This is a genomic window from Rhizobium sp. CG5 (genome assembly GCF_023701945.1).
Classification (GTDB): domain Bacteria; phylum Pseudomonadota; class Alphaproteobacteria; order Rhizobiales; family Rhizobiaceae; genus Allorhizobium.
Genome location: NZ_JABAEF010000003.1, coordinates 396,909 through 451,070, shown reverse-complemented (window position 1 = coordinate 451,070; position 54,162 = coordinate 396,909). Strand labels below are relative to the sequence as shown.

General features: G+C 62.1%; 53 protein-coding genes and 1 pseudogene (1 of these 54 cut by a window edge). 18 read left to right on the top strand and 36 right to left on the bottom strand.

Annotated features, from left to right (window positions below):
• Positions 1 to 203 (top strand): annotated as a pseudogene (locus tag HGO38_RS08025) (UTP--glucose-1-phosphate uridylyltransferase); the annotation flags it as partial.
• 7 nt (positions 204 to 210) lie between these two features.
• Here HGO38_RS08025 and HGO38_RS08020 read toward each other — a convergent pair.
• Positions 211 to 1,689 carry an outer membrane beta-barrel protein gene (locus tag HGO38_RS08020; RefSeq protein WP_250955357.1) on the bottom strand — a complete coding sequence of 493 codons (1,479 nt, stop codon included), beginning with the start codon at positions 1,687 to 1,689 and terminating at the stop codon, positions 211 to 213.
• 203 nt (positions 1,690 to 1,892) lie between these two features.
• On the opposite strand from HGO38_RS08020, the gene HGO38_RS08015 reads away from it, so the two are divergent.
• Positions 1,893 to 2,888, top strand: coding sequence for a KpsF/GutQ family sugar-phosphate isomerase (locus HGO38_RS08015; RefSeq protein WP_250955356.1), 996 nt, complete (start codon positions 1,893 to 1,895; stop codon positions 2,886 to 2,888).
• On the opposite strand, the gene HGO38_RS08010 is transcribed toward HGO38_RS08015, so the two are convergent.
• The 7 genes from HGO38_RS08010 to HGO38_RS07980 form a co-directional block, all read right to left on the bottom strand.
• Positions 2,889 to 3,347, bottom strand: a complete 459-nt coding sequence (locus HGO38_RS08010) for an NfeD family protein (RefSeq protein ID WP_250955355.1) — start codon at positions 3,345 to 3,347, stop codon at positions 2,889 to 2,891. It abuts the gene before it with no gap.
• Positions 3,348 to 3,350: 3 nt separating this feature from the next.
• Complete coding sequence (locus HGO38_RS08005; RefSeq protein ID WP_250955354.1) at positions 3,351 to 4,370, bottom strand: SPFH domain-containing protein; 1,020 nt, start codon at positions 4,368 to 4,370, stop codon at positions 3,351 to 3,353.
• Between the two features lie 133 nt (positions 4,371 to 4,503).
• Complete coding sequence (hemH, locus tag HGO38_RS08000; protein ID WP_250955353.1) at positions 4,504 to 5,538, bottom strand: ferrochelatase; 1,035 nt, start codon at positions 5,536 to 5,538, stop codon at positions 4,504 to 4,506.
• Between the two features lie 128 nt (positions 5,539 to 5,666).
• Positions 5,667 to 7,601, bottom strand: a complete 1,935-nt coding sequence (locus tag HGO38_RS07995) for a 5'-nucleotidase C-terminal domain-containing protein (RefSeq protein ID WP_250955352.1) — start codon at positions 7,599 to 7,601, stop codon at positions 5,667 to 5,669.
• Between the two features lie 183 nt (positions 7,602 to 7,784).
• Complete coding sequence (gene omp10 / locus HGO38_RS07990; RefSeq protein ID WP_250955351.1) at positions 7,785 to 8,147, bottom strand: outer membrane lipoprotein Omp10; 363 nt, start codon at positions 8,145 to 8,147, stop codon at positions 7,785 to 7,787.
• Positions 8,148 to 8,357: 210 nt separating this feature from the next.
• On the bottom strand, positions 8,358 to 9,800 hold the full coding sequence (locus tag HGO38_RS07985; protein WP_250955350.1) for a homospermidine synthase: 1,443 nt from the start codon (positions 9,798 to 9,800) through the stop codon (positions 8,358 to 8,360).
• Between the two features lie 155 nt (positions 9,801 to 9,955).
• Positions 9,956 to 10,996, bottom strand: coding sequence for a heme-dependent oxidative N-demethylase family protein (locus HGO38_RS07980; RefSeq protein WP_352230464.1), 1,041 nt, complete (start codon positions 10,994 to 10,996; stop codon positions 9,956 to 9,958).
• Here HGO38_RS07980 and HGO38_RS07975 point away from each other — a divergent pair.
• Positions 10,995 to 11,165, top strand: a complete 171-nt coding sequence (locus HGO38_RS07975; RefSeq protein ID WP_250955349.1) for a CopG family transcriptional regulator — start codon at positions 10,995 to 10,997, stop codon at positions 11,163 to 11,165. The two genes, HGO38_RS07980 and HGO38_RS07975, sit on opposite strands and share 2 nt — an antisense overlap.
• A gap of 59 nt (positions 11,166 to 11,224) precedes the next feature.
• Here the strand turns inward: HGO38_RS07975 and HGO38_RS07970 are convergent, their stop codons facing one another.
• The 4 genes from HGO38_RS07970 to HGO38_RS07955 are packed head-to-tail and all read right to left on the bottom strand — an operon-like array spanning position 11,225 to position 15,162.
• Entirely contained in the window at positions 11,225 to 11,509 is a 285-nt protein-coding gene (locus tag HGO38_RS07970; RefSeq protein WP_250955348.1) for a YciI family protein, read from the bottom strand.
• Positions 11,509 to 12,141 carry an aminotransferase class IV family protein gene (locus tag HGO38_RS07965; protein ID WP_250955347.1) on the bottom strand — a complete coding sequence of 211 codons (633 nt, stop codon included), beginning with the start codon at positions 12,139 to 12,141 and terminating at the stop codon, positions 11,509 to 11,511. The genes HGO38_RS07970 and HGO38_RS07965 overlap by 1 nt, the downstream gene beginning before the upstream one ends.
• Positions 12,126 to 13,286, bottom strand: a complete 1,161-nt coding sequence (locus tag HGO38_RS07960; RefSeq protein ID WP_250955346.1) for an aminodeoxychorismate synthase component I — start codon at positions 13,284 to 13,286, stop codon at positions 12,126 to 12,128. The genes HGO38_RS07965 and HGO38_RS07960 overlap by 16 nt, the downstream gene beginning before the upstream one ends.
• 19 nt (positions 13,287 to 13,305) lie before the next feature.
• Complete coding sequence (locus HGO38_RS07955) at positions 13,306 to 15,162, bottom strand: M3 family oligoendopeptidase (RefSeq protein WP_250955345.1); 1,857 nt, start codon at positions 15,160 to 15,162, stop codon at positions 13,306 to 13,308.
• 218 nt (positions 15,163 to 15,380) lie between these two features.
• Here HGO38_RS07955 and HGO38_RS07950 point away from each other — a divergent pair, with 218 nt between their 5' ends.
• The 3 genes from HGO38_RS07950 to HGO38_RS07940 all read left to right on the top strand — a co-directional run bounded on the left by HGO38_RS07950 (position 15,381) and on the right by HGO38_RS07940 (position 20,430).
• Positions 15,381 to 16,946 carry a sigma-54-dependent transcriptional regulator gene (locus tag HGO38_RS07950; RefSeq protein WP_250955344.1) on the top strand — a complete coding sequence of 522 codons (1,566 nt, stop codon included), beginning with the start codon at positions 15,381 to 15,383 and terminating at the stop codon, positions 16,944 to 16,946.
• Between the two features lie 590 nt (positions 16,947 to 17,536).
• Positions 17,537 to 19,348, top strand: coding sequence for a peptidoglycan L,D-endopeptidase MepK (locus HGO38_RS07945; RefSeq protein WP_250955343.1), 1,812 nt, complete (start codon positions 17,537 to 17,539; stop codon positions 19,346 to 19,348).
• Between the two features lie 290 nt (positions 19,349 to 19,638).
• Positions 19,639 to 20,430: an alpha/beta hydrolase family protein gene (locus HGO38_RS07940; RefSeq protein ID WP_250955342.1), complete on the top strand. Its 792-nt coding sequence runs from the start codon at positions 19,639 to 19,641 to the stop codon at positions 20,428 to 20,430.
• Between the two features lie 183 nt (positions 20,431 to 20,613).
• Here the strand turns inward: HGO38_RS07940 and HGO38_RS07935 are convergent, their stop codons facing one another.
• The 3 genes from HGO38_RS07935 to HGO38_RS07925 all read right to left on the bottom strand — a co-directional run bounded on the left by HGO38_RS07935 (position 20,614) and on the right by HGO38_RS07925 (position 22,086).
• Entirely contained in the window at positions 20,614 to 20,877 is a 264-nt protein-coding gene (locus HGO38_RS07935) for a DUF2312 domain-containing protein (protein ID WP_168471922.1), read from the bottom strand.
• Between the two features lie 93 nt (positions 20,878 to 20,970).
• Complete coding sequence (locus tag HGO38_RS07930) at positions 20,971 to 21,276, bottom strand: DUF1244 domain-containing protein (protein WP_250955341.1); 306 nt, start codon at positions 21,274 to 21,276, stop codon at positions 20,971 to 20,973.
• A 15-nt stretch (positions 21,277 to 21,291) separates the two neighbouring features.
• On the bottom strand, positions 21,292 to 22,086 hold the full coding sequence (locus tag HGO38_RS07925) for an N-formylglutamate amidohydrolase (RefSeq protein WP_250955340.1): 795 nt from the start codon (positions 22,084 to 22,086) through the stop codon (positions 21,292 to 21,294).
• A gap of 294 nt (positions 22,087 to 22,380) precedes the next feature.
• Between HGO38_RS07925 and HGO38_RS07920 the strand changes: the two genes are divergently transcribed.
• Both HGO38_RS07920 and pyk read left to right on the top strand, forming a co-directional pair.
• Entirely contained in the window at positions 22,381 to 22,767 is a 387-nt protein-coding gene (locus tag HGO38_RS07920) for a DUF1036 domain-containing protein (RefSeq protein ID WP_168472194.1), read from the top strand.
• The gene (gene pyk, locus HGO38_RS07915) at positions 22,767 to 24,206 is read left to right on the top strand and encodes a pyruvate kinase (RefSeq protein ID WP_250955339.1); all 1,440 of its coding nucleotides are present in this window, start codon (positions 22,767 to 22,769) and stop codon (positions 24,204 to 24,206) included. The genes HGO38_RS07920 and pyk overlap by 1 nt, the downstream gene beginning before the upstream one ends.
• A 367-nt stretch (positions 24,207 to 24,573) precedes the next feature.
• Here the strand turns inward: pyk and HGO38_RS07910 are convergent, their stop codons facing one another.
• From HGO38_RS07910 to HGO38_RS07885, 6 genes are all read right to left on the bottom strand, one after another.
• Positions 24,574 to 25,575 (bottom strand): alpha/beta fold hydrolase, encoded by a 1,002-nt coding sequence (locus tag HGO38_RS07910; RefSeq protein WP_250955338.1) that lies wholly within the window; start codon positions 25,573 to 25,575, stop codon positions 24,574 to 24,576.
• Between the two features lie 97 nt (positions 25,576 to 25,672).
• Positions 25,673 to 26,293: a tetratricopeptide repeat protein gene (locus HGO38_RS07905; RefSeq protein ID WP_250955337.1), complete on the bottom strand. Its 621-nt coding sequence runs from the start codon at positions 26,291 to 26,293 to the stop codon at positions 25,673 to 25,675.
• A 123-nt stretch (positions 26,294 to 26,416) separates the two neighbouring features.
• Entirely contained in the window at positions 26,417 to 26,542 is a 126-nt protein-coding gene (gene ykgO / locus HGO38_RS07900; protein WP_168471928.1) for a type B 50S ribosomal protein L36, read from the bottom strand.
• A gap of 168 nt (positions 26,543 to 26,710) precedes the next feature.
• Entirely contained in the window at positions 26,711 to 27,766 is a 1,056-nt protein-coding gene (locus tag HGO38_RS07895) for a 5-(carboxyamino)imidazole ribonucleotide synthase (RefSeq protein WP_250955336.1), read from the bottom strand.
• A complete protein-coding gene (gene purE / locus HGO38_RS07890) occupies positions 27,763 to 28,263 on the bottom strand; it encodes a 5-(carboxyamino)imidazole ribonucleotide mutase (RefSeq protein ID WP_250955335.1) in 501 nt (166 codons plus the stop codon). Before purE ends, HGO38_RS07895 begins: the two co-directional genes overlap by 4 nt.
• An 18-nt stretch (positions 28,264 to 28,281) precedes the next feature.
• Positions 28,282 to 28,485, bottom strand: a complete 204-nt coding sequence (locus tag HGO38_RS07885) for a YdcH family protein (protein WP_168471931.1) — start codon at positions 28,483 to 28,485, stop codon at positions 28,282 to 28,284.
• Positions 28,486 to 28,719: 234 nt separating this feature from the next.
• On the opposite strand from HGO38_RS07885, the gene HGO38_RS07880 reads away from it, so the two are divergent.
• Positions 28,720 to 28,896: a YdcH family protein gene (locus tag HGO38_RS07880; protein ID WP_250955334.1), complete on the top strand. Its 177-nt coding sequence runs from the start codon at positions 28,720 to 28,722 to the stop codon at positions 28,894 to 28,896.
• A gap of 144 nt (positions 28,897 to 29,040) precedes the next feature.
• On the opposite strand, the gene HGO38_RS07875 is transcribed toward HGO38_RS07880, so the two are convergent.
• Complete coding sequence (locus HGO38_RS07875; protein ID WP_250955333.1) at positions 29,041 to 29,301, bottom strand: ArsR/SmtB family transcription factor; 261 nt, start codon at positions 29,299 to 29,301, stop codon at positions 29,041 to 29,043.
• A 92-nt stretch (positions 29,302 to 29,393) separates the two neighbouring features.
• Positions 29,394 to 30,158, bottom strand: a complete 765-nt coding sequence (locus HGO38_RS07870; RefSeq protein ID WP_250955332.1) for a sulfite exporter TauE/SafE family protein — start codon at positions 30,156 to 30,158, stop codon at positions 29,394 to 29,396.
• 100 nt (positions 30,159 to 30,258) lie between these two features.
• Here HGO38_RS07870 and HGO38_RS07865 point away from each other — a divergent pair, with 100 nt between their 5' ends.
• From HGO38_RS07865 to HGO38_RS07840, 6 genes are all read left to right on the top strand, one after another.
• On the top strand, positions 30,259 to 30,912 hold the full coding sequence (locus HGO38_RS07865) for a thiamine phosphate synthase (protein ID WP_250955331.1): 654 nt from the start codon (positions 30,259 to 30,261) through the stop codon (positions 30,910 to 30,912).
• Positions 30,913 to 30,919: 7 nt separating this feature from the next.
• Positions 30,920 to 32,032, top strand: a complete 1,113-nt coding sequence (locus HGO38_RS07860) for a tetratricopeptide repeat protein (protein ID WP_250955330.1) — start codon at positions 30,920 to 30,922, stop codon at positions 32,030 to 32,032.
• 186 nt (positions 32,033 to 32,218) lie between these two features.
• Positions 32,219 to 33,019, top strand: a complete 801-nt coding sequence (locus tag HGO38_RS07855; RefSeq protein ID WP_250955329.1) for an inositol monophosphatase family protein — start codon at positions 32,219 to 32,221, stop codon at positions 33,017 to 33,019.
• Between the two features lie 104 nt (positions 33,020 to 33,123).
• Positions 33,124 to 34,161 carry a flagellar motor protein MotA gene (locus HGO38_RS07850; protein ID WP_250955328.1) on the top strand — a complete coding sequence of 346 codons (1,038 nt, stop codon included), beginning with the start codon at positions 33,124 to 33,126 and terminating at the stop codon, positions 34,159 to 34,161.
• 3 nt (positions 34,162 to 34,164) lie between these two features.
• On the top strand, positions 34,165 to 35,196 hold the full coding sequence (locus HGO38_RS07845; RefSeq protein WP_250955327.1) for a peptidoglycan -binding protein: 1,032 nt from the start codon (positions 34,165 to 34,167) through the stop codon (positions 35,194 to 35,196).
• Between the two features lie 189 nt (positions 35,197 to 35,385).
• On the top strand, positions 35,386 to 37,029 hold the full coding sequence (locus HGO38_RS07840) for an FAD-binding dehydrogenase (protein WP_250955326.1): 1,644 nt from the start codon (positions 35,386 to 35,388) through the stop codon (positions 37,027 to 37,029).
• A 10-nt stretch (positions 37,030 to 37,039) separates the two neighbouring features.
• Here the strand turns inward: HGO38_RS07840 and HGO38_RS07835 are convergent, their stop codons facing one another.
• Positions 37,040 to 38,842: an ABC transporter transmembrane domain-containing protein gene (locus HGO38_RS07835; protein WP_250955325.1), complete on the bottom strand. Its 1,803-nt coding sequence runs from the start codon at positions 38,840 to 38,842 to the stop codon at positions 37,040 to 37,042.
• A gap of 189 nt (positions 38,843 to 39,031) precedes the next feature.
• On the opposite strand from HGO38_RS07835, the gene rpmE reads away from it, so the two are divergent.
• Positions 39,032 to 39,253, top strand: a complete 222-nt coding sequence (gene rpmE / locus HGO38_RS07830; RefSeq protein WP_168471943.1) for a 50S ribosomal protein L31 — start codon at positions 39,032 to 39,034, stop codon at positions 39,251 to 39,253.
• 196 nt (positions 39,254 to 39,449) lie between these two features.
• On the opposite strand, the gene rcdA is transcribed toward rpmE, so the two are convergent.
• From rcdA to HGO38_RS07815, 3 genes are all read right to left on the bottom strand, one after another.
• Complete coding sequence (gene rcdA, locus HGO38_RS07825; RefSeq protein WP_250955372.1) at positions 39,450 to 39,965, bottom strand: protease adaptor protein RcdA; 516 nt, start codon at positions 39,963 to 39,965, stop codon at positions 39,450 to 39,452.
• A gap of 434 nt (positions 39,966 to 40,399) precedes the next feature.
• Entirely contained in the window at positions 40,400 to 40,591 is a 192-nt protein-coding gene (locus HGO38_RS07820; RefSeq protein ID WP_250955324.1) for a DUF1192 domain-containing protein, read from the bottom strand.
• The gene (locus tag HGO38_RS07815; protein ID WP_250955323.1) at positions 40,588 to 41,883 is read right to left on the bottom strand and encodes an MFS transporter; all 1,296 of its coding nucleotides are present in this window, start codon (positions 41,881 to 41,883) and stop codon (positions 40,588 to 40,590) included. Before HGO38_RS07815 ends, HGO38_RS07820 begins: the two co-directional genes overlap by 4 nt.
• 175 nt (positions 41,884 to 42,058) lie before the next feature.
• Here HGO38_RS07815 and HGO38_RS07810 point away from each other — a divergent pair, with 175 nt between their 5' ends.
• A complete protein-coding gene (locus HGO38_RS07810) occupies positions 42,059 to 42,214 on the top strand; it encodes a hypothetical protein (protein ID WP_250955322.1) in 156 nt (51 codons plus the stop codon).
• A 6-nt stretch (positions 42,215 to 42,220) separates the two neighbouring features.
• Here the strand turns inward: HGO38_RS07810 and HGO38_RS07805 are convergent, their stop codons facing one another.
• The 9 genes from HGO38_RS07805 to tkt form a co-directional block, all read right to left on the bottom strand.
• Positions 42,221 to 43,144 (bottom strand): PhzF family phenazine biosynthesis protein, encoded by a 924-nt coding sequence (locus HGO38_RS07805; protein WP_250955321.1) that lies wholly within the window; start codon positions 43,142 to 43,144, stop codon positions 42,221 to 42,223.
• 182 nt (positions 43,145 to 43,326) lie between these two features.
• On the bottom strand, positions 43,327 to 44,223 hold the full coding sequence (locus HGO38_RS07800) for a fructose bisphosphate aldolase (protein WP_250955320.1): 897 nt from the start codon (positions 44,221 to 44,223) through the stop codon (positions 43,327 to 43,329).
• A gap of 260 nt (positions 44,224 to 44,483) precedes the next feature.
• Positions 44,484 to 45,686, bottom strand: a complete 1,203-nt coding sequence (locus HGO38_RS07795; RefSeq protein ID WP_250955319.1) for a phosphoglycerate kinase — start codon at positions 45,684 to 45,686, stop codon at positions 44,484 to 44,486.
• Between the two features lie 76 nt (positions 45,687 to 45,762).
• Positions 45,763 to 47,598, bottom strand: coding sequence for a potassium/proton antiporter (locus HGO38_RS07790; protein WP_250955318.1), 1,836 nt, complete (start codon positions 47,596 to 47,598; stop codon positions 45,763 to 45,765).
• Positions 47,565 to 48,011 (bottom strand): hypothetical protein, encoded by a 447-nt coding sequence (locus HGO38_RS07785; RefSeq protein WP_250955317.1) that lies wholly within the window; start codon positions 48,009 to 48,011, stop codon positions 47,565 to 47,567. Before HGO38_RS07785 ends, HGO38_RS07790 begins: the two co-directional genes overlap by 34 nt.
• Positions 47,977 to 49,518, bottom strand: coding sequence for a D-Ala-D-Ala carboxypeptidase family metallohydrolase (locus HGO38_RS07780; RefSeq protein WP_250955316.1), 1,542 nt, complete (start codon positions 49,516 to 49,518; stop codon positions 47,977 to 47,979). Before HGO38_RS07780 ends, HGO38_RS07785 begins: the two co-directional genes overlap by 35 nt.
• Positions 49,519 to 49,556: 38 nt before the next feature.
• Positions 49,557 to 50,438, bottom strand: coding sequence for a hypothetical protein (locus HGO38_RS07775; RefSeq protein ID WP_250955315.1), 882 nt, complete (start codon positions 50,436 to 50,438; stop codon positions 49,557 to 49,559).
• Between the two features lie 194 nt (positions 50,439 to 50,632).
• Entirely contained in the window at positions 50,633 to 51,643 is a 1,011-nt protein-coding gene (gene gap / locus HGO38_RS07770; protein ID WP_250955314.1) for a type I glyceraldehyde-3-phosphate dehydrogenase, read from the bottom strand.
• A gap of 81 nt (positions 51,644 to 51,724) precedes the next feature.
• The gene (tkt, locus tag HGO38_RS07765) at positions 51,725 to 53,707 is read right to left on the bottom strand and encodes a transketolase (protein WP_250955313.1); all 1,983 of its coding nucleotides are present in this window, start codon (positions 53,705 to 53,707) and stop codon (positions 51,725 to 51,727) included.
• Positions 53,708 to 54,040: 333 nt separating this feature from the next.
• Between tkt and HGO38_RS07760 the strand changes: the two genes are divergently transcribed.
• Positions 54,041 to 54,162, top strand: the 5' end (the start) of a protein-coding gene (locus HGO38_RS07760) for a DUF4164 domain-containing protein (protein WP_168471955.1). 148 nt of this gene lie beyond the right edge of the window; 122 of the gene's 270 nt are visible here — the first part of the coding sequence; the start codon lies at positions 54,041 to 54,043; the stop codon falls past the right edge of the window.

Here is a 54,162-nt window from a genome sequence, read left to right as displayed (position 1 = left end):
GCAATGAGATCCAGTTGACGGACAGCATGCTGAAGCTGCTGACCGAGCAGGATTTCACCGCCTTTCCGTTCCGCGGCACAACCTACGACACCGGCGCCAAGGATGGCTTCATCCTCGCCAATGTCGCCTTTGCTCTTGCACGCGACGACATCCGTCCGAGCGTCGAAGCGCAGCTCAAGGCCATCGTTGCCGCCTTGAAATAGCCGAGCCTTATCGTTTCAACGCCATCCCTACGCCGGCACGCAAGACTTGCGTGTCGGCAGAGGTCTGGGTGGTGGTCAGCTCGTAGCTGAGATCTGCCGTCAGGTCGACATAGCGATTGACGCTGTAGGTCAATCCGGTGCCGGCCGTGTAGTAGATCGTGTCGCTATCGTCACTCTGCGTCGGATAATCCCGCCAGGTGGTCGAGCCTGAAAGCCGGGCCACCAGATTGCTGCGCAATTCGTGCGCCACGCCGGCATTCAGCTGATAGGCCACCGATCCGCTCAGCCCGGCGGTGGTGGAGGGCTCGATCGAGGTCGACAGGCCGACGGTGACATCGGTGCCGCGCTGCGGCGACCAGCCGAGATTGCCGTCCAAGGTGATGGCGCCGAGGTCTTCCAACCGCTGGTCGTCAAACATCATCCGCTCATAGCCGATCCCCAGCTCGCCGCGCAGCTTTTCGCCGAAATCGGCGGCAAGGCCGGTGCTTACGGCATATAGGTCGCCCGAGCGTTGATAGCCGGAGGAATCGCGCTTGTCGTCATAGAGAATGCGGCCGGCCGACACTTCGATAAACGGAATGAGGGCCGGGGAGAGTTCGTAGCCGATGCGGGCATTTAGGGTGGCCGAGGATCGGTTGCGATCGGATAGCTCGACCCTGGTTCCGTCCGAGAGCACCGCGTCCGTATAGAGTGTCCGGCCAAAGTTGAGGCCGACCGAGCCGCGAATCTTGCCGAAATCGCGCTCGAGCGCTGCGCCGGTGTTGAACTGGTGGATGCCGGATTGCTCCGATGCGCCGCTGATGGCGTTGGGATCGTCCGTATCTTCGTGGCTGAAACTGTAGGCCGCGGTCAGCCGGGCGGCCATGCCGTCGGCCAGATCCAGGCGCAGGTCGGCGTCGATGGCGGCCGTCGGCTCGTCTTCGCCATCGCCGGACAGTACCCGACGCCAGTTGCCCTGGCCGTTGACGGTCAGTTGATGGCTCGACCAGTCGGATGTCAGCGTGCCTTTCAGACCGGTATCCCAATAGGTCTTGCGCTCGCTCTGGTTGCCGGTCTTGGTCGTCTCCGTCACCAGCCCCTGCGAGATCGTCGGCTTCAGCATCATCGTGCCAAGGCGGATGCCGGTGCCGTCGTCGGTCAGGTCACGGCCACCGCGCAATTGGTCGATAGTCGATTCCCGCAGGTTCTGCCGGCCGTTGTCCAACGCATCTGCGGCAATCTCGGCATCGGGGTCGAGCGTCGTCGTCGCCACGGTTGCCGCCGTCACGGTCGTACCGGTCTGCAGATCGTCTGTCGTGTCGGCCGTTATGGCGTCGTCGTCGGATGAGGTCGTTCCCGACGTCAGTGAATCGCTCGATGCGGGCAGGGTCTGCGCCAGACCGGACAGCGGCGGCAGCCACAGGAGACCAGCCGCCAGCGCACAGAGAACCGAAGTCCTGTGCGGCGGACGCGCCATTTTCCTGCCGGTTTTTGAAGGCATTGCCATTCGTTCATGCTCGGGCGTGTGCTGAAATGCTTACCCAAACGTAAAGCCATGTGGTTAACGTTTGGTTGCTAGTGCGCAGATTGCGCTGGCGTGACACGGGTAGAATGTCCTTAATGCAGGACTGCCCAACCTCATCCGTTTGTCTTACAGGTTGTGGTGAATGGTGAATGGACAACGAAGTATAAACGCAGTAGGGAACGGCTATGATAAAGCGCGCTGTAAAACTCATTGAAGCTGGTGCCATCGAATCCGCATTGCGGTCGGTCGCTGCCGAACGTAGTGGTCTGCAAGCTCTTGAAAAGGCTTTGACCGGGTATCTCGCGGGTCCCTTCTGCAATGCCGTCGAAGTTATCGGCAGCATTTCGGGCCGGGTCATTGTGACGGGCGTCGGCAAGAGCCATCACATCGGCGGCAAGATCGCTGCGACCTTCGCGTCGACCGGCACACCGGCCTTCTTCATCCATCCGGCCGAAGCCAATCACGGCGACCTCGGCATGATCGCCCGCGACGACGCGATCATCGCGATGTCGTGGAGCGGCGAGAGCGCCGAACTGCATGGGATGATTTCCTATTCGCGCCGCTTCTCCATTCCGTTGATCGCCATCACCTCCGGCGAGCATTCGACGCTGGCGCGCGAAGCCGATATCGTTCTGCTGCTGCCCAAGGAACAGGAAGCCTGCCCGCATGGTCTGGCGCCGACGACATCGACGATGATGCAGATGGCGATGGGCGATGCGATCGCGCTGGCACTGCTGGAAGCCCGCGGCTTCACCGCCCTCGACTTCCGCACCTTCCATCCCGGCGGCAAGCTCGGCGCCATGCTCTCGCATGTCTCCGACATCATGCACCGGGGCGAAGAGATCCCGCTGGTGCCACTCGGCACGTCCATGCCGGAAGCCATCATCATGCTGTCCCGCAAGCGGTTCGGCTGCGTCGGCGTTGTCGACGAGGCCGGCAAGCTGTGCGGCATCATCACCGATGGCGATATCGCCCGCAACCTGTCGCGCAACCTGGGCGATATGAATGTCGAGGATGTGATGACGCGCGATCCGAAGACGGTGGAAGTCGACACGCTTGCCACCAGCGCCATGGCGACCCTCAACCAGCACAATATTTCGGCGCTGTTTGCCGCCGATGAGGACGGCGTTCCCGTCGGCATCGTGCATTTCCACGATCTGCTGCGGATCGGCGTGGCCTGATCAGGCCACCTCCACCGTCAGATCCCGGCCGGTGCTGGAGACGATCCGCACCTTTGTGCCGGCCGGCAGGTCCGGCCCCATGACAGACCAGAAGGTATCGTCAAGCCGGATCCGGCCACGGCCGTCATGCATCGGTTCCTGAAGCGTGGCGGTCCGGCCGACCAGGCTTTCGCCGCGCTTGTTGAGCAAGGGCTCGTCGCTCTGGTTCTCGCCGCGCGACACCAGCCGGCGGCCCAAGAGGATGGCGACGACGGCAAGTGCTGCAAACACCAGGATCTGCACCTGCCAGCCCCAGAAGGGCGCTCCCCAGAATAAAAGCGACAGCATGCCGGTGCCGATGGCGCCGATGCCGATCCAGACGAGAAACACGCCTGGCATCGCCAGTTCGGCAGCCAGCAGCAGCAGTCCCAGCAGCCACCAGGTCCATGGTCCCAGTTGTTCAGCAAGCCAGGTCAGCATGGCTTACTTCCCCTGGTTGGGCGCGAAGGGATTGACGGCCGGGGTGGTGCGCGCCGGGGCGGGGGTCGCGGCCGGGCGGGGCTTCGGCAGTTCGCCGGTCGACGGATTGCCGAATACCTCGCGAGCAAGGGCGCCGATGCCGCCGAGCGAGCCGATCAGCGAGGAGGCCTCCATCGGCATCAGCACGATCTTGGAATTGGGCGCCGAGCCGATCGTCGCCATGGCTTCGGTGTATTTCTGGGCGACGAAGTAGTTGATGGCGTTGATATCGCCGGCGGCGATCGCTTCCGACACCATGCGGGTGGCGTTGGCTTCCGCTTCGGCCAGACGCTCGCGGGCTTCCGCCTCGCGGTAGGCGGCCTCGCGCTCGCCTTCGGCCTGCAGGATGGCGGATTGCTTGGCACCTTCGGCGCGCAGGATCTGGGCGTTTCTGAAACCTTCGGCTTCCAGCACCAGCGCCCGCTTTTCGCGTTCCGCCTTCATCTGCCGGCCCATGGCATCGACCAGGTCCTTCGGCGGCTGGATGTCCTTGATCTCGACGCGGGTGACCTTGATGCCCCAGGGGCCGACGGCCTCATCGACGACGCGCAGCAGGCGATCGTTGATCACCTCGCGGTTCGACAGCAGCTCGTCGAGATCCATCGAGCCCATGACCGAGCGGATATTGGTCATGGTCAGGTTGAGGATGGCATTCTCGAGGTTGGAGACCTGATAGGCGGCCTGGGCGGCATTGAGGATCTGGTAGAAGGCGACCGCATCGGCTGAGACGCTGGCATTGTCCTTGGTGATGACTTCCTGGGTCGGAACGTCGAGCACCTGCTCCATGACATTGAGCTTGGAGCCGATGGTCTCGATGAAGGGGATGATCAGGTTGAGGCCCGGCTCCAGCGTTCGTGTGTAGCGCCCGAAGCGCTCGATCGTGTAGCGATAGCCCTGCGGCACGGTCTTGATCCCGGCAAAGAGGACCAGAACCACCAGCAGCACGAGGGCTATGACGACAATATCAAATCCGGCGAGGTTCATGGTCGGCTCTCCCTGCAATCGTCAGGTGCCGACAGCGGCACCTGCTCGTTTTTGTTTCCTCTGCAGATTTGGCGTTTTAGGACGCCGATTGCAAGGTTAAGCCCCCCGCATCAATGCGCTTTGCGTTGGGATCTCAGATCCAGCCCATCAATTCGCGCCGAACCACATGTTCCAGCACGGCCATGCCGCCGGGACTGTCGTTGAGGCAGGGGATATGGGAGAATTTCTCGCCGCCATTGTGGTGGAAGATCTCGCCGACTTCGCCGGCGATTTCCTCCAGCGTTTCCAGGCAATCGGAGACGAAGCCGGGATTGATCACGGCAATGCGCTTGACGCCGTCCTTGGCAAGCTTTTCGACCGTCTTGTCGGTATAGGGCTGCAGCCATTCCTCAGGCCCGAAGCGGGACTGGAAGGTGACCATCAGGCGATCTTTCTCCCAGCCGAGTTTTTCGCGCAGCAGACGGGCGGTCTTGTAGCACTGGCAGTGATAGGGATCGCCCTTCTGGAAGTAGGACATCGGGATGCCGTGGAACGAGGTCAGCACCAGCTCCGGCTCCCAGTCGAGCGATGCGATATGGGCGGTGATCGAGTTGGCCAGCGCTTCGATATAGACCGGATCGTCGGCATATTGCGGCACGGTGCGCAGCGCCGGCTGCCAGCGCATCTTGAGCAGGGCCTTGAAGGCCTCGTCGTTGACCGTGGCCGTGGTTGCCGCGGCATATTGCGGATAGAGCGGGAAGAGCAGGATCTTCTCGCAGCCGTCCTTCTGCAATTCCTCGATCTTCGAGGCGATCGACGGCTGGCCGTAGCGCATGGCCCAGTCGACCCGCACATTCGCCAGATCACCGAAGGATTTTGCCATCAGCTCCGCCTGGTTGCGGGTATAGGTGCGCAAATAGCTCTCATCGAGATCCTTGTTCCAGATCTTCTCATAGGCCTTGCCCACCTTGCCGGGGCGGGTATTGAGCACGATGCCGTAGAGGATCGGATACCAGAACAGGCGCGACCATTCGATCACCCGTTTGTCGGACAGGAACTCGCGCAGGTAGCGGCGCATCGATGTGTAATCGGTGCCATCCGGCGTGCCGAGATTGACGAGCAGCACCCCGACCTTACCGAACCGCACGGGCGGGTGATTGGCGGGAAGGTGGCTCTGATCAACAGTCATGGGGCGGGTCCTGATTTCTTGCACAATACAGCAGTTACGCCAGAGCGGCTGCCGGGGATCAGTCTTTCTAAAAAGAAAAACCGGCCCGGAAAAGCCCGAGCCGGCTGTAGGACTGCGACAGTTTGACCTTACTTCGCCGGGATCTTCAGCTCTTCGCCGATCTCGATCAGGTCAGGGTTCTTCAGGGCATTTTCCTTGGCGATCTTGGTCCACATCGGGCCATCGCCATAGACGTCCTTGGCGATCTTCCACAGGCTGTCGCCGCGAACGACGGTATAGGCCTTGCTGGTTTCAACCGTCGGCGCTGCGGTGGTCAGGGTCGTGGAGGCGGCCGGCAGTGCCGGAGTGGTGACGGCTGGAGCGGTCGCAGCCGGAGCCGGGGCGGCAGGTGCTGCCGGAGCGGCTGCCGGTGCAGCGGCTTCAACCTTTGCCGGCGGCACATAGGTCGCAGGCGTTGCATCGGTGATGCGGCCGTCGAGATAGGGCTTGTAAGGATTGTTGGCGGTCAGGTATTCGGCGAGCGCCAGTTCGAGGTTCGGGCCGAAGTCATAGGCGTTTTCAGCCTTGGAGGCGAAGATCTTGAAGCCGTCGCCACCGCCACGCACATAGTTGTTGGTGACGATGCCGTAGGTCTTGGCCGGATCGATGGCGACGAAGGCGTCGCCTTCCTTGACCTCAACGGCCGAAATGCGGCTGCCGACCGGCTTGGAACGGTCGAAGGTGTATTTCATGCCCGCCACCTGCAGGAAGCGTCCGGCGCCGTCATCGATCTGGCTGGCACCATTCTCAAGCGCTGCCAACAGGTCGGCACCCTTGAGCTGGAATGTGGCGATGGTGTTCTGGAATGGCAGAACGGTCAGCACTTCGCCCATGGTCACTTCGCCGGCATCGATCGAAGCGCGCAGGCCGCCACCGTTGACAAGCGCAATGGTGATGCCCTGATCCTTGACGCGGTTCAGCTGCGCATCGGCCACCAGGTTGCCCATCTCGCATTCCCTGACGCGGCAGACCTTGCGGTCGCCCTGGATCAGGCCGTCGGAGGCGCCGACGATCTTTTGCTTCAATTCCTCGATCGGTGCTTTCAGCTCATCGATGCGCTTGACGATCGCTTCATCCGGCTTGAACTTTGCGTCGACCAGGATCGGCTCGCCGCTCGCTTCCTTGACGGTGCCGGCATCGTCGAAGACGACTTTCAGGTCGCCGAGATACTTGCTGTACTGGCCGGCCTGCACCACAGGCACCTTGTAGCCGCCGGGATTGTCGACCATCGTCGGATAGGGGCCTTCGGCACCTTCGACGGTGTTGGACAAAAGGGTATGGCTGTGGCCGCCGACGACGACGTCGACATCGGGGATCTTGGCGATCGCCGACAGGTCGCGCGGATAACCGACATGGGTGAGCGCGATGATTTTGGTGACGCCGTCAGCCCGGAGCTTCTCGACTTCGGCGGTGATCGTGGCGACATCGTCGGCGATCAGCACGTTCGGACCGGGGGTGGCGAGTTCTTCCGTATCGTTGGTGACGGCACCGACGATGCCGATCTTCTGGCCGCCGACGTCCAGCACGAGTGACGGCTTGACGCGGTCGCCGAGCTTGGAGGAGACGCTGGCCAGCACATTGGCGGTGACGACCGGGAACTGCACCTTGTCGAGGAAGCCGGCCAGGCCGTCTTCGCTGTCGTCGAATTCGTGGTTGCCGACGGTCATGGCGTCGAACTTCATGGCGTTCAGCACTTCTGCCTCAACCGTGCCCTTGTAGGTGGTGTAGAACAGCGAGCCTTGAAAATTGTCGCCGGCATTCAGCAGCAGCACGTTCTTGCCGCCGGCCTTCAGCGCATCGCGGGTCTCGTTGATGGCGGTGAGCAGGCGGGCAGCACCGCCGAAGCAGGCGGCCTTGGCTTCGTCTTCTGCCGAGCAGGTCGAATCAGTCTTGTTGATCGATTCGATGCGGGAGTGGAAATCGTTGATATGCAGGATATTCAGCTCGAAATCGGCAAAGGCCGCGCTCGCCGTGATGGCCAGCGCCGAGGCGCTCAGAAGGCCAAATCGCAGGGTCTTAAACATCGCTTTTCTCCTGTTGGCATGGGCAATCAGCAAGGCTGTTGTCCCACTTTATTATGAATTGCGTGAGGGCGAACCGCTCATTGCGGGATGTTTCCATCAAGTGCCGGTGACTTCAAGAAAAAAACAGCGCTCCGACACAATCAAGGGTCGGAGCGCTTGCATCTGCTTAGGACAAAACAATGATCAGATGCGGCGCGTCAGCGAGAACTGGGCGCCGGCGTCCGTGGTGCAATTGAGCTGGTTGACCGTGACCATCGCGCAGTTAACCTTGGACTGGGTATTGCGCACCAGCGAGGTCATGTTGATTTCGACCAGCTGAGGCGACAGGGACACATAGGTGCCCGATGCCAGCAGCGCATTGTTATCGGTCGAGCGCGTGCTGAAGGTGCCGGCCTGGAAGCTTGAGACGATGCCGTTCGGATCGACCCAGGCGCCATCGACCGTCGGGGCCTGGCGCACCGGCGGCAGGGGCCGCGGGCCGGTCGAGCTGCAGGCCGAAAGCGCCAGCGCCGTGGCCAGCAGGGTAAGGGTGGTCTTGATCTTCATAACCGTCTCCGCATCGCAAGACTTCGGCCCATGGCCTGAACAGGGGGGATTCTCTTTGCGAAACCATGCCGTGAAGACATGGTGAAAGCAAGGCCAAGTGCCGTTCGGCCAACAGTTATCCGGCCAGGGAAGGCATGTGTCCCGACGGGAAAAGAAAATGCCCGCCGCGGGTGGCGACGGGCATCAAAGGATTATGGGTCTGAAAGCAGATCAGCGAACCAGAATGTTCTTGAACTGCCAGGGATCCTTGGTGTCCAGATCTTCCGGGAAGAGGCCCGGACGGCCGTCGAGCGGGGTCCAGTCGGTGTAATGGCCTTCGACCGGGCCGAGATACGGCGACTGCACTTCCAGGCAGCGCTTGTAGTCGATCTCGTCGGCTTCAACGATGCCGGCCTTGGGGTTCTCGATGGCCCAGACCATGCCGGCCAGAACGGCCGAGGTTACCTGCAGGCCGGTGGCGTTCTGGTAAGGCGCGATGCGGCGGGTTTCTTCCAGCGACAGGCGCGAGCCGTACCAATAGGCGTTCTTGTCATGGCCGTAGAGCAGCACGCCGAGTTCGTCGACGCCGTCGACCAGCTCATTCTCGTCGAGAACGTGCAGGACCGGCTGAGCGGTGCCGCCATTGCCGAACATTTCGTGCAGCGACAGCACGGCGTCGTTGGCCGGGTGATAGGCGTAATGGCAGGTCGGGCGATAGACGACTTCGCCATCCTTTTCGACGGTGAAGTAATCGGCGATCGAGATGGATTCGTTGTGGGTGACGAGGAAGCCATATTGCGGGCCGGGGGTCGGGCACCAGGTGCGCACGCGGGTGTTGGCGCCGGGCTGTTCCAGATAGATGGCGGCCTTGCAGCCCTTCTTGTGCTTCTTGGCGTTCTTCGGCATCCAGTTTTCATGGGTGCCCCAGCCGAGTTCGGCCGGCTGCAGGCCTTCGGAAATGAAGCCTTCGACCGACCAGGTGTTCCAGAACACGTTGAGGGGTTTTGGGTTCTTGGTCAGCTGCGTGTCGCGCTCGGCAATGTGGATGCCCTTGACGCCGACCTTCTTCATCAGCTTGGCCCAGCCTTCGCGATCGTCCTGGGTCGGCTCTTCGAACTTGATGCCGAGTTCATTGGCGAGATTGACCAGGCCCTGCTTGACGAACCAGGAGACCATGCCCGGGTTGGCGCCGCAGGTGGAAACCGCCGTCGTGCCGCCCGGGTTCTTCTTCTTTTCGGCGCGAACGGTTTCGCGTAGCGCATAGTTGGTGCGCTCGGAGTTTTTCATGCTCTTGTCAAAATAGAAGCCGAGCCAGGGCTCGACGACGGTGTCGATATAAAGAACATCGAGCTTGCGGCACAGCTTCATCAGGTCCAGCGAGCCGGTGTCGACCGAGAGATTGACGCAGAAGCCCTGGCCTTCGCCTTCGGTCAAGAGCGGCTTCAGGAGTTCCTTATAGTTCTCCTTGGTGACATGCGCCTGGATGTGCTTGATGCCATGCTTGGCAAGGATTTCGGCATCCTCATTGCGCGGGTCGATGACCACCATCCGGCTCTTGTCGAATTTGAAATGGCGTTCGATCAGGGGCAGGGTGCCCCGGCCGATCGAACCGAAGCCGATCATGACGATCGGGCCGGTGATTTCGCCGTATACCGGATAGGCTTGCTTGGTCATCTCTGTCTCCTTCAGATGCGCGGGCATCATATCAGCACCGCGCGGGTAGGGTCTTGGTCTGTCTATGTCCGGATTTCCCGAATTTGTCGGCTCTAGATCATAAATCCCTGACATAATAAAGGGTCTATGCGGTTGGACGATGACGGCGGCCTGCATCACACGGTTATTGCTGCAAGATCGGCTTGGCGCAGGCAGCGCACGAGGTCGTCGCGCTTTTCGGCCAGCCCCTTGTAGTTCACCTCGTCCGGTGTCAGCGATTCCAGCTGCTCTGCGAGTTTGGCGGCCAGCGCCCCGCCATCCGGCTGGTCGATCAGGGCCTTCAGCGGATCGAGATAGATGCGGATCGTGAAGACGATATCGCCCGAGACCGGCAGCTTGCGTAGGCTCTGGCGCTCCACCCGGATGAAGGCATTGGCGGCCGACACGCCCGTCGACAGGGGATCGCTCGGCGGCCGCAGGCTGACGGGGTGATAGAGCGCATAGGTCCAGTTGATCGACCAGTTGAAGCGCTTGGCGGGGACCGCCGGCTGCAGATTGTCGAAGATGCGGTTGACCAGCACCGCGTTGCGCGTGCCGCCCTGAAAGCCCGGCACCGTGGCATGGACCTGATCCATCGGCTGATTGAATTTCTCCGCCAGCGACCAGGACGAGGGAAAGGCCAGATGGGCCGCGACGATGGTCCAGCCGTCCTCCTTCTTGCGCAACAGCACGAGATCATCGGCGATCAGCGATCCGGCCCGCACGATCGGCGGCACGGTTTCGTCGCTAAGATCGACGCTGTGGCCGGCCATCTCCATTGTGTTGCCGTGGCGGCGATAATGGGTGGCATGATCGGTCAACAGATGCTCGACCAGCAGATCGAGACATTCCTGTTGGGCCTGGCCGGTGTCGGATGCCACCCGGACGATATCATCATAGTGACTTTTGGCCAGTTGCTGCTTCTCGTCGAGATAGCGGCCGAGATCGCCATCCGTCTCGATCCACTGGTGCGGATCAAGGGCAGACACGCCGATGGTGAAGGGACGCGTCGGCCCGGCATAGGGTGTATAGGTCGGCATGGTCATCATCTGGGTGCGGTGGCTCGATTTGCCTGTAGCGTGCCGATTTGCTAGCCTATTGGCAAGGACAAGCTCGGTCGAGGCGGCCCTTTGGGCATCCCGTTCGCTCGCGTCCTCCGACGCGGAGAGCCTGGACATGAAATATCTCGACCGGCAGGATCTGGAACTGGCAGTGGTTGAAGAGGGCATGCTGGCGGCGGCCGAAAACGGATTGATTTCGCACGAGGCTATGAAAAAATGGCTTCTAAGCTGGGGAACGGACGACGAATTGCCCCCGCCCGAGCCGGATATCGCTCGGCGCAATTGATCAAACGCATCTGGGCCACGACGGCGCTGCTGAGGACCTTACCGTAATTCGAGCGAACCCTAATCCTTCAACACCTCAAGCCCTTCAACCACCGTCGACAAGGCCACTTCGGTCACCTCGTAGTCCGCGACGCCATGCACGGTGAAGGGGTCCTCTGCGACATAGGCTTCGATCGCGGCGCGGTCGCCTTTGGCCAGGATCAGGCCGCCGGTGCGCGGCACCTTGCGGCCGGAGGCTAGAAACCAGCCGCGGTCATATCCCTCCTTCACCCAGGCCAGATGCGGCGCCATGTGCCGGTCGGCCTCTTCACTGCTTGTCTTGTAGGTCAGCGACAGGATCAGCATCAGGCATATTCCGGGACGAGTTCGGCGCGGATCAGGCCGCGCAGGCTATTGCCGACGAAGAGGGCGCGGTTGGCGAGATCCTTGGGTTTCAGCACCTCGTTGCGGGCGCGCCGCCCGCGGATCAGGTCGGCGCGCAGGATGCCGGGCAGCAGGCCGCTCGACAGGGGCGGGGTCAGCAACATGCCGTCGGGGCTTTCGATGAAGATATTGGTGAAGGTGCCCTCGCAGAGTTCGCCGCGCTCGTTGAGCAGCAGCACCTCGTCGACCGCATCTGCCGAAAACTCGGCGCGGGCGGCCTCATAGGGCTCGCGGCGCGTGGTCTTGTGGCGATACAGCGTATCCTCGGATTTGAGCCTCGTCTTCTGGGCCACCATCACGCGCCAGACGGTATCCTTGGCGACAGGCTGGAATTCTGTGGTGGTCACCTCGACACGGCCGCGAAAATTCATGGTCAACCGCACGCGCAGCGCAACATCGCCGCTGACCGCTTCTTTCAGGGCGTCCTGCGCGCCCATGGGCTGTCTAAAGCCCAGTGCATCGGCAGAGCGGGCCAGACGGCGCATGTGCTGGTCCAGCCGGACAAAACCTTCGCCGGGCTCCCAGCGCATCGTTTCTATCAACGAGTAATCCATTGATCCCCTACCGCGAAGCGCGCCTTCAGCAGGCATTCCTCATATTCGGCCGGTGCCGTCGAATCATAGACGATGCCGCCGCCGACATTGAAGACTGCCCGGCCGTCTTTGAAAAGAGCGAGCGTGCGGATTGCGACTGAAAATTGCATGGCGCCGGAGGGCGCGACATGGCCGATGGCGCCGCAATAGATGTCGCGCGGTGCCGGCTCCAGCTGGCGCAGGATCTGCATCGCCCGGATTTTTGGCGCGCCGGTGATCGAGCCGCAGGGGAACAGCGCTTCGAAGATATCGGAGAGGCCGATCTCGGGCCGCAATCTGGCGCGGACATGGCTCACCATCTGGTGGACCGTCGGATAGGTCTCGATGTCGAACAGCCGCGGTACGGTCAGGGAGCCCACCTCGGTGATGCGCGAGATATCGTTGCGCAGGAGGTCGACGATCATGCGGTTTTCGGCCTGCGTCTTCTCATCGGCCTTCAGGGCTTCGAGGATCTCAGCATCTTCGGCCGCATCCGCGCCGCGCCGGGCGGTGCCTTTCATCGGATGGGTGTCGATGAACCTCTCTTCATCAACGGCGAAGAACAGCTCCGGCGAGCGGGAGACGATGACCGGGCCGCCGAGATCGACCAAAGCGCCATACTTGACCGGCTGGCGGTCGATCAGCGCCCAGAACACCTCTGGCGGTGAGCCGTGCCAATGGGCTGATATCGGCATAGTGAGGTTGGCCTGGTAACAGTCGCCCTTGCGCAAATGCTGGTGCAGCCGGTCGAAACGCTGCCGGTAGGCCGGCAGATCCCAGGCGGCGACGGCATGGGTGATCGGCGGTTCGTTGGTGGTTGGCTGCGGCGCTTTTGCCTGGGGGTGTTGGTTGCCGGCCGGCGCGTCGAATACGCCGAAAATCAGCAGCGGCGTCGAGCGTCCCTCCGGCAGAAGCGGCTTCAGCTTGTCCTCGAACAGATAGCCGGCCTCGTAGGAGAGATATCCGGCCAGCCATTTGCCGGATCGATGGGCCGCCTCCAGCCGCGCCAGAGCGGGCCGGAGATCGTCGGGCTGATCGGCGACGACTATCTCCAGCGGCTCGGCAAAGACGGTGCAGTGTCCGCTGGTATCGTCGCGAAACACGATCGAGCGGCCGGTCTCTGACATGCGGTTGAAAGCTCCGTTTTCAGGAGGCCTTATCAAGCGCCTCCAGCTCGTCGATCAGCCCCTCTATCATCGACAATCCCTTGGCCCAGAACGACGGATCGGTGGCATCGAGCCCGAACGGCTTCAGCAACTCCGAGTGATGCTTGGTGCCGCCGGCCTTCAAGAGTTCGAAATACTTGTCCTGGAAGCCGGCATCAGCCTGCGCGTAGACGGCATAGAGCGAATTCACCAGGCAGTCGCCGAAGGCATAGGCATAGACATAGAAGGGCGAGTGGATGAAGTGCGGGATATAGGCCCACCAGGTCTCGTAGCCCGCTGAAATGCGGATGGCGGGCCCAAGGCTTTCCGTCTGGACCGACAGCCACAGGTCGCCGATCGCTTCGGCCGTCAGTTCGCCCTCCTTGCGGGCGGCATGCACCTTGCGCTCGAATTCGTAGAAGGCGATCTGCCGCACGACCGTGTTGATCATGTCCTCGACCTTCTGGGCGAGCATGGCCTTGCGCTCGCGCTTGTCCTTGGTCTTATCGAGCAGGGCGCGGAAGGTCAGCATTTCGCCGAACACGGAGGCGGTTTCGGCCAGCGTCAGCGGCGTCTGGCACATCAGCGCGCCCTGGTCGCCGGCCAGAACCTGATGCACGCCATGGCCAAGCTCGTGGGCGAGCGTCATGACATCGCGCGGTTTGCCGAGATAGTTGAGCAGCACGTAAGGATGGGCGGAGGGCACGGTCGGATGGGCGAAGGCGCCGGGCGCCTTGCCGGGCCGGGCCGGCGCGTCGATCCAGCCGCCATCGAAGAAGCGGGCGGCGATTTCGGCCATTTCAGGCGCAAAGCCGCCATAGGCCGACAGAACGGTTTCTTTTGCTTCCTGCCAGGGGATCAGCCGGTCGGGCGTTTCCGGCAGCGGCGCATTGCGATCCCAGAACTCCATCTGGTCCATTCCGAGCCATTTCGCCTTCATCTGGTAATAGCGGTGCGAGAGGCGCGGATAGGCGTCCTTGACCGCGCTGGCCAGCGCGTCGACGACCTCGCGTTCGACGCGGTTGGCCAGATGGCGGCTGTCGGCGATGTCGTCGAAACCGCGCCAGCGGTCGGAGATTTCCTTGTCCTTGGCCAGCGTATTGGTCACCAGAACGAAGATGCGGATATTGTCCTTGAAGGTATTGGACAGGGCAACCGCCGCCTTTTCGCGCACCGCCGGGTCGGCATCCTGCAGCATGTTGAGGGTCGCTTCGATCGGCAATTGCTGATCGTCGACCGGAAAGCGCAAGGCGGCCAGCGTCTCGTCGAACAGGCGGTTGAAGGCGGCCGCGCCGGTCATCGACTTTTCGAGGAACAGCTGTTCGATCTTGTCGTCGAGCTGGAACGGCTTGTCCTTGCGCAGGTCGACGAGCCAGGGGCGATAGTGGCCGGCGGCCGGATCATTGTCCATGCAGGCGTCCATCACGGCATCGTCGATGCGGTTCAGCTCCAGTGCGAAGAACAGCAGGTGGGCCGACAGATCCGTGAGTTTGGCCTGCACGTCGCCGAAGAACTTGCCATTGGCGGCATTGGTCATGTCGGAATAATAGGTGAGGCCGGCATAGGAGCCGAGCCGGCCGATGAGGTCGTCGAGCGCTTCATATTCGGCCAGCGCCGCGCCGATGCCGGTCTCGGCTTGCGATGTGGCGGAAACGGCGAGCTTACCCTTCCATTTGGCCTCAAACGCCGGGCAGGCCTTGGCAGCCTTATCCATGTCGGCGAGGAATTCCGGCGAGGTCGCGGAAGGGTAAAGATCTTCCAGCTTCCACAGCGGCAGGCTGCCCAGGGCCGGATCGGTCTCGACGGTTGCAATCGCCGGCGCAAACAGACGGGGGTCGTTGGATCGTGCGAAGCGCATGGTGAGTTCCTTCCTGTTCGGCAATAATGAGCCGTAACGAATAGACAGTCGCGCGCGCGGCGGCAAGCCATGTCGGCAGCGTCCCGGTCCCGGTCAGGGCTTTCGAAATCGTTAAAATCCGAGCGGTTCTCAAAACCTCATCTTCAATCCTTTCTGGCAGGATCGGGCTTCGTCTCACTGTGCTTAAAGCGCCAAGAATGATTCCGGGAGCTTGAAATTTGACCGCTCATATCCTCGTTGTAGATGATGATCCTGTGCAGCGCCGGCTTTTGAAAGCCGCCGTGGAAAGCCAGGGCCATGTCGTGCACCTGGCAGAGGACGGCCAGACCGGCCTTGCCTATTTTCGCCGAAACCATACCGAGATCAGCGTCATTCTTCTCGACCTGATGATGCCCGGCATGAACGGGCTTGAGTTCTTAGGCGCGCTTGGCGGCCTGGAAACCGAAGTGCCGGTCATCGTCCAGACGGGGCAGGGCGGCATCGAGACCGTGGTACAGGCCATGCGGGCCGGCGCGTTCGATTTCGTCGTCAAGCCCGTCTCGCCGGAGCGGATCGCGGCGGCCATCGGCAATGCGCTGAAGGTCGATCAGCGCGACGCCAAAGCCCGTCCGCCGCGACGTCCACGGTCCGGCGCCGTCGGCTTCAGCGATATCATTTCCGCCAGCCCTGCCATGGCACGGGTCATGGATCTGGCCCGCCGCGCATCCCAGTCGAACATTCCGGTGGTGCTGGAGGGCGAATCGGGGGTCGGCAAGGAAATGGTGGCCCGCGCCATTCAATCGGCCAGCGACCGCTCGTCGCGCCCGTTCATCACCGTCAATTGCGGGGCCATCCCGCGCAATCTGGTCGAAAGCATCCTGTTCGGCCATGAAAAGGGAGCCTTTACCGGGGCAACCGAACGTCATGTCGGCAAATTCGCCGAAGCCGACGGCGGCACGCTGTTCCTCGACGAGATCGGCGACCTGCCGCTCGACACCCAGGTCAAGCTGCTGCGCGCCGTGCAGGATGGCGAGATCGAGACGATCGGCGCCCGCCAGCCGCAGAAGGTCAATGTGCGGCTGATTTCGGCCACCAACAAGGACCTGATCGAGGAGGTCAAGGCCGGACGGTTCCGCGAAGACCTCTATTATCGACTCAACGTCTTCCCGATCACCATTCCGGCGCTGCGCCGGCGCAAGGAGGACATTCCGTTCCTGGCGCGCGCCTTTACCGAGCGTTTCTCCGCCGAGCAGCGGCTGACGCGGCCCCTGGCGCTGGGCGCCGGCGCCCTGGCGCTGCTGACGGCTTTCGACTGGCCGGGCAATATCCGCCAGTTGGAAAACGCCATCTACCGGGCCGTCATCCTGTCGGAGGGGCCGGAACTGTCGGAAAACGATTTCCCGCAGATCCTGGCGCAGATCCCCGGCGGCCTGGCCGCGCAGGATGTCTGGCCCGGCTTTTCCGGACTGGAGCTGGTGCCTTCGAGCCCGGCGCCGACACCGGCGCCGCACCTGATGCGGATGCCGGAACGGGCCGATACGGCACTGGCCGAGCGCATCAGCGCGGTTCGCGTCGAAGAGGATGGCAGCGGATCGAAGGACAATGTCATCGTCAGCACCGATGACAGCGGCAATGTCCGCCGGCTTGCCGATATCGAGGAGGAATTGATCCGTTTCGCGCTGAAATTCTATCGCGGCCAGATGAGCCAGGTGGCGCGCAAGCTCGGAATCGGCCGCTCCACCCTGTACCGAAAGCTCAAGGATTACGGCATCGACCCGGAAAATCCGCACAAGCACGCCGCTTGAGGTCTACCCCTTTAGCCGGGTGGCAAGGTCGCCCGGCTAAAGCGCCTTTGTGCGAAGGATTGGGCAATGGGCCGGGCCTTAGTGTCGCACCGGCCCTGCCGGGAATAACGTGCCGGCTGTTTCGGCTTTTGGGTGCCGTGGCCGGACCAGCTGCGGCATCTGCCGGGCAAGGATATGAAATGAAACGATATTTCTGAAGTTTGCCGTCGCTTCTGCGGATGGTTTCTGCGCCTGCGAGGGCAATTATCCCGCCAAAATCGCCCCGTGTCGAAAAAAGTTTTCCCCAACCGATTGTTAACCCTGGGGTAAGGATGATTTATTACCTCTGGTAAATCGCTTGTTAGAGATTGGTTCACTATATATGAATCGATGTCGGCGGTGTGGCAGTTTTGCCATGTAGTTACCGCATTTGACCGTCATTTGGTTTGATGTGGGACGTTGTCTTTCGGACGGGGATTGATTTGCAGGTATCTCGTGCAATTTTGGGGCCTTCCGGGCATGATCGGCTTTGCCGACAGTCCGAAAGAGGATCGGCCGCTTCGCGGTTCGTCTTCCTGGCCCTGGTGCTGTTGGCGATCGGCGTATCCGCGTTGTTCGGTTCCGCGTCGCAGGCTGCTGCCGAGACACGCACGCTGAAGATCCATTTCGTGCATACTGGCGAAAAAGCGGCGATCACCTTCAAGCGCAACGGGCGCTACGATGCCAACGGCCTGAAGCAGCTCAATAACATCGTCCGCGACTGGCGTCGCAATCAGCCGACCAAGATGGATCCGCGCCTGTTCGACCTGGTCTGGGAAGTCTACACGCGGGCCGGTGCCAGCGGCTATATCAATGTCGTCTCCGGTTACCGCTCGCCCGAAACCAATTCCATGCTGCGGTCACGGTCCAAGGGTGTCGCCAAGGAAAGCCAGCATATGCGTGGCACGGCGATGGACTTCTACATTCCCGGCGTTCCTTTGAAGACGCTGCGCGAACTCGGCATTAAAATGCAGGCCGGCGGCGTCGGCTATTACCCCAATTCCGGATCGCCTTTCGTGCATATGGATGTGGCCGGCGTGCGCGCCTGGCCCCGTATGACGCGCAACGAGCTTTCCCGCCTGTTCCCCGATGGCAAAACGGTTCATATTCCATCCGACGGCAAACCGCTTCCGGGCTATAATCAGGCCCTGGCCGAATACAAGCAGCGGCTGAATTCCAAGCAGATCCTCATGGCGGACTCGAAAGAGCCGAGCAAGCGCAAGAACCTGCTGGCCATGCTGTTCGGCGGTGGGGATGAGGACGAGGAAGAAGACGTCGTCGTGCCGGCCGAGCGTCCCGCTATCGCCAAGCCTGTGGTGACCGCCGAGCAGCCCATATTGGTCGCTGCCGCCGTGCCGCCGCCGGAGCCGTCTCCGGCTGAAGCCTCGGTCGATCCGTCGATCGTTGCACCCGTGCCGCTGTCGCGTCCGGCGTTCCGCCCGCAGGCCGGCAATGAAAGCCTGGCGGTAGCACTCTATTCGCCGAACCGCAGTGCCGCCGAAGACGCTCTGCAGAAGGTTGCCACGCCGCAGCCGCCGGAAATCGCTGCCGCGGTCGATCCGGAGCAGGCTTCCGACGAAGGCTTTGCCGATCTGCAGACCTACAAGATCCCGGTGCCCACCCTGCTTGGCCAGCGCGGCATGAAGGGCGATGCCGAAACCTATATCCTGACCGCATCCGTTGCGCCGGGTTCGCTGCCGCCCGTCGACGATGGCGCCGCCGGCATTCCGATCCCGGCCGGTCGTCCGGCCCTTGCCGATGCGCTGGCTGCGACCGCCGAGGTGTCACCGAAATCCGAGCCGATGTCCGTGGAACAGGCGATCCTGTCGCCGGAGGCCGCCAGCGCGCTGGAACAGAGCCAGATGCCGGTGCGCCAGCCGGCTGAGCCGAAGGATTCGGCGCTGGCTGCGCCGGTGCCGACCCCGATGCCTGCGCCTGCCAAGCCGATTGCCACCGCCGTTGCGGCCGTTCCCGTGGCCAAGCCGCACCCTGCCGAAACGGCCAAGCCGCGGGCGACGGAAGTGGCTTCCATCGCGCCGGCCAAGCCCTCGACGCGCACGGTTGATTTCGGCGATGTGTTTGATGAACCGAAGCCTGTCGACACAAGCGTCGAGGCTGGCCTGCCGGCCAAGGGCGGCCGTCCGAGCCTGAGCGAAGCCGAAGCCGCACACCGGGCCATGACCGGCGGCACCAAGCTGACCGGCAATATGCTGTCGCAATGGGCCTTGAACAAGGAACGCGTCGGCACGGTGGGCAAGGGCGGCAAGGCGCCGCGTATCGTCAGCCGTTCGTTGAGCGCCGAGTCTGCCGCCGTTTATCCGGTCGGCTTCTCGAGCCAGCCCGCGCCAATCGATCCGGGCCGTTTCGGGGCTGCCAAGCCCTGATCGGCGATCGGCGAATGGATGAAACCTTCGCCTTCGCCATCTTCCCATACAGAAAAACCGACTGCGAAGCCCAGCCCGCTATTGGGAATGTGGAATCAAGCGACTGACCGAAACTGCTTGCAACACGGGCGTTGCGGGCGGCTATTGTGGTTTAAAGCACCTTCGGCAAGCATTCGGCATGCTCAAACTGTCGCAGAATACCCATTTCTGCAACGTCGCGAAATTCGGTTGCAAAATTCTCGCTTTAATTGGGAGTTTTGCGACAGACAAGCGAAAGAGACTTATAGAATATGGCTACGTTAGCGCCTGATGGTATTCCGATCATTGTCAGCAAGCCGCAGGGAGCCGCGCGGCACTTGTTCCTTCATCTGCCAGCCTTTGGGCAAACGAAAGAGGAAACAAAGCCGGTTCTCGACCATCTGGCCGAAAAAGGCTTCGCGGCGGTCGGCATGGATATATGGCAACAAGGCGAACGCGGCCATGAAAGCCGGAACCAGCTCACGGCGCGCGTGTTCGGGAATTTTCAGCGGAATATGTGGCCTATCCTTGGGCAAACGACGCTCGATATATCGCGCGTGATTGATTGGGGGCTGACCGAGTTCGATCTAGCTGCGCCGGCATTTATAAGCGGCCTCTCTCTCGGCGGGGATATAGCGGTTGCCGCTGCTGGCCTTGATTCCCGGATTTCCAATGTCGTTGCGGTCGGCTCGACACCAGATTGGAAGCGGCCGGGAATGCACGATGTTATGGACGCCACTAAATTGCTGCCATCCGGCGAGCCGGACCCATACGCGCAGTTTTTCTATGACCAGCTCAATCCTTTGACGCATTTGGACCGATATGCGCGGGGGCCTTGGCTGAACTTCATATCGTGTGAATTGGATAATCACATTCCTTTGGACGGCGTGAAGCGGTTCAAGGCGGCGTTATCGGAAAAAAATCCGCAGGCCGGCGAGCGCATTTCTCTGACAATGTTGCCGGACCGCCGACACGTGGACTTGCTCGATCTTGATGTTTGGTGGCCGACAGCTTCGGCGCTGATAGATCGTATCGACGGCCCGGCCTCGTCGCAGAATTCCTAATATTCGTGACAAAACCGCCAGCGCTGAAAGATCATGGGAAGTTCTGTCGCAAAACTCCCTCGCAAAAGTCAGAGTTTTGCGATTGATATCTGCGACAGGGCAGTGTTCCACATTTCCGTTAGGGGCTGAACCGCGAAGCGGGTTCTTATGCCTGTCCTCGTTCTCCGGAAATTGCGATCCGGTTTATTCCTCGGGCGGGGATTCGATCATGCCGAGGGCGTGCAGGTAGGTGTCGAGGATCAGATCCTCTTCCATCCGCTCCTGGGCGTCCTTCTTGCGCAGGGCGATGACCTTTTTCAGGATCTTGGTATCGAAGCCGGTGCCCTTGGCTTCGCCATAGACGTCCTTGATGTCGTCGGCGATGGTCTTCTTTTCTTCTTCCAGTCGTTCGATGCGCTCTACAAAAGCGCGGAGTTGGTCACGGGCGACGCCATGAGCATCAGACATCTGAATCTCCTATTGTTGGGAAACGGTGGTTTCGGTGAGGCGTGACCTGCCGTGAAGCGGGCGTCGCGTCAAGCCCCCTTGCCGGATTTGCGATTATTCGTGGGGTCGGCTTGCCTCGAATGCCACCTTCTGGGCGTCGGATGCTTCGCCCTGGTGGAGCGTCTTCCAGTCCTCGTAAGGCATGCCGTAGACCATGGTGCGGGCTTCGTCCTTAGCAATATCGACGCCTTCGTCTTTCGCGGCGTCCCGATACCAGTTGGACAGGCAATTGCGGCAAAATCCCGCCAGGTTCATCAGATCGATGTTCTGCACGTCGCTGCGCTCGCGCAGGTGTCCCAAAAGCCGGCGAAAGGCGGCGGCCTCGAATTCGATCTGCTGCTGTTCGGTGGGGTGGGTCATGGTCATGTCCTGTCGTCAGCCGGAATAAGGCCCGGTGCGGGAAGGGTGGATCCGGTAGGCATGCAGGGCCGGATCGGTATTCATCGTTTCGAAGATCGGCGCAAGGCGCTCGGCCCAGGCGGCAATGCCGGCGTCATCGCCGATCAGGTCCTGGCGGACTTCCAGCAGCGCATGGGGAATGCCCGTCACCATGCAGTGCCGGTACAGCGTATCGCCTTTCAGCGCGCCGTCATAGGGTTCGTTGTCGCCGACCAGAATGTCGCCGCCAGCCCGCAAGCCCGATATCAGCGGGATCACGGCCCGCTCATCGGTGTCCCACAGCACGGCGGCATGCCAGGGCCGCGGCTCGCCCTTCCAGGCCGGCGTATAGGAATGCAGCGACAGCACCAGCGGCGCCTTGCCGGTCTGGCGTGCCACCGCGTCGATCGTGCGGGCGACGGCTTGGTGGTAGGGCCGGTGGAATTGTTCGACGCGGCTATCCCATTCCTCGGTGCTGATCGGGTGATTGCCCGATATGATCGCCCCGTCGGAAATCTTCATGATCAGGGTCGGATCGTCCTCGCCGCGGTTCGGATCGATCAGCAGCCGCGAGAAGCAACTGAGGACGGCGGGCACGCCAAGTCTGTCCGCCAGGCTGCGGGTCAGGCCCTCTATGCCGATATCGAAGGCGATATGGCGCGAAAACGCCGTTTCGGGCAGACCGAGCCGGCCGTAGCGCTCCGGCAGGCGGTTCATGGCGTGATCGGCGAGCAGCACCAAACCCTTGTCATGATCGCCTGGGATAATCTCGAAAGGTATGAATTCTTGCATCGGATCTTCGGCTGCCCCTGCATATTGTCCCGCTTGATGGCATGGGGCGTTGGCGAGTGCAAGATTTGCGTGCCGCCACCATTGTGCCAAACTCGCGGGGGAAGATTTGCCTTGGAATTATAATCGATTAGTGTTGCGTTGACATTCTTGCCCCATCGTCGCAAGAAAGCAGCACTGATGAAAAATGGAGTTCCGTCGGAAACCGTGCCGAAACGAAATACACTCTCTTCCGTTGTCAGGTTCAGGCGCACCACGCGCCATTTGCTGTTCGCTGGCCTTTTCGCTTTTCCTTTCATGGCGGCAGGGTCCGCGCATGCCGAATTCCGGGTGTGCAACGGGACGCAGAACTTGGTCGGCGTGGCGATCGGTTACCGGTCCGCCGAAGGCTGGATCAGCGAAGGCTGGTGGCAGGTGCCGGCGACCACCTGCGCCACCCTGATCGAAGGCGAATTGCAGTCCCGCTACTATTATCTCTACGCGGAAGATGCCGCCCGCGGCGGTCGCTGGACAGGTGGCGTCAACATGTGCGTTGCTGAAAACGAATTCAAGATTGTCGGTGTCCAGGACTGCTTCACGCGCGGCTACCAGCAGATGGGATTCAAGGAATACGACACCGGCCGACAGGGAAGCTGGATGGTTCAGCTTTCCGACACTCCAGGCACCCAGGAAGGCCAGAACTGATGAAGCGCAATCGTAAAGTTAAAATCCTGGCGACGCTCGGGCCCGCTTCGTCCGACGAAGCGATGATCCGCAAGCTGCACGAGGCCGGCGCGGACCTGTTCCGCATCAACATGAGCCATGCCAGCCATGACGGAATGCGCGACCTGATCAAGCGCATCCGCGCCGTGGAAGCCGAATGCGGCCGTCCGATCGGCATTCTCGCCGACCTTCAGGGACCGAAGCTGCGCGTCGGAAAGTTTGCGACGACGACGGTCGAACTGGTGCAGGGGCAGACCTTTACCCTCGACGACAATGAGGCGCTCGGCGACAATACCCGCGTCTTCCTGCCGCATCCGGAAATCCTGCAGTCGGTCAAGCCTGGCCATCGCCTGCTGATCGACGATGGCAAGCTGCATCTGCGGGCCGAGAAATGCGACGGCAAGAAGATCGTCTGCACGGTCGTCTCCGGCACGAAGATCTCCGACCGCAAGGGCGTCAGCCTGCCCGACACGCTTTTGACCTCCGGCGCCCTGACGCCCAAGGACTGGGCCGACCTCGATGCGGTTCTGGCCACCAATGAAGTCGACTGGGTTGCCCTGTCCTTCATCCAGCGCCCGGAAGACCTGGCCGATGTGCGCAAGGTGGCGCGCGGCCGCGTCGGGCTGATGTCGAAGATCGAGAAGCCGCAGGCGATCGAGCGGATCGACGAAATCATCGAATTGTCCGACGCCTTGATGGTCGCGCGTGGCGACCTCGGCGTCGAAATGCCGCTGGAAGCGGTTCCGGGCCTGCAAAAGCAGCTCATCCGCGCCTGTCGGCGTGCCGGCAAGCCGGTCGTCGTGGCGACCCAGATGCTGGAATCGATGATCACCTCGCCGGTGCCGACCCGCGCCGAAGTGTCCGACGTCGCGACCGCCGTCTTCGAAGGCGCCGATGCGATCATGCTGTCGGCCGAATCGGCATCCGGCCAGTATCCGGTCGAAGCCGTTGCGACCATGGCCTCGATCGCCTATACGATCGAGCGCGAACCCCATTATCCCGGCATTATCTACGCCCAGCGCCCGCAGCCGGAAGCAACCGGCGCCGACGCGATCTCGCTGGCGGCTCGCCAGATTGCCGAGACGCTGAAGCTGACCTCGATCGTCTGCTATACCTCGTCGGGCAATACCGGCCTGCGTGCCTCGCGCGAACGCCCTGAAGTGCCGATCATCGCGCTGTCGCCGATCATCCAGACGGCACGGCGCCTGTCGATCGTCTGGGGCCTGCATTGCGTGGTGTCCAGCGAGCCGACCGACCTGGACGACATGGTCAACCGCGCCTGCCGTATCGTGGCGTCCGAAGGCTTCGGCAAGCCGGGCGACCGGATCATCATTTCGGCCGGCGTGCCGCTCGGCACACCGGGGGCGACCAACATGCTGCGCATCGCCTATATCGGCTCGGACGGCCTCAGCGGCGTCTGAAGACGTCCACGTCCGAGATTGCCGCCGATCCACAACCGCCGCACCCTCTGCGGCGGTTTTTTGTTGGCTGCAAGGGCCTAGAGCGTTTCCTGGTTAGATTGAAGCATTCTGCCGGAGCAGGTTTTCGTCAGGGCAAAGGCGATTGGCGAAGGGCATACCCGAAGCTACGTCCGAGCCGATCGCCTTTGATGCTGGCGGAAAGATGCCCGGCCCTTCGGGTTGGCTGAAACGGGCTGCCTGATCGCCCGGCCGGCTTGGCCGTAGGGCGTGGCTACGACGCGCGCCGGTCGGGCGATTATCCAACTGCGTTTGAGCCAACAGAATGTTTCAATCTAACCAGGAAACGCTCTAAGGGAAGGGCAGGCTGCTATTGCGCCTGCTGCTGCAGGCGGATCTCCAGGGCGCGGGCCATCGCCTGCAGATCCCGATCTTGGCCGGCGATCTTTTCGAGGGCCGCCACGGCGATGTCGTTGGCGATATAATCCGGCTTGTGGCCGAGGCCGCGGATCCAGACCAGTTCCGAGCCTGAGATATCGCGTGCCAGGCCGCGTGAGTGGATCTCCTCCAGCACGACATCGTCGCTGTCGCCGGTGATGATCACCGTCGGGGCGGCGATCTCCCGATAACGCGGCGCCATGCGGGTGACATAGGCATGGAGCCCCGCCACGTCGATGGCATTGTTGCGAAAGCTGGATGGTCTCAGAACCAGTGCCGGGCCGGTCTTGTCGATATAGTCGGCGGGGGCGGGGTTCGGTCCAAAAACCGACACGATCGCCTTGTCCAGCCGCATGAGGCCCGCCGGGACGGCAAGGGTGCGGGCAAACAGCGGACCGATCACCGGCGTGGCTGTGAGGTCATAGTACCAGTCGACGCCGCCCGGCCAGGGATGGGTGGCCGGCGCCAGGAACAGCAGGCCGGCGGTTTTTTCCGGGTAGAGCACGGCAAAGCTCGCGGCAATCGAGGCGCCGAAGGAATGGCCGACGATAATGGCGCGGTTCATGCCCTTCCTGTCCATCAGCCGGGCGATGGCCGCTGCCTGGCCGTCCGGCGTATCATTTTCCGGGCCGCCCCGCTCCGAATAGCCGTGGCCGGGCCGGTCGATGAAGAGGAGTTCTGCACGGCCCTCCAGGGGGGCGCGAAAGGCGGTCGCCTGGTCGCACAGATTGCCGCTGGCGCCGTGGATGAAGATGAGCGGCGGCAGATCGGCCTGGTCGCCGGCGGGGATATGCAGGGCATTGATCCGCATGCCGCCGATATCGGTCAGTTCGCCGATATTGGGATAGCGGCTTTCGATCTTGCGGCTCTGGATGCTGGAAAACACCGTGGCGCAACCGATCAGCGCGGCGATGGCGAGGAGGGGAAAGAGCATGAAGCGATACCGTCGCGAGAGTTTGGACGCTTTGGGATGGGAAGCGGGCAGGGGATGACCTCCGCGTTCTAGGGGAGGGATACCGGACGGTTCGGCATCAGGTCCGGTTGCCGGCAAGCTTTTCAGAGAGTTTGGTCACGGTTTCCTGGGCCTCCCGGTCGGCCGGGTAGACGTCGAGATAACGCTCCCAGGCCTTCAGCGCCATCTCGTCGCGCCCCGATTCGGCAAGGATGGAGGCCAGGCCCGCCAGCGCCCCGAAATGACGCGGCTCCAGGGCCAGGACATGATGGATGTCGGCCATCGACTTGCGATAGCTGCCCATGGTGTAGTGCAGCGTCGCCCGGCGGTTCCAGGCCTCGGCAAAGGTCGGATCCAGCACGATCGCCTGATCGAGGAAATCGAGGGCGGCGGCGTTGCGCTTCTCGCCGATCGCCTCGTTGGCCCATTGCATCATCAGATTGACCGTCGCGCTGCCCGAATCGCCCCAGGCCGTCATGATAGTGCTGGCGATGCTCTGGGCGGTTTCGGGGTCGCGGGCCCGGCGCAGATCGGTCAGCAGGCTGTCGATCGGCTTGTCGGCAGAGGTCGCGTCCGGCGCGATGCTGGCCTGTTCGGCCGCGTCCTGGGCATAGGCTGTGCTCCAGAAGCCGGAGGCGCTGGTCAGCGGAAGGACGATGGAGAGCGTCAGTGCAAGGCACGGCAAATGAAAATAGCGCATGCACGTAAGGTAACGCGCCTGCGCCATGTTTCAAATCAAAATATGCGCGATCAACACAATGTCAGTGAATGAGGTCTTTGACGGATCGCCAACCTGTCACGCGCACAAAAGCCTGGTCCGGTATCAGCCCTGACGAGCCTTGAAACGCGGGTTCGACTTGTTGATGATGTATACACGACCCTTGCGGCGAACCAGACGGTTGTCGCGATGACGGGCCTTCAGCGCTTTCAGCGAATTCTTGATCTTCATTTTTCTGATCCGCAAGGTTGCCGGGGAATTCTGTTATTCCGCCAGTGTCTTTAACATTCAAAAGCGCGCCGGGGGCGCGCTCCTTCAGGGTTGGTGGCAAATACCCCTATGCCCCCTCTGTGTCAACCGGCGCCGGGCTTTTTCGACCGAAACACCGGGTTTTTCCTGCTATTTCAGCTCCGTGACATGGCCCATCTTGCGGCCGGGGCGGGCTTCAGACTTGCCGTAGAGATGAACAAGAACATTGCGGCGCGACAGCCAATCGGGCACGGCATCGATATCGTCGCCGATCAGATTGGTCATCACGCAGTCGGAATGGCGCACAGGATCGCCGAGCGGCAGGCCGGCAATCGCCCGGATATGCTGTTCGAACTGCGAGACGATGCAGGCGGCTTCGGTCCAGTGCCCGGAATTGTGGACGCGCGGGGCGATCTCGTTGGCAATCAGCGCGCCGTCCGGCAGGACGAAGAACTCGATGCCGACCACGCCGACATAATCGAGCGCCGTCAGCAGTTTTGCGGCTGAGTCCCGCGCGGTGGTCCCTGTCGCCGCAGTGATTCGCGCCGGCACCGTCGAGGTGTCGAGAATGCCGTCGCGGTGCACGTTTTCGGCCGGATCGTAACAGGCAATGGCGCCATTCGGGTCACGGGCGGCGATGATCGAGATTTCCCGCTCGAAGGCGACGAAGCTTTCGAGAATCAGCGGAACGTTGCCGAGGGCTGCAAAAGCACCCTCCGGCCGGTCCTGCGGGCCGCGAAAGACCCGCTGGCCCTTGCCGTCATAACCCATGCGCCGGGTCTTCAGCACGCCTTTGCCGCCGAAATCGACAAGGGCTGCTTCCAGCTCGGCCTGGCTGTCGACGGCGTGGAAGCGGGCCGTCTGGATGCCGCAGCCGTTCAGGAAGCGTTTCTCCGTCAGCCGGTCCTGGGCCACCTGCAGCGCCTTCGGCGGCGGAAAGACCGGGACGTTGCGGGCGAGCATCTCGGCCGCCTCGACGGGCACGTTCTCGAATTCGTAGGTGACGATGTCGCAGAGTGCCGCCAGCTCGCCGAGCGCCACCGGGTCGCCGTATTCGGCGACGATCTGGCGGTTGGCGAGTTGCGCTGCGGGGCTGTCGGCCTGGGGCTCGAGAATCACCGTACGGAAGTTGAGGCGTGCGGCGGCCATTGCCAGCATGCGGCCGAGCTGGCCGCCGCCGATGATGCCGATGGTCTGGACGGTCATGGAGCCTCGTCTATCGGGTATTCTGCAACACTTGCGGTCTGGCGGGCGCGCCAGTCGTCGAGACGACCGGCGAGATTCTCGTCGGACAGAGCGAGCACGGCCGCGGCCAAGAGGGCGGCATTGATGGCGCCGGCCTTGCCGATGGCAAGCGTTCCGACCGGAATGCCGGCCGGCATCTGCACGATCGAGAGCAGGCTGTCCTGGCCAGACATGGTTTTCGACTGCACCGGCACGCCGAAGACGGGAAGGGGCGTCATGGCCGCCGTCATGCCGGGCAGGTGGGCAGCACCGCCGGCGCCGGCAATGATCACCTTGAAGCCTTCGTCGCGCGCCTGGCGGGCAAATTCGAACATGCGTTCCGGGGTGCGGTGCGCCGAAACGATGCGGGCCTCGTAGCCGACATCGAGGACGTCGAGGGTGTCGGCGGCATTCTTCATGGTTTCCCAGTCCGATTGGCTGCCCATGATGATGGCTACGGGTGGACGCTCTTCATGCATGCTGTTGCCTCCCACGCATCAGGCGATGATATCGGGAATGATCTGGTCCTCAAGTTTGGTCAACTTGTCCTTGATCGCCAGTTTCTTCTTTTTCATCCGCTGGATCCGCAAGGCATCGCAGCCGGTATCGATCATGGCATTGATCGCCACATCGTAATCCTCGTGCTCCTGGCGCAGCCGTGCCAGCTGAAGCCTTGCATCCGCCTGTTCCTGATCCGGCATTGTCCTGTCCCCATTATCGCGTTCCCGCATCTTTTTTTGAGATGCATCCTGGATTGGCGCAAGCTCCTATCACCAAACAGCGGTAACGGGAAGTTATCCCTAATCTTGAAATTGCCTTGTTCATACCTGGTTTTCGCCTTCGACAAAGTCCCCGGTTCGTGTCACATTACTTTCGCAAACCCTGAAACTCCAGCGATGGATTGCTGGAGGTAGGCAAAAGGAAGGACGTCTCAAATGACCATACAGGCTCATATTGAATCGCTTGCAAAGAAGCACGGAGCTCTTGAGGAAAAGCTTCATACCGCTCTTGCCTCTCCCTCCGTCGACGACAAGGAAATTCTTGAAATCAAGCGCCTCAAACTGCGCCTCAAGGACGAAATGGAACGCCTGCGGTCTTCCACGCGCCATTAAGGCGTAGTGCCGCGAGATACTCGCGGCCATCGTGTTCGCGGCATGTATAGCCGCCCAAGACAATTCAGTGAGACCGGCGTTCGCTTTATCGGTCACAGATTGAACCCCGGAAGCCAAAGCGGCTTTCGGGGTTTTCATTTGGGTTCAGGACCAGAACTGGTCGAGCCACAGGTTGAGCTTATCGAACCCGTGCGGGTTGACGGAATAGATCCGCCGCGTGCCCTTCGAGGTGACGGTCACCAGGTTGCAGTCGAGCAGGGCTTTAAGATGCTGGGACACCGCCGGCCGGCTGATCGGCAGACCATTGGCGAGATCGTTCACGGTGCGCGGCGCACGACGCAGCTCTTCCAGCAGGTAGCGCCGGTTCGGGTCAGCTATCGCGGTAAAGGGATCCGTGTTCGACATGGTGACCAAGCTACGGCATGCGGGCTGTCGCGGCAAGCGCGTATTGCGCTGCAGCGAAGCGCATTTTGACACCCCTGCAGGCAATCGACGTGCTAAAACCCTGCTCCGTCCCACACCAGCTTGAGCGCGGCCAGCAAAGCCATTGCATACATCAGCGGATAGAAGGTCTGCGGCTTCATCAGCCGGACCAGGCGAGCGCCGGCCAGGGTCGAGACCAGGGCCACGGGCAGAAGAAAGGCCGACAGCGTCAGGTTGGCGGTGTCCAACTCGCCAAGGGCGAAGTAGGGCACGACTTTCACGGCATTCATGATGGCGAAAAAGCGCACGCTGGTGCCGGTATAGGTACGCGGGTCGAGCTTCAAAGGCAGCACGTAGATCTGGAACGGCGGCCCGCCGGCATGGGCGACGAAACTGCCATAGCCCGACAGTGTGCTCCAGAGACCGGCGGCGAGCGGTCGCTGCGGCTTCGGCGGCGTTTCTATCTTGGAGTTCGGTCCGTAGGTGTCGTAGACATAGCGGGCGACGAAGATGATCGTCACAGTGCCCAGCACCAGCCGCATGGCACCGGCGGAAATATAGGTGGATGTGGCCCAGCCGAGCACAATGCCGAGGATTGCGCCGGGCAGCATCAGCACCAAAGTCTTGCGGTCGTTGTGATGACGCCAGGCCCACAGCGCCACGGCATCCATGACCAGCAGGATCGGCAGAAAGATCGCCGCCGCCTGCATCGGCGGCACGACCATGGCGAGAATCGGCACGCCCAGCAGCGCCAGCGCGCCGCCCAGCCCGCCCTTGGAAAGGCCAACAAGAATGACTGCCGGGATGGCAGCGTAGAAAAACTGGATGTCCGGGAGCATTTGTTTCGGTTGATCCTTTCGCCAGACCGGTCTATCGGAATTGATCGCCCAAAACGAGTGGTTTTCGCTCGCCGCCAAAACCGATGAAACGGAATATGCCATGACCCGTCCCGAGAGCCGCTGCCGCCTCGTCCTGATCGTGCCGGACTTTGCCGATGACGCCACCGGTGCTCGCCTTCTTGCCGATGCCCTGAAGGGCGGAGACGTGGCCTCCGTCATCATTCCGCAATACGAACTTGGCGACGATGCTTTTCAGGCGCGGGTCGAAGCGTTGGTGCCGGAGATCCAGGCGGCCAATGCCGCCGCCATCGTCGTCGACAACAGCCGCGTCGCCGGCCGGGCCAAGGCCGATGGCCTGCATCTGACCGGCAGCGCCGAGGAACTTGCCGAGGCGGTCGAGAAATTTTCGCCGAAGATGATCATCGGCGCCGGCCGCGCCATGGAGCGTCATGTGGCGCTCGAGGTCGGCGAGGCCAATCCGGATTACGTGTTCTTCGGCAAGCTCGATGGCGATATCAAGCCAGAAGCCCATTCGAAAAATGTCGATCTGGGCGAATGGTGGGCCTCGATGGTGTCGATCCCGTGCATCGTCATGGGTGGCAGCGACCCGGATTCGGCCCTGACGGTGGCCGAGTCGGGCGCGGAATTCGTGGCGCTGCGCCGTGCGGTGTTCGACGATCCGGCGATGGCTGCCACTGTGGTCGCGCAGATAAATGCAATGCTGGACGAAAAAGCGCCACGGTTTGGCGGTTGAAGGTTTCATGCCGAACAGCCGTACCCTATCGCGATCCATCCTGACTGCCCTGTTGACCGCCTCTCTGGCGGGCGCCGGAACCCTGGCGCTTGCCCAGGAAGAGCCGTCGCTCGACATCGGCAAAGCGGATACGACGGAGCGCGTCGTGCGGCCGCCGGAGACGCTGGACAAGACTTCGAAGATCGAGACCAAAGGGTCCGAAGCCACCGAGCCGTCCTCCGGCATCACGCTGTTTGACCGCATGGGCGCGCCTCTGCCGGCCTTGCCGCCGGAAACGGAATACAAGGGACCGGTCGATGACGCCTTCGGCGCCTTCCAGCGCGGCCTGTTCACCACGGCGCTCGACAAGGCCCTGCCGCGCGCGCAACTGGGCGATGCCGCTGCCCAGACGCTGATTGCCGAGATGATGTCGCGCGGCCTTGGCACCAAGCGCGATCCGAAGATGGCGGCCTTCTGGTATGGCCAGGCGGCGGCCGGCGGCGATCCGGCGGCGATGTTCAAATACGCGCTGCTGTTGATGGAAGGCCGCGATGTCGAACGCGACAAGGTCAAGGCCGACGATTACATGAAGAAGGCGGCGGATGCCGGCAACAGTTCGGCGCAGTTCAACTGGGCGCAGACGCTGGTGGCCGACAATCCCGGCGAAAAGGGCCTCAGGCTGGCGCTTCCCTATTACGAGAAATCGGCCGAACAGGGCGTCGCCGATTCGCAATATGCGGTGGCGCAGGTCTACAACGCCCTTGGCGATGTGCCGGCCGACAAGAAAGCCACGGCGCGGAGCTGGATGGCCAGGGCCGCCAAGGCGGGTTTCGACACCGCCCAGCTCGATATCGGCCTCTGGCTGGTCAATGGCATTGGTGGCGAGCGCGACTACGAGCAGGGGTTCAACTGGCTGAGAACGGCTGCCAATCGCGGCAATGTGGTGGCGCAGAACCGGCTGGCGCATCTCTATATCAATGCGCTTGGAACAAGGCCGGATGCCGTCGAGGCGGCGAAATGGTATGTCCTGTCGCGCCGGGCCGGCCTGAAGGATCCTCTGCTGGAGGACCATTATCTGGGGTTGACCGACGAGCAGCAGAGAAAGGCCATCGACGGGGCCAACAAATTCCGCAGGGGCTGATCGCTGTCGTTCTCTGAGGTCTTGCTTGCCGTTTAAGGCGCCAGAGCCAGACCTCTGGCGCATGCCCCTTGAATTCCGGCGATTTTTATGGTCTTGAACCCGCCAACCGATCGCCGCCTAGCGCAGCCTTGCCATCGATGGCGCTGCGAGCCGGCCTGATGCCGCCAATTCAAGGAATAAATCAACATGGCTCGCTCTGCCCTTCTCAATGTCATGGTCCAGGCCGCGATCAAGGCCGGAAAGTCGCTGTCGCGCGATTTCGGCGAGGTGCAGAACCTGCAGGTCTCGGTCAAGGGACCGAGCGATTTCGTCTCGCAGGCCGATATCAAGGCCGAGAAGATCGTGCGCGAAGAGCTGATGAAGGCGCGGCCGACCTATGGTTTTCTCGGCGAGGAAAGCGAAGAGGTCAAGGGCACCGACGGCGCCCATCGCTGGATCGTCGATCCGCTCGACGGCACCACCAATTTCCTGCACGGCATTCCGCAGTTTGCCGTATCGATCGCGCTTGAGCGCAATGGCGAGATCGTTGCCGGCGTGATCTTCAATCCGGCGACCGACGAACTCTACACCGCCGAGCGTGGCGGCGGGGCGTTCATGAACGACCGGCGCATCCGGGTTGCGGCCCGCAAGGTCCTGTCGGATTGCGTCGTGGCCTGCGGCGTTCCGCATCTCGGCCGCGGCAATCACGGCAAGTTCCTGGTCGAACTGCGCCATGTGATGAACGAGGTCGCCGGCGTGCGGCGCATGGGTGCGGCAGCGCTCGATCTGGCCTATGTCGCAGCCGGCCGTTTCGACGGCTTCTGGGAGGTCGAACTTTCGCCCTGGGACATCGCCGCCGGTATCCTTTTGATCCGCGAAGCGGGCGGTTTCGTTGGTGACATGTCCGGCGGTACGGATATGTTCGGGTCGCGCAGCGTCGTGGCCGGCAACGAGTATATCCACAAGGCGCTGGCCGAGGTGGTCAACCGGCCCATCCCCAAGGGATAATGTCTTTTTCCTCAGTGACTTGCCAATGCGACCGGCTTTTCACTTCAATTCGTCGTAATTATCCACTAGCCTCCGGCGCAACATGACCGGAGGCGCAGGACGATATGGCGAAAGTGAAACTGGCGGACTTGGAAGCAACTGAGGCTGAGGCCGGCGCCTACGGCAACAAGCTTTCAAGCCCGATGCCATTCTTCTCGACGATGCTGATCTTCCTGATCATCGTCGGGTTCATCGCTGCCATTCTGTTCCGGCAGGCGCAGACCGCCTTCATGACCAATCCGGGGCTGAACGGCCTGATCCTCGGCGTTCTGGCGGTCGGCATCATCCTCGTCTTCAACCATGTGCTCGGTCTCATTCCCGAAGTGCGCTGGTTCAATTCCTTCCGCGCCGCCGGCAATGCCGAGAAGGTCGGCCGCGATCCGCGCTTGCTGGCGCCGATGCGCGCCCTGATCGGCAACCGCCGCTCGGTGGCGATTTCGACCGCGGCGCTGCGCTCGATCCTTGATTCGATTGCCACGCGCCTCGACGAATCGCGCGACACATCGCGCTACCTGATCGGCCTCCTGGTCTTTCTCGGCCTGCTCGGCACGTTCTGGGGCCTGCTCGGCACGATCGGCTCGATCAGTGCCGTCATCCAGTCGCTCGACCCGAGCTCCGGCGATAGCAACGATGTCCTGCAATCGCTGAAAACCGGTCTGGCCGGTCCGCTCGAGGGCATGGGCACCGCATTTTCGTCCTCGCTGCTCGGCCTGTCAGGATCGTTGATTCTCGGATTTCTCGACCTGCAGGCCGGCCGGGCGCAGAACCGCTTCTATACGGAGCTGGAAAACTGGCTGTCGTCGGTCACCGATGTCGGCTCCGACATGGTGCAGGCCAGCGAGCCCGGCGCGTCGATTGCCGCGGAAGACCTGAACCGTTTGATCGAACAGCTGACGCGGATCGCCGATCAGCCGGCCGCCCAGAGCAACGACCGGTCGGTCACCGCCATTGCCGGGCTAGCCGAAGGCATTCAGGGCCTGGTGAAAAACATGCGCAACGAGCAGCAGATGCTGCGCGACTGGATCGAGGCGCAGCAGGAAGATGCCCGCGCTATGCGCAAGACGCTGGACCGGCTCAACGACAAGATCGGCGGGAGCAAGTAACCGATGGCCCTGGGGCGCAATCGCCGCGGAGATCGCGGAGTCGATTATTGGCCGGGTTTCGTGGACGCCCTGTCCACGCTGCTGCTGGCCATCATGTTCCTGCTGACGGTGTTTGTCCTGGCGCAGTTCATCCTCAGCCGCGAGATCTCCGGCAAGGACGAGGTTCTCAACCGCCTCAACAGCCAGATCGCCGAGCTGACCCAGCTGCTGGCGCTGGAAAAGAGCGGCAAGCAGGATATGGAAGACACGCTGGCCTCGCTGCAATCCTCTCTCTCGGTGTCCGAGGATGAGCGGACGCGGCTGCAGGCGCTGCTGGAATCGGGCAGCGGTTCGGCCGACAGTTCGCGGGCGCAGATCGGCCTCTTGACCGAAAAGCTCGAGCAGGAGCAACAGGTCAGCGGCCGGGCGCTGAGCCAGATCGAGCTCTTGAACCAGCAGATCGCAGCGCTCAGGGCGCAGATTGCGGCCGTCGAACAGGCCTTGCAGGCCTCCGAAGCGAAGGACCAGAGCTCGCAGACCAAGATTGCCGATCTCGGCCGTCGCCTGAACGTGGCGCTGGCGCAGCGCGTGCAGGAACTCAATCGCTATCGCTCCGACTTCTTCGGCAGGCTCCGCGAAATCCTCTCGGACCGCGACAATATCCGCATCGTCGGCGACCGGTTCGTATTCCAGTCGGAGGTGCTGTTCCCGTCCGGCGGCAATGAGCTCAACCCTGAGGGCCAGGTCGAGATGGCGAAGCTGGCCACAGCCCTGCTGGATCTCGCCAAGGAGATTCCAGCCGAGATCAACTGGGTGCTGCGCGTCGATGGTCATACCGACAATGTGCAGCTGTCCGGCTCCGGCCGCTATGCCGACAATTGGGAGCTTTCCGCAGCGCGCGCCATCTCCGTGGTCAAGTTCCTGATTTCCAAGGGCGTGCCTTCGGCGCGGCTGGTGGCGGCCGGCTTTGGTGAGTATCAGCCGATTGCCGAAGGGGACACGCCCGAAGCGCGCAACCAGAACCGGCGGATCGAGTTGAAACTAACGGAGCGCTAGTGCTGGAGGGCAGGGGGCGCGTCGATCGCGGCAGGGTTTTGCAGCGATCCAGAACCGGCTGCCCTGCTATATCTACTAAAGTTTGCCCCTAAGGGAAGGATTGGGCCGTATACGTGTCTCTCGGGGGTTGCGAATGTCTTACGTTCTCGTAAGAGTAAGTTATCGCACCTTGTGGGTGGAGGCTTGCGGATGAATTTTGACGTATTGGTGATTGGGGCCGGCCTTGCCGGTCTGGTTGCAGCGGCGGAGGCGGCAGATCGAGGTTTGCGGATCTGCGTGCTCGATCAGGAGGGCGAGCAGAATCTCGGCGGTCAGGCCTTCTGGTCGCTGGGTGGCCTGTTTTTTGTCGACAGCCCGGAGCAGCGGCGCTTAGGGATCCGCGACTGTATCGACCTGGCCCGGCAGGATTGGCAGGGCTCGGCTGGCTTCGACCGGCCGGAGGACTATTGGCCGCGGCAATGGGCCGAAGCCTACCTGGAATTTGCCGCCGGCGAGAAGCGCGACTGGCTGAGAAACCAGGGCATGCGCTGGTTTCCGGTGGTCGGATGGGCCGAGCGTGGCGGCTCCTTTGCTCATAGTCACGGTAATTCGGTTCCGCGTTTTCACATTACCTGGGGTACCGGGCCGGCCGTGCTGGAGCCGTTCATCCGCCGTGTTCGCGCTGCCGAAGAAAAGGGCCTGGTGTCGTTTCGATTTCGCCATCAGGTGGACCAGTTGATCGTGACCAATGGTGTCGTTTGCGGTGCCCGGGGCACCATTCTGAAGCCGGATGCCGTGGTGCGTGGCGGGACCAGCTCCCGTCTTCCGGTCGGTGAATTTGAGATCAATGCCAGCGCTGTCATCGTCACCTCCGGCGGCATCGGCGGCAATCATGATCTGGTGCGCAAGAGCTGGCCGGTGGATCGTCTGGGGGCGCCGCCGAAAAGCATGGTCAGCGGCGTTCCGAGCCATGTCGACGGGCGCATGCTGGCCATTGCGCAGCAGGCGGGCGGCGAGGTGATCAATGGCGACCGGATGTGGCACTATACGGAAGGTCTGCGAAACTTCGACCCGATCTGGCCGAACCACGGCATTCGCATCCTGCCCGGCCCATCGTCCTTCTGGTGCGACGCCGATGGCAATCGCTTCGCGGCGCCGGCAATGCCGGGTTTCGACACAATGGCGAGTTTGAAGGCGATCCGCGACAGCGGCTCCGACTACAGCTGGTTCATCCTCAACAAGACGATTATCAAGAAGGAATTCGCCCTGTCGGGCTCCGAGCAGAATCCGGATCTGACCGGCAAGAATATCAGGCTGCTGCTGAAGCGGCTCGGCAGCGATCCGCCGGGTCCGGTGCAGGCCTTCATGGACAAAGGCGAGGATTTTGCCGTGCGCGATACGCTCGAGGATCTGGTCGTCGCGATGAACGAGATCAGCGGCGAGCATCGCATCGGCATCCGGCATCTGCGGGGCCAGATCGAGGCGCGTGATCGCGCCATGGAGAACAGTTTTGCCAAGGATGCGCAGGTCACCGCCATTCGCGGCGCACGGGCCTATCTCGGCGACCGGCTGATGCGCACCGCCAAGCCGCATATGCTGCTCGATAAAAAGTTTGGGCCGCTGATTGCCGTGCGCCTGCACATCCTGACCCGCAAGACGCTGGGCGGCCTGCACACGGACTTGGCGGGGCGGGTGCTGGACAGCCGCAACCAGGCGGTGCCGGGCCTTTATGCCGCTGGCGAAGTGGCCGGTTTCGGCGGCGGCGGCATGCATGGCTACAATGCCCTGGAGGGGACCTTCCTCGGTGGCTGCCTGTTTTCAGGCCGGGTCGCCGGGCGTTCCGTCGGGACCTGATCGGCTTTGCCTATTTCGCGGCGGCCAGAAAGTCCTGGGCGCCGGTCTCAAACTGCAGCCTTGCCAGTTTGGCGTAGAGCCCGCCCTGCTGGATCAGGCTCTGATGCGTTCCCTGTTCGACGATCTGGCCGTCATCGAGAACCAGGATGCGGTCGGCTTTCAGCACGGTCGCCAGCCGGTGGGCGATGACGATCGTGGTGCGGCTTTTCATCAATCCGTCGAGCGCCTTCTGCACCAGCGTTTCGCTTTCGGCATCCAGCGCCGAGGTCGCCTCGTCGAGCAGCAGCACGGGGGCATTGCGCAGGATGGCGCGGGCAATGGCGATGCGCTGCCGCTGGCCGCCCGACAGCGTGATGCCGCGTTCGCCGACGGCCGTGTCGTAGCCGTTTTCCAGCCGTGCAATGAACTCGTCGGCCTGGGCGGCGGCCGCTGCCGCCTTGACGCCGTCGCGCGTCGCGCCCGGCGTGCCGAAGGCGATATTGTCATGGATGGAGGCGGCAAAGATCGTCACATCCTGGGGCACGATGGCCAGCCGCGACCGCAGGGCCTCCGGCGTCACCGTGCGGATGTCGACATCATCGAGCTTCACCGTGCCGCTGACGGGGTCGTAGAAACGCAGCACCAGCGAAAAGATCGTGCTCTTGCCGGCTCCGGACGGACCGACGATGGCGACGGTCTCGCCACTGCCGACCTTGAAGCTCAGGCCCTTCAGCGCCGAGCGGGCGGAATGGGACGGATAAGAAAAATGCACGTCGGAGAATTCGACAATGCCCTTGGCCGGTATCGGCAGGGCGACCGGAACGGCGGGCGCGGAAATCGCCGAGACTTCGTAGAGCAACTCCGTCAGCCGTTCAGCGGCGCCGCCGGCCTGGGCCAGTTCGCCCCAGACTTCCGACAATTGGCCGAGCGAGCTGCCGGCAATCACCGAATAGAGCACGAACTGGCCGAGCGTTCCGGCCGAGATCGTGCCGGACAGCACGCCCTGCGCGCCATACCACAACACGGCGGCAATGCTGCCGAAGACGAGGATGATGGCAAAGCCGGTCAGGAGGGCGCGGGACTTCACCGCCGCCTTGGCGGCCTGATACGCTTCTTCCACGGCATCGCCGTAACGGGCGGCGGCCACGGCTTCGCCGTTGAAGGCCTGGACGGTGCGGGAGGCGGCAATGGTTTCGCCGGCAAAGGCGGAGGCATGCGCCAGGGTGTCCTGGGCGGCGCGTGACCGCTTGCGCACCGAGCGGCCGAAGCCGACCAGCGGGAAGACGATGACCGGGATGGCGGCCAGCACCAGGACCGAGAGGCTGGGGCTGGTATAGATCATCATGACCATGGCGCCGATGCACATGATGGTGTTGCGCAGCGCCACCGATGCCGTGGCACCGACCGCGGATTTGATCTGGGTAGCGTCGGCGGTCAGCCGCGAGACGATTTCGCCGGACTGGTTGATGTCGAAGAAGGCCGGCGACAGCCGCGTCACATGGGCAAAGACCTCGCGGCGGATATCCGAGACGATGCGCTCGCCGATCGAGATGACGTAGTAGTAGCGCATGGCGCTGGAGATCGCCATGACGACCGCCAGCACGATCAGCATGGCAAAATACTTGTTGATGAAGGCACTGTCGGTTGCGGCAAAACCGTGGTCGATCATCCGGCGCACGGCCAGCGGCAGGGCGAGCGTGGTTGCGGCGGCGAGCGTCAGAAAGAACAGAGCAGCGATCACCATGCCGCGATAGCGCAGCAGATAGGGCCAGAGGCGGGCGAGGGGACGCAGATTGCGGCTGTTTTTCTGCTGAGCTTCGACAGTATCTGACACGGATGTTTTCTCCCCCCATCACGCCATCGTCTTGGTGTCTGGGTACTTGTTATCTTTGCGACCTTGATGTATAGGCTCCCAATCGAATTGGGAAGCCGTAGCCTGATCAGACTGCGGCTTCATTTATTGAATAGGGTCACTCGACGCAATTGCGGCAAATGGACCCTCCGGCACAGCAGGAAGATCGTTATGAAGGCTAGCATTCATCCCGACTATCACATGATCAAAGTGGTCATGACCGACGGCACCGAATATGAAACGTTCTCCACCTGGGGTTCGGAAGGTGCTGTCATGAACCTTGAAATCGACTCGAAGTCGCACCCGGCCTGGACCGGCGGCAACCAGCAGCTTATGGACCGCGGCGGCCGTCTCTCCAAGTTCAACAAGCGTTTCGGCGGCCTCGGCCTCTAATCGCTCGACGGTTGACAGCATTTCAAGAGCCCGGCAGTGCCGGGCTTTTTTGCGTTGGTCGGTGCGTGGTGGTTGAGCTTGCCTTCTGACCATTAAAAAACCCGGCATTGCGCGGGGCAAGGCCGGGTAGAAGGGATCAATCTGTCTCGATTCGAAGCATCAGCCCGACGTTTCCGCCGGGGCGCTCGTCAAACGATCAGTTGGTGCCGAAGGCGGTGCGCAGCAGGTTGAGTTGGGCCTGGACGCTGTTTTCGTTATCGGGAACGATGGCAGCTTCGCTCGGGCGATAGATCTCGCGGTCGAGAATGGCAATGCGGTTCTGCAGGCGCAAAGAGCGCTCGACGAGATCGCGGAAGGCTTCCGGCAGATCGAGCCAGCCCGGAGCCGAGCGGTCGACGTTGAAGCCGTCGAGGCGAACCTTGCTCTTCTCCGAGATAACCTGTTCGCGGCTCATTTCGCCATTGTTGACGGCGCGCTGCAGCAGCAGCCAGGAGGCCATCTGCATCAGGCGGGTGGTCAGGCGCATGGATTCTGCTGCGTAAAGCACGGAGGCCATGCGGGGCAGCACCTTGGCTGCCGAGCGGCCGGGTCCGTCGAGATAGGCGGCGGTTTCTTCGACCAGGCCCATGCCTTCAGCATACGTCGCCTTGAACTGCGACGACGCGGCGGCACGTCCTGCAAAGTTGACTGTATTCAATCCGAGTTCCGACATTGACATGATCCCTGCCCTACGCATCACTTACTTCAGGTAAGACAGCGTGTCCGGGGAGCCGGCTGCCGTCTGATTGGCCTAACGATGATACCAATACCCGAAATGCGCAAGCCGTTTCTTAAAGAAGGGTTAATTCCCACAGTTTTGAGTTAGGATTGTGGCGAAAACAAAAAAAGAGCCGCAATTGCGGCTCTCAAGGTAAAACAGGGAGAAAAATCAGACCAATTCGCCAAGCGGTGAAACTGCCTGAATCCAGAAGCTCCGGATGACTATACAATCCCACATAACGATTAATTTAGCGTTAATCCGCTGAATAAAAGGCAACGGCGATGGGCCGGTATCGAATACCGCGGCCCTTTTTGAAACAATACTTGCAGCAACGAGGGGCATCGCCGTGCCGCCGCCGGCCGACTCAGCAGTTGCCGCCATCGTCGCTAAGACTTGAAAAAGCTTTCGGCGGCCTGCCGGCCCGCCGTCTTTCTGGTGCGTTCGGCTTCCAGCCGCTCGATTTCCTCGCGCAGAAGCGCGATGCGGCCGGTCAATTCGTCGGCCGACAGCAGCGACAGGTCGCAGCCCAGTTCATGGCCGGCCGGTTTCTTCGGGCGGTCTTCATCGAGAAAGCTCATGCCTTGGCCTCCTTCATCGTCTCGTCGTCGTGGATGCTGGCGGATCCGTCCAGGGGGGCGGCGCGCGGGTCGAGCGACAGGCTCTCCGGCGTGCTCATCGGCGATGTGCCGACCGGTATGGTCGAGAAGCTGCCACGCCCGGCGGTCGGGATCGCCGCTCTCAGCCGGCTGCGGAACAGCGCATAGGCGCAGAGCATGACATGGGCGCAGGCGGTCACCGCAAACAGCGCATAGGGGCCGAAATGGGTCATCACGGGGCCGCCAAGCGTCGGGCCGATAATGGTGCCGATGCCGAACAGCAGCAGCAGGCCACCGGACACTTTGACGAAATCGCCGGTGTCGGCGAAGTCGTTGGCATGGGCAACGGCAATCGGATAGAGCGCGTTGGAGGTTGCCCCGTAAAAGGCGACGAGGGCGATCAGCACGATCGGATTGTGGGGCTGGAAGACGACGATCAGCAGGGCTGCCAGGGCCGCCGCCAGGCCGATGCCCGCGAGCACATAGCGGCGGTCCGTCCTGTCCGACAGCTTTCCGGCCGGAAATTGCATGGCGGCGCCGGCAAAGATCGTCAGGCTCATCATCAGGGCGATGGTGGTGCCCGACATGCCGGCCCTGGCGCCGAACACGGCGCCGAGCGTGCCGTAAGCGCCATTGGCGATGCCGATCAGCAGGATGCCGACAAAGGACACCGGCGAGTTGCGATAGAGCCGCGGCAGGTCGAGCTTGACGGATTTCAACGGCTGCGGCGAGGCGGCCGTCGACAGGGTGGTCGGCAGCATGGCCAGGCAATAGAAGATGCCGCAGAACATGAACAGGATCGGTGTCGAGACATCGCCGAACGGCACCAGCATCTGGCCACCCACCACGCCGAACAGGGTGATGGAGATATAAAAGGAAAAGATCGCGCCGCGGCTTTCGTTGGTGGCGCGCTCGTTTAGCCAGCTTTCGATGATCATCGCCGTGCCGGCGGTGCAGAAGCCGGTCAGGGCGCGAAGGGCGACCCACCAATATTGGTCAACCATCACGCCGGTGGTCAGGGCAACGATGGCAATCACCGAGACGAAGGTCGAGAAGGCCCGGACATGGCCGACGCGCATGACGAGTTTCGGGGCAAAAAAACAGCCGAGCACGAAGCCCGAAGCCCAGGAGGTGCCGAGCAGACCGAGGATTTCGTTGGAATAGCCTTCCGCCGATCCGCGAACCGGCAGCAGCAGGCCGTGCAGGCCGTTGCCGAGAAAGAGGAAGAGGGTTCCCAGCAGCAGGGAGAGGACAGGAAATAGGTTTCTTCTCATGATCCCGTGTCGCGTGTGTTTGCCGAAAAAGCAAGGGCGGGTAGGGTGCAACGTCGCAGTTCACTGAAATGCTTGCGCAGCGGCGGGTCTGACGATAACGCCATGATGCGCAATGTTGGGAAGGGAAAGTGTCTTCCCTATGGCATTGTTGCTTTTGCTTCATCAAGGATATGCAATGACCAAGGTGATTTCCGGGTTTCTCATCCTGGCCATGGCCGTCCAGATCATCAGGCCGCTCGGCCTGCCGGGCCTCAAGAAGCGCGGCGACTTCTGGAAAATCGCGGTGATCGCCTTCGTGATCTGGTCGGTGACGCTGCTGGTCAGGCCGTGACGCCGGTCAGGCGTGCAAGGTGCCGCGCAGGATTTCGACGCTGGCGCCGCTGATGGCGACCCGTGTCGCCACGCCGTCTTTCTTGCTGACGCGAATGCCGATCTCGCTGCGGCGTTTCATTTCCACACCCTGTTCGATCCTGAAGTCCATCTCCAGATCAGGCTCGCCGGCAAGCGTCGCGAGATAGGCGCCAAGGGCGGCCGACGCGCTTCCGGTGGCCGGATCTTCCGGGACATTGTCGAAGGGCGCAAACATCCGGGCGCGCAGATGATTGCCGCCCTGGCGGGTATAGAGAAACAGGGCACAGTCGCAGTTTTCGTGGGCGTAGCGCTCGACCGCCTCTGCAAGGGCTCCGAGCTCGGGCTTGGCGCGACCGAGCGCCTCGAGAGACGCGACTTCCGCGACGATGAATTTCAGTCCGACCGAGACGAAGACCGGCGCATGGCGGGCGGTTTCGATGTCGGCGCCGGTGAGGCTGGCGCAGCGTGCCAGCAGGGCGGTGTCGACCGTGCTGCCGATGCTCAAGGGCTTTGGGGCGACGATCGATGCACTGACCGCCCTGCCGTCCTTTCGCTGCACCTCGACCTCGACAAGGCCGGCCTTTTCCTCAAAGACCAGCCGGTCGCCCGGTGCCTTGCCGAAGACTTCCGGCATATTGGCAAGCACGAAGGCCGTGCCGACATTCGGATGGCCGGCGAAGGGCACTTCGGTGACGGGTGTGAAGATCCGCACCTCTGCGGTATGGGCCGGATCGCGCGGCGGCAGCACGAAGGTGCTTTCCGAATAGCCGAATTCCGCGGCGATCGCCTGCATGCATTCGTCGCTCATGCCGCTCGCATCGAGGATCACGGCCAGCGGATTGCCGGCAAAGCGCTCGGTGGTAAAGACGTCGACCGTCACAAAGGCATAGGTCGTCGTAGGTGCAGTCATGGGTCGGCGCTCCGATACTCGCTCAGGATCTGCCTTAGCTAAATCGGCCGGCGGTCGCGACGGAAGCCATAAACTTGTCGCGGGGACAATTGCGGGGGCCCAGGCATGCAAAAGCCCGGCTGCTGGGCGCAGCCGGGCTCGATAGGGCAGGTCGATCGATCAAGAGGGCTCGGGCCGCCCTCTCAGGCCTTGTTGACGCTTGCTGCGTAGATTTCGTCGATCGTCTCGGCGAGGCTGGCGTTGAACTCTGCATCGCTCATTGTGACGCGCAGGTTTTCCGTGAGCGCGCGCGAGAAGCTGGCGATCATGCCATGGTTCTGCTTGAGCTTTTCGCAGGCGTCCGTGCGGGTGTAGCCGCCGGACAGGGCGACGAGGCGGATGACGGATTTGTGGGCGACCAAAGGCGCGTAGAAATCGGCCGATGTCGGGATGGTCAATTTCAGCATGACGGTCTCATCAGCGGCAAGCTTGTCGAGCTGCTGGGCGATCTCGTCGCGCAGAATGGCTTCCGCCTCACCCTTGGTCGGGCTCTTGATGGAGACTTCTGGCTCGATGATCGGCATGAGGCCCTGGCCGATGATCTGCCGCGCCACTTCGAACTGCTGCTTCACGACGGCGGCAATGCCTGACTTGTCGGCCTGCGCGATCACCGAGCGCATCTTGGTGCCGAAAATTCCCTTATCCCGACCGCGGATCAGCAGAGCGTCCAGATCGGGCATCGGCTTCATCAGCTGAACGCCGTTTTCTTCCGCCAACAGACCCTTGTCGATCTTCAGAAAGGGTACCACGCCACGCTTTTCCCAGAGATAGGAGGGGACTGCCAGACCGTCGACGTCGCCGTCCATGGTGCGCTCGAACAGAATGGCGCCGATGACCTTGTCGCCTGTAAAGGCCGGCGCGCTCATGATGCGGGCGCGCATGGCGTGCATCAGGCGGTACATATCCTCGTCACCCTGGTAGTCGGTTTCGGAAATGCCATAGAGACGCAGTGCACCGGGTGTCGAACCACCGCTCTGATCCAGCGCCGCAATGAATCCGGGCGCCGAGCTCATCTTGTTCAACATCTTCGCGTCCACCATGTCTCACTCCTATCGCTAAAAATGGCGCGTTCAGCGCTCACGCTTATCTTCGGTTTTACAAACAGCCGGCGAACGCCGGGTGGTTCAACCTCCGGATCTCCCAAGGTTACCATCGGCGGATAACAGAAGTATTTTTAAAGGGGAATGACCCATAAGTAATTGAAACGATTGAAATGATTTCAATCGTTTGAAACATGTTAAAAAATTTAAAAGAGTTAGTATGGGAGGACCGGCCGCAGAGCCGGCCCTCCGCCTATGGGTCAGATGCCCTTGGTCAGGACCGCGACGCCCGGCAGTTCCTTGCCTTCCATCCATTCCAGGAAGGCGCCGCCGGCGGTCGAGACATAGGTGAAATCGTCGGCAACGCCGGCGTGGTTGAGGGCCGACACCGTATCGCCGCCGCCGGCCACGGAGACCAGCTTGCCCGCCTTGGTGCGCTCGGCCGCATGCCGGGCTGCAGACACCGTCGCCTTGTCGAAGGGTTCGATTTCGAAGGCGCCGAGCGGGCCGTTCCACACAAGCGTGGCGGCCTTGGAGATCCAGCCGTTGATCGCCTCGATCGACTTTGGCCCGACATCGAGCACCATGGCATCGGCGGGAATGGCGTTGATGCTGACGATCTCGTTGGCCGCACCTGCCTTGAACTCGCGGGCAATGACGCCGTCTTCCGGCAGCACGATGGCGCAGCCGGCCGTGGCGGCTTCGATCATGATCTGTTTGGCCGTATCGGCCAGGTCATGCTCGCAGAGCGACTTGCCGACATCGGTGCCGCGGGCGGCAATGAAGGTATTGGCCATGCCGCCGCCGATCACCAGCGCATCGACGCGCTTGACGAGATTCATCAAGAGGTCGATCTTGGTCGAGACCTTGGCGCCGCCGACAATGGCGACCACCGGACGGGTCGGCTTGCCGAGACCCTTTTCCAGCGCTTCCAGTTCGGCCTGCATGGTGCGACCGGCATAGGACGGCATATGATGGGCAAGCCCTTCCGTCGAGGCGTGGGCGCGATGGGCGGCGGAAAAGGCGTCGTTGACGAAGATATCGCCGTCGGCAGCGAGAGCCTCCGTGAATTCCGGCGTGTTCTTTTCCTCGCCCTTGTGGAAGCGGGTGTTTTCGAGCAGCAGGATGTCGCCGTTCTGCATCTTGGCGATCGCGTCGGTGGCCACCGGGCCGATACAGTCGCTGGCAAAGGCCACGGCCTGGTCGAGAATTTCCGAGACCGCATGGGCAATCGGCTCAAGCGACATGTCCGCCACCACTTCGCCCTTCGGGCGGCCGAAATGGGCCAGAAGGATGACCTTGGCGCCTTTTTCGGAGAGTTCTCGGATGGTCGGGACGACGCGTTCGATGCGGGTCGCGTCGCTGACCTTGCCATCCGCCATTGGAACATTCAGGTCGACGCGGACAAGCACGCGCTTGCCTGCGACGTCGGTCAAATCGTCGAGAGTCTTGAAATCCGGCATGGTCCCACCCGTGTCTGGTTGAAATCGGAGGCTTGTGGCGCGGACCTTACTATTCCTGCGGTCGGACGCAAGGCGATCAGGGACGTTTTTTCGACTGCCAGAAGGCCTGCCGGCGGACCCGATAATTTCGCAATAAATCGCGCACGAGATGGGCAAGTTCCCGAATATTGAGGAAAATCGGCCAGCGGGTGGCCGGCGCCACGGGCTCCATGGAGATGCCGACTGAGGCGATATGTCCCGTCTCGTCGAGGTCGCGGACGATGAGGATGATGCGGCCCAGCCGAACCCGGTCGGCATAGTCCGGCTTGCCGCCCAGTTTCAGTTCGATCAGTTCGCCGACGGTCCGGGTCTTGTCGATCTCCGTCAGGATATCGGGGCCGTAGGCGACATCCAGTTCGGCCGCCGACCGCGACGGCGAGATGACGAAGGTGCCGAAAAATTCGCTGTCATTGGCATCGACGGGCAGCTTGCTGGCAAAGAGCCTGTCGATCAGCCGGGAATAGCCGGGCGCGATGAACAGGTAGACCTTGTCGTTTTCCTTGAGGCGCCCGGCATATTGATAGCGCATCGACTTGCCGTCACGGATCACCAGCGACGGCATCGCCCAGCGGGGGATGCGCTCGCCGCGCAGCACGGGGCTGTCGGCGACGACGCGGTAGGCCAGAAGCTCGTGATGGGCGGCGCCCGGCAGGTCCAGTTCCAGCTTGTCGATCGCGCCGATGCGCGGCGGCACGATCAGCCCGAGCTTCTCGGCGACCGGTTTGATGGTCCAGCCCTGGATGATCAGCGAAATCATCACGACGATGAAGGCGATGTTGAAATAGATCTGGCCATCCTCCAGGCCGCCGATGATCGGCAGGATGGCCAGCAGAATGGAGACGGCGCCGCGCAGGCCGACCCAGGCGATGAAGCCCGATTCCTGCTGGGTATAGTCGAAGGGCAGCAGGCACAGCCAGACGGCGAGCGGCCGGGCGATGAACACCAGGAACAGGGCCAGCAGCACCGCCGGGAACATGATCTCCAGAAACTGCGACGGTGTGGCCAGCAGGCCGAGCACCAGGAACATGATGATCTGGGCAAGCCAGGTCATGCCGTCCTGGAAACGGGCGATGGTCACCCCGCCGGGGATCTTGCGATTGCCGGCATAGATCCCGGCGACATAGACCGCCAGAAAGCCGGAGCCGCCCACCGCGCCGGTATAGGAGAAGACCAGCAGGGACAGCGCCAACACGATGATCGGCGCGAGGCCCCGATCGACGTCCAGCCGCTTGATGACAAAAACGATCAGCGCGCCGCCGATCAAGCCGAGCGCGACGCCCATGCCCATCTGCTCGACGAACAGCCGCAGCAGGTCGAGGCCCAGCGTCGCGCTGTTTTCCTCGGCGCTGAGCGCGCCGACCAGGGCGATGGTCAGGAAGATCGCCATCGGATCGTTGGTGCCGGATTCGACCTCAAGCGTCGAGCGGACCCGGTCGCGGATGCTGATGCCGCCGATGCGCAGCAGGAAGAACACGGCTGCCGCATCGGTCGAGGCGACGATCGAACCGAGCAGCATGCCCTGCAGCAGGGAGAAGCCGAGCAGCCAGCTGGCGACCAGCCCGAACAGGGCGGCCGTCACCAGCACGCCGAAGGTGGCAAGGGTAATCGCTGGAACCGCGGCCAGCTTGAAGGACTGGATATTGGTGCGATAGCCGGAATCGAACAGGATGATGGCGAGCGCCACGGAGCCGAGCATATAGGCGGCGGAATTGTTGCTGAATTCGATACCCAGGCCATCCACGCCCGCCCCCAGGCCGATCAGCAGGAACAGCAGGAGCAGAGGGGCGCCGAAGCGGAAGGCAAGCAGGCTTGAGAAGGCAGCGAACAGGACGAGGGCGGTCAGGACCAGCATGACGATGTAAAAATTTTCCAAGCCCGTGCCTCTCCGCTTTGCCCATCGCTCTCGGTCTGTCCGTCTGCGTAACGCTCCGTCAGGTCGCGGTCAGCCTGAAACCAATACGGCAGCGCCACCGGCTTGAAAAAAGTCGGCAATGCTAAGGTTTGGATGGGCAGACGCAACAGCCGGGAAACGCGGCGGAATCGCCAATGTTCAGTCTTGCCGCCAATCATGATCAGAGTAGGGCGATGGAACAAAATAAAAGGACGGATCGATTGCCCGATCCGTCCTTTTTTCGGCGTTTGACTGCGTGTTGCTGTCAGATCAGCTTGCTGAGGGCAATGCACGACTGCGCCGTCGAACTCGGGGCGGTCGTTCGGTCGATGCGGATTCGCGCCGGACTTCGTCTTGCGCTCACCAGTCGGCGTTGTGGCCGCGGGTATCGACATGCACGAAGGTGTTGTAAATGCCGATGCCGCCCTCAAACATTTTTTCGCTGCGGTACCGTTTGAGGACTGCTGCCCATTGGGCCGGCGTACCGGCGCCAGGCACCTTGATATCGACAGCCCGGAACTGCATATGCTGGCTGTTCTTGGCGGCGCCTGGAAGGCCTTTGTTGTAGTCCGGGCTGCGATAGGCGCTGGTGATGACGACGGGGTGCCCGACTTCCTCTCGGAATCGTTCCAGGATGCGCGCCGTGGGGATGATATTGGGCCACAAATCCCGAGGCGGGTCGGTATTCAGGCCGTTCTGGGCGTGGTGTCCTCCCTTGATGAGGAATTCATGCCACTGGAAATGTTTGATGTCGGGCAAACGGGCGGCGAAGAAGCTCTTGAAATCGGTATTGGTCGAGATCGTCCCGTCGATATTGGGCGCTTTGTCTCTGACAGCAGCCTCGGCATCGGCGGTATCCGACTCGGCATTGTCGCCAGCGCCTTCGGTAAAAATCTCGATGCCGACATCGACGGCGCCCAGATCGATCAGGGCCTTCAACAACACGGCGGCGCCGCATTGCTGCGAGACGGCGGTCGGTGAGAAGACCCCGTCGCCGACGAATTTGCCCTTGTTATAGACCGTGGAGAAGGACCAGAGATAGGGAGTGGGGATTCGTCTGCTGCGATAGCCGAGGCCGTTGAAGACCTCCCATCGATAGAGCGACCGCGCCAGCGACCAGTCGGCGAGGCCAGCCAGGCCTTCGCCGCGCAGGGCGTCCTCGGCGCTGAACTCCCAGGTAAAGGGCGGTGAACCGCTGTGCGGGCGGCCTGCCGGCACGCGGAAGGTTCTGGCCGTCAGCCGGTCGCCATTGTGAAGGTGAGTGCGGAAATTATAGGTGGACTCAAGCAGGTGAACGCCTGCGACGAACCACCAGGGGATACCGAGCGGCTGTCCGACGGTCTGATATCGCGGCCGTTGCGCAATGGCCTTTTCGGCGAAACCCTTGGCGGCCTTCTCGCTTACGGCATCCTTATAGCGTGCCATGCGAAACAGGCGGATATACTCGTCCGCCAGATCCTCGAATTTTCTCGATGTGGACAGGGGCCTGTCCTGGAGATCGCTATCAAGGGTTGCGCCGAGCGGAATGGGGCCGTGCTGACCGGAGGCGGGCACCATGTCCTCGTCCGGGAAATTGGTCTCGAATTCCTCGGTATTCTCCCAGGTCGTTCGCATTCCCTCGGCATCATGCACCTGTCGCTGCAGATCGCCAAGCCGCACGGCTATGGCCTCCAGCCGCTCGCGCGAGGCCTGCGATCCCAGTTTCAGGATGGCATCCTCGAGTTTTGTCGAGATCTCCAGGATCTTGGCGGTGCCGGCGCGGAAGCTGGCAATCGCCTCGGCGAGGGCATTGTGCGCGGCGGCGAGGGCCGCGGGGCGGATGGCCTCGCGGTCGGCATCGCTCTGCGCGGCGAGAAATTCATCGAACAATTGATCGGCCAGCATCTGCGCTTCGCTCGACATGTCATGTCCCCCCTTTCGTGGTTGAACCGGTCAATAGTTCATTTGCGAACCTCTCGTATGGCACTCCAGAATGTTTCCGCCGAAAGCTTGATGCGGGTCGCCTCCTCGACCACGGCGCGCAGTTCGCCCGCGCTGCCCGGCGCGGCGCTCGCCAGCCTGGCAAGGCGCGCATTGGAGGCTTTCATCTGTCGCAAGATGACGACATAGGCGGTCAGCGCTTCGTGATATTTGGCCGCCTTGGCCATCTCGCTTGCCGTTGCCGCCGCGGGGCTTTCCAGAACCCGTATGGTCTGGTTCCGGTAATAGATCGCGTAGATCGGCCGGGTGTCGGCAATCAGCTGATCGATCAGGCGGGCGATGGTATCCTGGTTGGCGATGAGCGCGGCGCGCACCGTTTCAGCCGTTCGGACCCTGTCGAGGCGGACGGCGAGATCGGTGAACGACGCGATGATCGGCTGCGTCAGCAAGGCCGGCAAGCCGGCAGGCGCGGCCGCACCTGCCAGCGCCGTGAGGGCTGTCGCAAGCTCGGCCGTCTCCTGAATGCTGCGGGTCAGCTCTTGCTGCGAGCGTCCGTCCGATAGCTCAACAAGGGCCAGGGAATATTCGGACAGGAGAGCGAGCGCTAGCCGACGGGCGCGCAGGCTCGGGTCCTCGTTGCTGCGGGTCGCGTTGCCGATGACCTGGTCGGGATCGAAACATTTGGGCGTGCCGCTCCGGTCGGTGGTGCAGGCCTCGGCATGTCCCGATTCCTTGGACAGAATGGGCGCGATCTCGTCATAGACGAGGTCACCGGCCTTTTGCGCCTCCAGGAATGCTTCCCGGAAATTCTTGAGGTCCTCCAGCGGAACGCCAGCAGTACAACCCGCAAGCATGGCGAGGTAAAGCAGAACCCAAATGCCAGACCGCAATGCTCTACACAAGAACGCGCCCCTCCACCCCAGGGCACTGTAGTCCGGATACTTAAATACTTCAATGGTTGTAGTGTAAATTAAACGCACGCAACCATCAGGATGGTGGTGGGCATCCTCGTTATTTCAATAAAAACGCGGCGGCATCGCCAATGGATGCCGCCGCGTGCAATGCGGGCAGGAACGGCCCGAAGGCCTTATGTCAGTCAGATCAGCTTGCTCAGGGCGACGGATGTGTCGGCCATGCGGTTGGAGAAGCCCCATTCGTTGTCGTACCAGGTCAGGATCCGCACGAAATTGCCTTCCAGAACCTTGGTCTGGTCGATGGCGAAGATCGACGAATGGCTGTCATGGTTGAAGTCGCGGCTGACGAGCGGTTCTTCGGTGTAGCCGAGGATACCCTTGAGCGCGCCGTTGGAGGCAGCCTTGATGGCGTCGTTGACTTCGGCGACCGTGGTGGTCTTCTTGGCAACGAACTTGAAATCGACGACCGAGACATTCGGGGTCGGAACGCGGATCGAGGTGCCGTCGAGCTTGCCCTTGAGGTGCGGCAGAACGAGACCGACGGCCTTGGCGGCACCGGTCGAGGTCGGGATCATCGACAGCGCTGCCGCGCGGGCGCGGTAGAGGTCCTTGTGCATGGTGTCGAGCGTCGGCTGGTCGCCGGTATAGGAGTGAATGGTGGTCATGAATCCGTGGTCGATGCCGATGGCGTCGTCCAGGACCTTGACCACCGGCACCAGGCAATTGGTGGTGCAGGAGGCGTTGGAGATGACCAGGTGGTCCTTGGTCAGCTGGTCGTGGTTGACGCCGAAGACCACGGTGAGATCAGCGCCTTCGGCCGGTGCCGAGACGATGACGCGCTTGGCGCCAGCCTGGAGATGCAGGGCGGCCTTGTCGCGCGAGGTGAAGATGCCGGTGCATTCGAGCGCGATGTCGACGCCCATTTCGCCATGCGGCAGGCTTGCCGGATCCTTGATGGCGGTCACCTTGATCGGCTTGCCGCCGGCCACGATGATGGTGTCGCCTTCGACCTTGACGTCGGCCGGGAACTTGCCGTGGATGCTGTCGTAGCGCAGCAGGTGGGCATTGGTCTCGACCGGGCCGAGATCGTTGATGGCCACGACCTCGATGTCGGTGCGGCCGGATTCGACGATGGCGCGCAGAACGTTACGTCCGATACGGCCGAAGCCGTTGATGGCAACTTTCACAGTCATGGATGCACTCCCGTTTTAAAACAGAGCTTCAGAGGATGGTGCGTAAGGGCGCTTGAAAAGCGCCCTTCGTCAATTCGGACTTTAGGCGAGGTTGGCCTCGGCCGCCGCCACGACCGCTTCCGCGGTGATGCCGAAATGCTTGTAGAGGTCCTTGGCCGGGGCAGAGGCGCCGAAGGACTTCATGCCGATGAAGGCGCCGTCCGAGCCGATGAAGCTGTCCCAGCCCTGGCGGATGCCGGCCTCGATGGCGATCTTGACCGGTGCCTTGCCGATGATCGCCGTCTGGTAGTCGGCGGACTGTTCGAAGAACAGCTCGAAGCAGGGAACCGAGACGACGCGGGCGGAGATGCCCTTGGCGGCGAGTGCGGCCTGCGCCTTGATGGCGATTTCGACTTCCGAACCGGAGGCGAAGATCGAGACCTTGGCGTCGCTGGCCGAGATCAGCTCATAGGCGCCATAGGCGCAGAGGTTCTTCTCGTCATATTCGGTGCGGGCCGGGATCAGGTTCTGGCGGGTCAGCGCCAGGCCCGACGGGCGATGCTTTTCCTTCAGCGCGATCTGCCAGCATTCGGCCGTTTCGGTCTCGTCGGCCGGGCGGAACAACAAGAGGTTCGGAATGGCGCGAAGCGCTGCAAAATGCTCGACCGGCTGATGGGTCGGGCCGTCTTCGCCGACGCCGATCGAATCATGGGTCCAGACATGCACGACGCGGATGCCCATGAGGGCGGCCAGGCGCACCGAGGGGCGGCAATAGTCGGAAAAGATCAGGAAGCCGCCGGCATAGGGAATAAGACCGCCATGCAGGGTGATGCCGTTCATGGCAGCGGCCGTCGCATGTTCGCGAATGCCGTAATGGATATAACGGCCGGAGAAGTCGGTCGGGGTGATCGACGTCATCTGGCTGGTCTTGGTGTTGTTGGACGGCGTCAGGTCGGCCGAACCGCCCAGCGTTTCCGGCAACAGGCCGTTGATGACTTCCAGCGTGTCTTCAGAGGCCTTGCGGGTGGCAACGGTCGGGTTGCTGGCGGCGATCTTCTTCTTGAAGGCGTCGATCGCGGCATCAAAGCCGCCGGGCAGTTCGCCGGCAAAGCGACGGTTGAACTCGGCGCGCTTTTCGGCGTCCGTGCCGGCCAGCCGGGCTTCCCATTCCTTGCGGGCCTTGGTGGAGCGCAGGCCGGCAAGGCGCCAGCTGTCCAGCACGTCGGCCGGAACGACAAAGGCTTCCGCTTCCCAGTTCAGCGACTTGCGGGCCGCGGCAATTTCCTCGGCGCCGAGCGGCGAGCCGTGGACCTTGTGGGTGCCCTGCTTGTTGGGGGCGCCGAAGCCGATGATGGTCTTGCAGGCGATGAAGGTCGGGCGGTCCGACTTGTGGGCTTCCTCGATCGCTGCGGCAATGGCTTCCTGGTCATGGCCGTCGATGGCCATGGTGTTCCAGTTGGCCGACTTGAGGCGGGCGATCTGGTCGGTCGAATCCGACAGCGAGACGGCGCCGTCGATGGTGATCTTGTTGTCGTCCCAGAAGACGATCAGCTTCTTCAGCTTCAGGTGGCCGGCCATGGCGATGGCCTCCTGGCTGATGCCCTCCATCAGGCAGCCGTCGCCGACCAGCGCATAGGTGAAATGGCTCTGCAGCTCGGAGCCGAACTCTTCGGCGAGCTTGCGTTCGGCAATCGCCATGCCGACGGCATTGGCAATGCCCTGGCCGAGCGGGCCGGTGGTGGTTTCGATGCCGGAGGCATGGCCATATTCGGGGTGGCCGGCAGTCTTGGCGCCGAGCTGGCGGAACTGCTTGATGTCCTCGATCGTCATGTCCTCATATCCGGTTAGATAGAGAAGCGAATAGAGGAGCATGGAGCCGTGACCGGCCGACAGGACGAACCGATCGCGGTCCGGCCAAAGCGGGTTTTTCGGGTCGAATTTCAGGTAGCGGCTGAAAAGAACAGTGGCAATATCGGCAGCGCCCATGGGCAGGCCGGGGTGGCCGGAATTGGCCTTTTCGACGGCATCCATGGCGAGGAAACGGATCGCATTGGCCATGCGATGATGTTTTTCAGGAGAGATCATGACTGTTCCGCTTGTTCCGGGTCTCAAGGAATGGAGGCTGTTCCAGCAACCATCTGAAAGCGGCTGATCCTTATCAGGTGGATCGCGCAAGTCAACAAATGCGGCCGCGCTTGGCACGCTCAAGGCTAAGATTCTGGCCGTCTGCCTGTTTGCTAGGCACTGCCTGTTGCGGGACCGCGGGCGCTGACTTTTCGTCCCGTCGTCCACAAGCAGGGTGGCTTTGAAACCGCGGCTTTGTTGACGGGCGGCAATGCAGATGGGTACTGTCGCCAATCTTTGTAGTGGGTCTACAGAGTTGATTCGGTGACCTTTTGCGAAAGCCTGGACATAGGAATGCCGACGGACAAGACGGAAACAGCGCTCAGCGCTTTGCGGCAGGCCATAGCCGGCCTTGAAAATGCGATCGACATGCGGATCGAACTGCAGCGCGAAAGCAGCGAGGTCGAGGGCGAGGT

Excerpts from the sequence above, each read along its gene's own strand:
- HGO38_RS07910 (WP_250955338.1), bottom strand. The coding sequence starts at position 25,575 with ATGCTCTTTCCCCTCCTCGCCATCGCCGCGCTGATCGGTTGCGCCACG.
- ykgO (WP_168471928.1), bottom strand. The coding sequence starts at position 26,542 with ATGAAGATCAAGAATTCGCTGAAAGCGCTGAAGGCCCGTCATCGCGAC.
- HGO38_RS08005 (WP_250955354.1), bottom strand. The coding sequence starts at position 4,370 with ATGAACCTCGCCGGATTTGATATTGTCGTCATAGCCCTCGTGCTGCTG.
- HGO38_RS07975 (WP_250955349.1), top strand. The coding sequence starts at position 10,995 with ATGAAATATCTCGACCGGCAGGATCTGGAACTGGCAGTGGTTGAAGAG.
- HGO38_RS07785 (WP_250955317.1), bottom strand. The coding sequence starts at position 48,011 with ATGTCGATACCCGCGGCCACAACGCCGACTGGTGAGCGCAAGACGAAG.
- HGO38_RS07800 (WP_250955320.1), bottom strand. The coding sequence starts at position 44,223 with ATGGTGGACGCGAAGATGTTGAACAAGATGAGCTCGGCGCCCGGATTC.
- HGO38_RS07880 (WP_250955334.1), top strand. The coding sequence starts at position 28,720 with ATGACCATACAGGCTCATATTGAATCGCTTGCAAAGAAGCACGGAGCT.
- rcdA (WP_250955372.1), bottom strand. The coding sequence starts at position 39,965 with ATGTCGGAACTCGGATTGAATACAGTCAACTTTGCAGGACGTGCCGCC.
- omp10 (WP_250955351.1), bottom strand. The coding sequence starts at position 8,147 with ATGAAGATCAAGACCACCCTTACCCTGCTGGCCACGGCGCTGGCGCTT.
- HGO38_RS07940 (WP_250955342.1), top strand. The coding sequence starts at position 19,639 with ATGGCTACGTTAGCGCCTGATGGTATTCCGATCATTGTCAGCAAGCCG.
- HGO38_RS07885 (WP_168471931.1), bottom strand. The coding sequence starts at position 28,485 with ATGCCGGATCAGGAACAGGCGGATGCAAGGCTTCAGCTGGCACGGCTG.
- HGO38_RS07995 (WP_250955352.1), bottom strand. The coding sequence starts at position 7,601 with ATGTTTAAGACCCTGCGATTTGGCCTTCTGAGCGCCTCGGCGCTGGCC.
- tkt (WP_250955313.1), bottom strand. The coding sequence starts at position 53,707 with ATGATCTCTCCTGAAAAACATCATCGCATGGCCAATGCGATCCGTTTC.
- HGO38_RS07905 (WP_250955337.1), bottom strand. The coding sequence starts at position 26,293 with ATGCGCTATTTTCATTTGCCGTGCCTTGCACTGACGCTCTCCATCGTC.
- HGO38_RS07855 (WP_250955329.1), top strand. The coding sequence starts at position 32,219 with ATGGCTCGCTCTGCCCTTCTCAATGTCATGGTCCAGGCCGCGATCAAG.
- HGO38_RS07815 (WP_250955323.1), bottom strand. The coding sequence starts at position 41,883 with ATGAGAAGAAACCTATTTCCTGTCCTCTCCCTGCTGCTGGGAACCCTC.
- HGO38_RS07860 (WP_250955330.1), top strand. The coding sequence starts at position 30,920 with ATGCCGAACAGCCGTACCCTATCGCGATCCATCCTGACTGCCCTGTTG.
- HGO38_RS08015 (WP_250955356.1), top strand. The coding sequence starts at position 1,893 with ATGATAAAGCGCGCTGTAAAACTCATTGAAGCTGGTGCCATCGAATCC.
- gap (WP_250955314.1), bottom strand. The coding sequence starts at position 51,643 with ATGACTGTGAAAGTTGCCATCAACGGCTTCGGCCGTATCGGACGTAAC.
- pyk (WP_250955339.1), top strand. The coding sequence starts at position 22,767 with ATGAAGCGCAATCGTAAAGTTAAAATCCTGGCGACGCTCGGGCCCGCT.
- HGO38_RS07850 (WP_250955328.1), top strand. The coding sequence starts at position 33,124 with ATGGCGAAAGTGAAACTGGCGGACTTGGAAGCAACTGAGGCTGAGGCC.
- HGO38_RS07870 (WP_250955332.1), bottom strand. The coding sequence starts at position 30,158 with ATGCTCCCGGACATCCAGTTTTTCTACGCTGCCATCCCGGCAGTCATT.
- HGO38_RS07965 (WP_250955347.1), bottom strand. The coding sequence starts at position 12,141 with ATGGATTACTCGTTGATAGAAACGATGCGCTGGGAGCCCGGCGAAGGT.
- HGO38_RS07780 (WP_250955316.1), bottom strand. The coding sequence starts at position 49,518 with ATGTCGAGCGAAGCGCAGATGCTGGCCGATCAATTGTTCGATGAATTT.
- HGO38_RS07805 (WP_250955321.1), bottom strand. The coding sequence starts at position 43,144 with ATGACTGCACCTACGACGACCTATGCCTTTGTGACGGTCGACGTCTTT.
- HGO38_RS07920 (WP_168472194.1), top strand. The coding sequence starts at position 22,381 with ATGGCGGCAGGGTCCGCGCATGCCGAATTCCGGGTGTGCAACGGGACG.
- HGO38_RS07970 (WP_250955348.1), bottom strand. The coding sequence starts at position 11,509 with ATGCTGATCCTGTCGCTGACCTACAAGACAAGCAGTGAAGAGGCCGAC.
- hemH (WP_250955353.1), bottom strand. The coding sequence starts at position 5,538 with ATGACTGTTGATCAGAGCCACCTTCCCGCCAATCACCCGCCCGTGCGG.
- purE (WP_250955335.1), bottom strand. The coding sequence starts at position 28,263 with ATGCATGAAGAGCGTCCACCCGTAGCCATCATCATGGGCAGCCAATCG.
- HGO38_RS07840 (WP_250955326.1), top strand. The coding sequence starts at position 35,386 with ATGAATTTTGACGTATTGGTGATTGGGGCCGGCCTTGCCGGTCTGGTT.
- HGO38_RS07820 (WP_250955324.1), bottom strand. The coding sequence starts at position 40,591 with ATGAGCTTTCTCGATGAAGACCGCCCGAAGAAACCGGCCGGCCATGAA.
- HGO38_RS07875 (WP_250955333.1), bottom strand. The coding sequence starts at position 29,301 with ATGTCGAACACGGATCCCTTTACCGCGATAGCTGACCCGAACCGGCGC.
- HGO38_RS07985 (WP_250955350.1), bottom strand. The coding sequence starts at position 9,800 with ATGACCAAGCAAGCCTATCCGGTATACGGCGAAATCACCGGCCCGATC.
- HGO38_RS07810 (WP_250955322.1), top strand. The coding sequence starts at position 42,059 with ATGACCAAGGTGATTTCCGGGTTTCTCATCCTGGCCATGGCCGTCCAG.
- HGO38_RS07865 (WP_250955331.1), top strand. The coding sequence starts at position 30,259 with ATGACCCGTCCCGAGAGCCGCTGCCGCCTCGTCCTGATCGTGCCGGAC.
- HGO38_RS07925 (WP_250955340.1), bottom strand. The coding sequence starts at position 22,086 with ATGCAAGAATTCATACCTTTCGAGATTATCCCAGGCGATCATGACAAG.
- HGO38_RS07895 (WP_250955336.1), bottom strand. The coding sequence starts at position 27,766 with ATGACCGTCCAGACCATCGGCATCATCGGCGGCGGCCAGCTCGGCCGC.
- HGO38_RS07980 (WP_352230464.1), bottom strand. The coding sequence starts at position 10,996 with ATGTCCAGGCTCTCCGCGTCGGAGGACGCGAGCGAACGGGATGCCCAA.
- HGO38_RS08010 (WP_250955355.1), bottom strand. The coding sequence starts at position 3,347 with ATGCTGACCTGGCTTGCTGAACAACTGGGACCATGGACCTGGTGGCTG.
- HGO38_RS07795 (WP_250955319.1), bottom strand. The coding sequence starts at position 45,686 with ATGCCGGATTTCAAGACTCTCGACGATTTGACCGACGTCGCAGGCAAG.
- HGO38_RS07845 (WP_250955327.1), top strand. The coding sequence starts at position 34,165 with ATGGCCCTGGGGCGCAATCGCCGCGGAGATCGCGGAGTCGATTATTGG.
- HGO38_RS07930 (WP_250955341.1), bottom strand. The coding sequence starts at position 21,276 with ATGACCCACCCCACCGAACAGCAGCAGATCGAATTCGAGGCCGCCGCC.
- HGO38_RS07955 (WP_250955345.1), bottom strand. The coding sequence starts at position 15,162 with ATGCGCTTCGCACGATCCAACGACCCCCGTCTGTTTGCGCCGGCGATT.
- rpmE (WP_168471943.1), top strand. The coding sequence starts at position 39,032 with ATGAAGGCTAGCATTCATCCCGACTATCACATGATCAAAGTGGTCATG.
- HGO38_RS07960 (WP_250955346.1), bottom strand. The coding sequence starts at position 13,286 with ATGTCAGAGACCGGCCGCTCGATCGTGTTTCGCGACGATACCAGCGGA.
- HGO38_RS08020 (WP_250955357.1), bottom strand. The coding sequence starts at position 1,689 with ATGGCAATGCCTTCAAAAACCGGCAGGAAAATGGCGCGTCCGCCGCAC.
- HGO38_RS07935 (WP_168471922.1), bottom strand. The coding sequence starts at position 20,877 with ATGTCTGATGCTCATGGCGTCGCCCGTGACCAACTCCGCGCTTTTGTA.